57 protein-coding genes and 1 tRNA gene (2 of these 58 cut by a window edge) are annotated in these 57671 nt (G+C 43.4%); 21 read left to right on the forward strand and 37 right to left on the reverse strand.

Annotated features, from left to right (window positions below):
• On the forward strand, positions 1-1058 hold the 3' portion of the coding sequence (locus CDG61_RS12975) for an NAD(P)/FAD-dependent oxidoreductase (protein WP_087549465.1). It extends 142 nt beyond the left edge of the window; 1058 of the gene's 1200 nt are visible here — the last part of the coding sequence; its start codon lies beyond the left edge, outside the window; it ends in the stop codon at positions 1056-1058.
• A gap of 17 nt (positions 1059-1075) precedes the next feature.
• On the opposite strand, the gene CDG61_RS17510 is transcribed toward CDG61_RS12975, so the two are convergent.
• The 3 genes from CDG61_RS17510 to CDG61_RS12980 all read right to left on the reverse strand — a co-directional run bounded on the left by CDG61_RS17510 (position 1076) and on the right by CDG61_RS12980 (position 3189).
• A complete protein-coding gene (locus CDG61_RS17510; RefSeq protein ID WP_160117061.1) occupies positions 1076-1216 on the reverse strand; it encodes a hypothetical protein in 141 nt (46 codons plus the stop codon).
• A gap of 140 nt (positions 1217-1356) precedes the next feature.
• A complete protein-coding gene (locus CDG61_RS17515; protein WP_171405460.1) occupies positions 1357-1530 on the reverse strand; it encodes a hypothetical protein in 174 nt (57 codons plus the stop codon).
• Positions 1531-1626: 96 nt separating this feature from the next.
• Entirely contained in the window at positions 1627-3189 is a 1563-nt protein-coding gene (locus tag CDG61_RS12980) for a mechanosensitive ion channel (protein WP_087549466.1), read from the reverse strand.
• 666 nt (positions 3190-3855) lie between these two features.
• Here CDG61_RS12980 and CDG61_RS12985 point away from each other — a divergent pair.
• Complete coding sequence (locus tag CDG61_RS12985) at positions 3856-4278, forward strand: hypothetical protein (RefSeq protein WP_087549467.1); 423 nt, start codon at positions 3856-3858, stop codon at positions 4276-4278.
• A gap of 24 nt (positions 4279-4302) precedes the next feature.
• On the opposite strand, the gene CDG61_RS12990 is transcribed toward CDG61_RS12985, so the two are convergent.
• Positions 4303-5064 carry a ferredoxin--NADP reductase gene (locus CDG61_RS12990; protein WP_087549468.1) on the reverse strand — a complete coding sequence of 254 codons (762 nt, stop codon included), beginning with the start codon at positions 5062-5064 and terminating at the stop codon, positions 4303-4305.
• 85 nt (positions 5065-5149) lie between these two features.
• Here CDG61_RS12990 and gigC point away from each other — a divergent pair, with 85 nt between their 5' ends.
• Positions 5150-6028 carry a LysR family transcriptional regulator GigC gene (gene gigC / locus CDG61_RS12995; protein ID WP_087513303.1) on the forward strand — a complete coding sequence of 293 codons (879 nt, stop codon included), beginning with the start codon at positions 5150-5152 and terminating at the stop codon, positions 6026-6028.
• Between the two features lie 88 nt (positions 6029-6116).
• Here gigC and CDG61_RS13000 read toward each other — a convergent pair whose 3' ends face one another.
• The 15 genes from CDG61_RS13000 to ndhC form a co-directional block, all read right to left on the reverse strand.
• Positions 6117-6410 carry a cold shock domain-containing protein gene (locus tag CDG61_RS13000; RefSeq protein WP_087549469.1) on the reverse strand — a complete coding sequence of 98 codons (294 nt, stop codon included), beginning with the start codon at positions 6408-6410 and terminating at the stop codon, positions 6117-6119.
• An 87-nt stretch (positions 6411-6497) separates the two neighbouring features.
• Positions 6498-7133, reverse strand: coding sequence for a uracil phosphoribosyltransferase (gene upp, locus CDG61_RS13005; protein ID WP_087513301.1), 636 nt, complete (start codon positions 7131-7133; stop codon positions 6498-6500).
• A 124-nt stretch (positions 7134-7257) separates the two neighbouring features.
• Positions 7258-8754, reverse strand: a complete 1497-nt coding sequence (gene nuoN / locus CDG61_RS13010; protein ID WP_087513300.1) for an NADH-quinone oxidoreductase subunit NuoN — start codon at positions 8752-8754, stop codon at positions 7258-7260.
• Between the two features lie 3 nt (positions 8755-8757).
• The gene (nuoM, locus tag CDG61_RS13015; RefSeq protein ID WP_087513299.1) at positions 8758-10371 is read right to left on the reverse strand and encodes an NADH-quinone oxidoreductase subunit M; all 1614 of its coding nucleotides are present in this window, start codon (positions 10369-10371) and stop codon (positions 8758-8760) included.
• Between the two features lies 1 nt (position 10372).
• Complete coding sequence (gene nuoL / locus CDG61_RS13020; RefSeq protein WP_087549470.1) at positions 10373-12262, reverse strand: NADH-quinone oxidoreductase subunit L; 1890 nt, start codon at positions 12260-12262, stop codon at positions 10373-10375.
• The gene (gene nuoK / locus CDG61_RS13025; protein ID WP_087513297.1) at positions 12259-12567 is read right to left on the reverse strand and encodes an NADH-quinone oxidoreductase subunit NuoK; all 309 of its coding nucleotides are present in this window, start codon (positions 12565-12567) and stop codon (positions 12259-12261) included. The genes nuoL and nuoK overlap by 4 nt, the downstream gene beginning before the upstream one ends.
• Positions 12567-13088 carry an NADH-quinone oxidoreductase subunit J gene (gene nuoJ / locus CDG61_RS13030; RefSeq protein WP_171405517.1) on the reverse strand — a complete coding sequence of 174 codons (522 nt, stop codon included), beginning with the start codon at positions 13086-13088 and terminating at the stop codon, positions 12567-12569. Before nuoJ ends, nuoK begins: the two co-directional genes overlap by 1 nt.
• The gene (gene nuoI / locus CDG61_RS13035) at positions 13088-13630 is read right to left on the reverse strand and encodes an NADH-quinone oxidoreductase subunit NuoI (protein WP_087513295.1); all 543 of its coding nucleotides are present in this window, start codon (positions 13628-13630) and stop codon (positions 13088-13090) included. Before nuoI ends, nuoJ begins: the two co-directional genes overlap by 1 nt.
• A 17-nt stretch (positions 13631-13647) precedes the next feature.
• Positions 13648-14664: an NADH-quinone oxidoreductase subunit NuoH gene (gene nuoH, locus CDG61_RS13040; protein ID WP_087513294.1), complete on the reverse strand. Its 1017-nt coding sequence runs from the start codon at positions 14662-14664 to the stop codon at positions 13648-13650.
• Positions 14665-14667: 3 nt separating this feature from the next.
• On the reverse strand, positions 14668-17349 hold the full coding sequence (gene nuoG, locus CDG61_RS13045) for an NADH-quinone oxidoreductase subunit NuoG (RefSeq protein ID WP_087549471.1): 2682 nt from the start codon (positions 17347-17349) through the stop codon (positions 14668-14670).
• Positions 17350-17360: 11 nt separating this feature from the next.
• Complete coding sequence (nuoF, locus tag CDG61_RS13050) at positions 17361-18692, reverse strand: NADH-quinone oxidoreductase subunit NuoF (protein WP_087513292.1); 1332 nt, start codon at positions 18690-18692, stop codon at positions 17361-17363.
• On the reverse strand, positions 18689-19198 hold the full coding sequence (nuoE, locus tag CDG61_RS13055; protein ID WP_087513291.1) for an NADH-quinone oxidoreductase subunit NuoE: 510 nt from the start codon (positions 19196-19198) through the stop codon (positions 18689-18691). The genes nuoF and nuoE overlap by 4 nt, the downstream gene beginning before the upstream one ends.
• A 12-nt stretch (positions 19199-19210) precedes the next feature.
• Positions 19211-20998: an NADH-quinone oxidoreductase subunit C/D gene (gene nuoC, locus CDG61_RS13060; RefSeq protein WP_087513290.1), complete on the reverse strand. Its 1788-nt coding sequence runs from the start codon at positions 20996-20998 to the stop codon at positions 19211-19213.
• An 86-nt stretch (positions 20999-21084) separates the two neighbouring features.
• A complete protein-coding gene (locus CDG61_RS13065; RefSeq protein WP_087513289.1) occupies positions 21085-21762 on the reverse strand; it encodes a NuoB/complex I 20 kDa subunit family protein in 678 nt (225 codons plus the stop codon).
• Positions 21763-21769: 7 nt separating this feature from the next.
• On the reverse strand, positions 21770-22315 hold the full coding sequence (gene ndhC, locus CDG61_RS13070) for an NADH-quinone oxidoreductase subunit A (protein WP_087513288.1): 546 nt from the start codon (positions 22313-22315) through the stop codon (positions 21770-21772).
• A 514-nt stretch (positions 22316-22829) separates the two neighbouring features.
• On the opposite strand from ndhC, the gene CDG61_RS13075 reads away from it, so the two are divergent.
• Entirely contained in the window at positions 22830-23180 is a 351-nt protein-coding gene (locus CDG61_RS13075) for a hypothetical protein (RefSeq protein ID WP_087513287.1), read from the forward strand.
• Positions 23181-23244: 64 nt separating this feature from the next.
• On the opposite strand, the gene CDG61_RS13080 is transcribed toward CDG61_RS13075, so the two are convergent.
• Positions 23245-24153: a polyprenyl synthetase family protein gene (locus CDG61_RS13080; RefSeq protein ID WP_087549472.1), complete on the reverse strand. Its 909-nt coding sequence runs from the start codon at positions 24151-24153 to the stop codon at positions 23245-23247.
• Positions 24154-24466: 313 nt separating this feature from the next.
• A complete protein-coding gene (gene prpF, locus CDG61_RS13085; RefSeq protein ID WP_087549473.1) occupies positions 24467-25657 on the reverse strand; it encodes a 2-methylaconitate cis-trans isomerase PrpF in 1191 nt (396 codons plus the stop codon).
• Between the two features lie 321 nt (positions 25658-25978).
• Here prpF and CDG61_RS13090 point away from each other — a divergent pair, with 321 nt between their 5' ends.
• The 5 genes from CDG61_RS13090 to CDG61_RS13110 all read left to right on the forward strand — a co-directional run bounded on the left by CDG61_RS13090 (position 25979) and on the right by CDG61_RS13110 (position 32767).
• Positions 25979-27349 (forward strand): amino acid permease, encoded by a 1371-nt coding sequence (locus CDG61_RS13090; protein WP_087513284.1) that lies wholly within the window; start codon positions 25979-25981, stop codon positions 27347-27349.
• A gap of 74 nt (positions 27350-27423) precedes the next feature.
• Positions 27424-27499: transfer RNA gene (locus tag CDG61_RS13095), tRNA-Arg, on the forward strand.
• Positions 27500-28256: 757 nt separating this feature from the next.
• Entirely contained in the window at positions 28257-29546 is a 1290-nt protein-coding gene (locus tag CDG61_RS13100) for an OmpP1/FadL family transporter (protein WP_087549474.1), read from the forward strand.
• Positions 29547-29860: 314 nt separating this feature from the next.
• Entirely contained in the window at positions 29861-31021 is a 1161-nt protein-coding gene (locus tag CDG61_RS13105; protein ID WP_087549475.1) for an OmpP1/FadL family transporter, read from the forward strand.
• A gap of 330 nt (positions 31022-31351) precedes the next feature.
• Positions 31352-32767 (forward strand): outer membrane protein transport protein, encoded by a 1416-nt coding sequence (locus CDG61_RS13110; RefSeq protein WP_087549476.1) that lies wholly within the window; start codon positions 31352-31354, stop codon positions 32765-32767.
• A gap of 74 nt (positions 32768-32841) precedes the next feature.
• Here the strand turns inward: CDG61_RS13110 and thrH are convergent, their stop codons facing one another.
• On the reverse strand, positions 32842-33459 hold the full coding sequence (gene thrH, locus CDG61_RS13115) for a bifunctional phosphoserine phosphatase/homoserine phosphotransferase ThrH (protein WP_087514312.1): 618 nt from the start codon (positions 33457-33459) through the stop codon (positions 32842-32844).
• A gap of 201 nt (positions 33460-33660) precedes the next feature.
• Between thrH and CDG61_RS13120 the strand changes: the two genes are divergently transcribed.
• A complete protein-coding gene (locus CDG61_RS13120) occupies positions 33661-34392 on the forward strand; it encodes a phosphoadenylyl-sulfate reductase (protein WP_087514311.1) in 732 nt (243 codons plus the stop codon).
• Positions 34393-34674: 282 nt separating this feature from the next.
• Positions 34675-36054 (forward strand): WS/DGAT/MGAT family O-acyltransferase, encoded by a 1380-nt coding sequence (locus tag CDG61_RS13125; RefSeq protein ID WP_087514310.1) that lies wholly within the window; start codon positions 34675-34677, stop codon positions 36052-36054.
• Between the two features lie 42 nt (positions 36055-36096).
• Here CDG61_RS13125 and CDG61_RS17520 read toward each other — a convergent pair whose 3' ends face one another.
• From CDG61_RS17520 to CDG61_RS13150, 6 genes are all read right to left on the reverse strand, one after another.
• Positions 36097-36270, reverse strand: a complete 174-nt coding sequence (locus CDG61_RS17520; RefSeq protein WP_087514309.1) for a PA1571 family protein — start codon at positions 36268-36270, stop codon at positions 36097-36099.
• Positions 36271-36399: 129 nt separating this feature from the next.
• Positions 36400-37854 carry a ribonuclease G gene (rng, locus tag CDG61_RS13130; RefSeq protein ID WP_087514308.1) on the reverse strand — a complete coding sequence of 485 codons (1455 nt, stop codon included), beginning with the start codon at positions 37852-37854 and terminating at the stop codon, positions 36400-36402.
• A 38-nt stretch (positions 37855-37892) separates the two neighbouring features.
• Positions 37893-38459, reverse strand: a complete 567-nt coding sequence (locus tag CDG61_RS13135) for a Maf family nucleotide pyrophosphatase (protein ID WP_087549477.1) — start codon at positions 38457-38459, stop codon at positions 37893-37895.
• Positions 38447-38938 carry a rod shape-determining protein MreD gene (mreD, locus tag CDG61_RS13140; RefSeq protein WP_087549478.1) on the reverse strand — a complete coding sequence of 164 codons (492 nt, stop codon included), beginning with the start codon at positions 38936-38938 and terminating at the stop codon, positions 38447-38449. Before mreD ends, CDG61_RS13135 begins: the two co-directional genes overlap by 13 nt.
• A complete protein-coding gene (gene mreC, locus CDG61_RS13145) occupies positions 38925-39782 on the reverse strand; it encodes a rod shape-determining protein MreC (RefSeq protein ID WP_087549479.1) in 858 nt (285 codons plus the stop codon). Before mreC ends, mreD begins: the two co-directional genes overlap by 14 nt.
• A gap of 16 nt (positions 39783-39798) precedes the next feature.
• Positions 39799-40845 carry a rod shape-determining protein gene (locus CDG61_RS13150; RefSeq protein ID WP_087549480.1) on the reverse strand — a complete coding sequence of 349 codons (1047 nt, stop codon included), beginning with the start codon at positions 40843-40845 and terminating at the stop codon, positions 39799-39801.
• A 132-nt stretch (positions 40846-40977) separates the two neighbouring features.
• Here CDG61_RS13150 and gatC point away from each other — a divergent pair, with 132 nt between their 5' ends.
• Genes gatC through gatB form a run of 3 tightly spaced genes read left to right on the forward strand, consistent with a single transcriptional unit; the run spans position 40978 to position 44302 of the window.
• Positions 40978-41292 carry an Asp-tRNA(Asn)/Glu-tRNA(Gln) amidotransferase subunit GatC gene (gene gatC, locus CDG61_RS13155; protein ID WP_087549481.1) on the forward strand — a complete coding sequence of 105 codons (315 nt, stop codon included), beginning with the start codon at positions 40978-40980 and terminating at the stop codon, positions 41290-41292.
• A gap of 53 nt (positions 41293-41345) precedes the next feature.
• Positions 41346-42824 carry an Asp-tRNA(Asn)/Glu-tRNA(Gln) amidotransferase subunit GatA gene (gatA, locus tag CDG61_RS13160; protein WP_087549482.1) on the forward strand — a complete coding sequence of 493 codons (1479 nt, stop codon included), beginning with the start codon at positions 41346-41348 and terminating at the stop codon, positions 42822-42824.
• Positions 42824-44302, forward strand: a complete 1479-nt coding sequence (gatB, locus tag CDG61_RS13165; protein WP_087549483.1) for an Asp-tRNA(Asn)/Glu-tRNA(Gln) amidotransferase subunit GatB — start codon at positions 42824-42826, stop codon at positions 44300-44302. The genes gatA and gatB overlap by 1 nt, the downstream gene beginning before the upstream one ends.
• 47 nt (positions 44303-44349) lie before the next feature.
• On the opposite strand, the gene CDG61_RS17580 is transcribed toward gatB, so the two are convergent.
• Both CDG61_RS17580 and CDG61_RS17745 read right to left on the reverse strand, forming a co-directional pair.
• The gene (locus CDG61_RS17580; RefSeq protein WP_228199579.1) at positions 44350-45198 is read right to left on the reverse strand and encodes a CHAT domain-containing protein; all 849 of its coding nucleotides are present in this window, start codon (positions 45196-45198) and stop codon (positions 44350-44352) included.
• 48 nt (positions 45199-45246) lie between these two features.
• Positions 45247-45381 carry a hypothetical protein gene (locus CDG61_RS17745; protein WP_265936246.1) on the reverse strand — a complete coding sequence of 45 codons (135 nt, stop codon included), beginning with the start codon at positions 45379-45381 and terminating at the stop codon, positions 45247-45249.
• Positions 45382-45810: 429 nt separating this feature from the next.
• Between CDG61_RS17745 and CDG61_RS13175 the strand changes: the two genes are divergently transcribed.
• Complete coding sequence (locus tag CDG61_RS13175; RefSeq protein WP_147387796.1) at positions 45811-46440, forward strand: hypothetical protein; 630 nt, start codon at positions 45811-45813, stop codon at positions 46438-46440.
• 368 nt (positions 46441-46808) lie between these two features.
• On the opposite strand, the gene CDG61_RS13180 is transcribed toward CDG61_RS13175, so the two are convergent.
• From CDG61_RS13180 to CDG61_RS13190, 3 genes are all read right to left on the reverse strand, one after another.
• Positions 46809-47705, reverse strand: a complete 897-nt coding sequence (locus CDG61_RS13180) for a hypothetical protein (protein ID WP_147387797.1) — start codon at positions 47703-47705, stop codon at positions 46809-46811.
• 145 nt (positions 47706-47850) lie between these two features.
• Positions 47851-48309 (reverse strand): hypothetical protein, encoded by a 459-nt coding sequence (locus CDG61_RS13185; RefSeq protein ID WP_416240717.1) that lies wholly within the window; start codon positions 48307-48309, stop codon positions 47851-47853.
• Positions 48310-48453: 144 nt separating this feature from the next.
• The gene (locus CDG61_RS13190; RefSeq protein WP_087549487.1) at positions 48454-49347 is read right to left on the reverse strand and encodes a LysR family transcriptional regulator; all 894 of its coding nucleotides are present in this window, start codon (positions 49345-49347) and stop codon (positions 48454-48456) included.
• A 116-nt stretch (positions 49348-49463) separates the two neighbouring features.
• On the opposite strand from CDG61_RS13190, the gene CDG61_RS13195 reads away from it, so the two are divergent.
• The 3 genes from CDG61_RS13195 to CDG61_RS13205 all read left to right on the forward strand — a co-directional run bounded on the left by CDG61_RS13195 (position 49464) and on the right by CDG61_RS13205 (position 51515).
• A complete protein-coding gene (locus tag CDG61_RS13195) occupies positions 49464-50039 on the forward strand; it encodes a chromate transporter (RefSeq protein ID WP_087549488.1) in 576 nt (191 codons plus the stop codon).
• A complete protein-coding gene (locus tag CDG61_RS13200; protein ID WP_087549489.1) occupies positions 50036-50551 on the forward strand; it encodes a chromate transporter in 516 nt (171 codons plus the stop codon). The genes CDG61_RS13195 and CDG61_RS13200 overlap by 4 nt, the downstream gene beginning before the upstream one ends.
• 385 nt (positions 50552-50936) lie before the next feature.
• Entirely contained in the window at positions 50937-51515 is a 579-nt protein-coding gene (locus tag CDG61_RS13205) for a DJ-1/PfpI family protein (protein ID WP_087549655.1), read from the forward strand.
• 78 nt (positions 51516-51593) lie between these two features.
• On the opposite strand, the gene CDG61_RS13210 is transcribed toward CDG61_RS13205, so the two are convergent.
• Both CDG61_RS13210 and sbmA read right to left on the reverse strand, forming a co-directional pair.
• Positions 51594-52550, reverse strand: a complete 957-nt coding sequence (locus CDG61_RS13210; protein WP_227542886.1) for a hypothetical protein — start codon at positions 52548-52550, stop codon at positions 51594-51596.
• Between the two features lie 276 nt (positions 52551-52826).
• Complete coding sequence (gene sbmA, locus CDG61_RS13215) at positions 52827-54026, reverse strand: peptide antibiotic transporter SbmA (RefSeq protein WP_087549490.1); 1200 nt, start codon at positions 54024-54026, stop codon at positions 52827-52829.
• Between the two features lie 396 nt (positions 54027-54422).
• On the opposite strand from sbmA, the gene CDG61_RS13220 reads away from it, so the two are divergent.
• On the forward strand, positions 54423-54617 hold the full coding sequence (locus CDG61_RS13220; RefSeq protein ID WP_087514106.1) for a hypothetical protein: 195 nt from the start codon (positions 54423-54425) through the stop codon (positions 54615-54617).
• Between the two features lie 153 nt (positions 54618-54770).
• Positions 54771-55235: a very short patch repair endonuclease gene (locus tag CDG61_RS13225; RefSeq protein WP_087549491.1), complete on the forward strand. Its 465-nt coding sequence runs from the start codon at positions 54771-54773 to the stop codon at positions 55233-55235.
• A 27-nt stretch (positions 55236-55262) separates the two neighbouring features.
• Here the strand turns inward: CDG61_RS13225 and CDG61_RS13230 are convergent, their stop codons facing one another.
• Both CDG61_RS13230 and CDG61_RS13235 read right to left on the reverse strand, forming a co-directional pair.
• Complete coding sequence (locus CDG61_RS13230; protein WP_087549492.1) at positions 55263-55979, reverse strand: hypothetical protein; 717 nt, start codon at positions 55977-55979, stop codon at positions 55263-55265.
• Entirely contained in the window at positions 55976-57244 is a 1269-nt protein-coding gene (locus tag CDG61_RS13235) for a DNA cytosine methyltransferase (protein WP_228199580.1), read from the reverse strand. The genes CDG61_RS13230 and CDG61_RS13235 overlap by 4 nt, the downstream gene beginning before the upstream one ends.
• 382 nt (positions 57245-57626) lie before the next feature.
• Here CDG61_RS13235 and CDG61_RS13245 point away from each other — a divergent pair, with 382 nt between their 5' ends.
• Positions 57627-57671 carry the 5' end (the start) of a hypothetical protein gene (locus tag CDG61_RS13245; RefSeq protein WP_087514102.1) on the forward strand. Its footprint extends 777 nt past the window's final position, so only the first 45 of its 822 coding nucleotides appear in the window; its start codon is at positions 57627-57629; its stop codon lies off the right edge, out of view.

The following is a 57671-nucleotide window of genomic DNA, read 5'->3' on the forward strand; positions in this document are numbered from 1 at the left end:
GTGGAGGAAAATGTAATTTCACCAATTTATATGTAGAGCCTGAAAACTTTATTTCCCATAATCCCCATTTTGTCATTTCAGCACTGAGCCGTTATACCAACTGGGATTTTATTGGTATGGTCTGTGAATACGGCATTGAATATGAAGAACGTAAACACGGTCAGCTGTTTACTCTAAACGGTGCCAAAGAAATTTTAGCCATGTTACTGAACGAGTGCGACAAAACGGGCAATGTACAGATTAAAACCAGCTGTGAAGTTAAAGCAGTCACTGCACAGAATGACTCCGGCTTCCAGGTAGCAACCTCCACTGGCAATTTCCAGGCAACCTCTGTGGTCGTGGCTTCGGGGGGATTATCCATTCCTACACTGGGTGGTTCAGGGATTGGTTATGATATTGCCCGCAGTTTCGGACACTCCATTTATCCGACCCGTGCAGGTCTGGTGCCTTTTACATTTACAGATGGCTTTAAGGAAGTCACCACACGTTTAAGTGGAAATGCTGTCGAAGCCACACTGTCCAATGAATTAAACAGTTTTACCGAAGCTTTGCTGTTTACACACCGTGGTTTAAGTGGTCCAAGCTCGCTGCAGCTTTCCAATTACTGGGATGCAGGACAACGCTTCAATATCGACTTTTTACCTTCAGTTGATCTGACTGAATTCTTTAAAGCCAAAAAACAGTCACAGCCCAAAGTATTGTTACGTACTTTGCTGGCTGAACATTTTCCTAAAAGCGTAGTCGTTGAATTACAGAATCTGATCTGGGCTGACCAGGCTGAATTACAGATTGGTAATTTCAGTGATGAAAAACTGGAAAATATTGCTCGAAAAATTCATTGTTTTGAAGTCAAACCATCAGGAACAGAAGGCTATCGCACAGCAGAAGTCACACTGGGTGGTGTGGACACAGCAGAAGTTTCTTCGAAAACCATGGAAAGTAAAAAACAGAAAGGTTTATATTTTATTGGTGAAATTCTGGATGTTTCGGGTCATTTAGGTGGATTTAATTTCCAATGGGCATGGGCATCAGCACATGCCGCATCAGAATTTGTATAGCAGCATTTTTTTATCGCTTATTCAAGATAGTCGGTACGGAATAACATCAGATGATGTTTTTGCTGAACTCTTGAAATTGCAGAACTCATTGCACAGTTCTTCTCCTGGCTGAATGTAGAAGAACGCTGCTGAAAACGGCTGAAAATTAATTTAAACATTATATATCCCCTCTTATTATGCCTATATACATCCTTATATGTATACGCAATTTATATGCCATATTTATGACATTAAGTTAGTGTCTATCCCTTAGACACTTTATTTTTAACATAAAAAATATCATAACACGAATAATATTTTAAGGATTTTCAGAAACTTGATGGGACTTTTCCTCAGTCTTTTCAGCAACCTGTGACTTCTGTTCCACTTTTGGCTTGGAAAATACAAATTTGTAGGCACTCGCAAGGAAACCAACAGTAATTCCGGCTATAACAATGGGAGCAATAAATTTATTCGGTGCCTTTCTGGACATGATCATAACCTCTTTACATAATATTGAAGACCAAGCACACCTCAATGTGATTGATCTTCGAAACAAATTACAGGTTAATTCGGGTCAAATTCAAAATTACTCTGCACTGTTATGACCGTTATTGTCCTGAGTAGTCGGGCTGACAGCAGGTGCAGCAGCATTTTTCGGATGTAATGGATTTGGCTGATTGCCTTCTTTCTTTGCCTTGTCCACCAGATCAGACAGCAGACGCTCTGCCGGCTGACGGCCACCCAGACCAAATGCCAGTGCAAATGCAACTGCTACAGCGCCCAGCGTCAGACCGAATGCAAGATTGACAATCGAATCGGCAATACCCATTGCCCGCAGTCCCATTGCCACAACCAGTCCCATGATCAGTACACGGACCAGACCGGCAAGCCAGCGTGAACTGTTGTATTCACCTCGCTGTACGACATTTGCCACCACATTTGCCAGCCAGAAACCGATGACCAGAATCACCGCACCAAGCAGAATATTTGCACCAAAATGGATAAACATTGCGATCAGACTACTGATCTGTTCAAAACCCAATCGGTTCGCTGCTTCAGATACGGCAAACAGCATGGTAAAAAACACAACCAGATAACCGACTGCACCCGATACTTTAGTTGTCCCTAAAAAGCGCTGAATATCCAGTTTAGCCGGAACTTCATCAACACCCGTACCCGCAATAATTTCAGACAGCAGATTTGCCACAAAGCGTGAAACCACATAGGCAATAATCAGAATCAGACCTGCTGCGATAATGTGCGGTACTGCATTCATGATTTCATTCAGCATGGCGGTTGCAGGCTGAGAAATTGCCTCTACACCGAGTGCTTCAAATGCAATAATCAACGACGTGATAATCACAATGGCAAATACAAATGAGCCTAGCACTTTAGGTAAATCAGAGTTTTTGAACAGACCAATTTTCTGTGCCTGCTGCTGAAGCCCCAGACTGCGTGTCAGACCTTCCACAATTCCCCGTACAATTTTTGCTAGAATATATCCTGCAAAAACAATCACGCCTGCAATAAAGATATTCGGCAGGAACAGAACAGCTTCATTCACCATATTCTGTACAGGGAACAGCAGACCATTCAGTCCCAGAATCGAAAGTACGATTGGCAGGAATAACAGCAGAACAAGCCAGTAAACAATCTCGCTGATATTTTCACTGATCGGGCTGACACCAACCTCAGCACTGAGTTTTTCATCCAGCTGAGTTTTACTCAACAGTTTCTGAAGTCCGACTTTAACCAGATTTGCAAAGATCCATCCAACGAAACCAATCGCAATCGCAGCAAGTAACTGTGGCACAAAGAGCAGGAACTGCTGAATCATATTGCTGAATGGACCACTGACACTGGTCAGATTCAGCACATTGAGCGCGCCAATCACAGCAATAATCATGACCAGCCAGAAAATCACTCTGCCGACAATGCTTTCAATATTTGAACGGTGACCTGTGGCTTTGGACAGATGCTGATCCGTACCTAATTTTTCAAGTAGTTTTTTAGCACCTGCCGCAATAATCAGTGCAAGAATCCACCCCACCAGCAGGATTGCAACAGCTGCCAGAACCGGATGAAACTGCTCCCAGTAATACTGAGCATCAAGCCGTGCGCCTGGCCCTCCAGAAAAATAATCATTCATTTCTATTATCCTCTTGTTATTTAAATATATATTATTTGACTTAAACCACGTTCTGCATGACCTTTTTAAAGCTGAAAGCTTATGTTTTAACCTTAAGTTTTGATCATTTTATATTCAACAATATTTCGCATAACTACTACAAAACAGGCACAAACTCACATTAAAAAGGCTCTATCAATAGAGCCCTTTTTCAGTATTTTTCAAATAATTTAAATCAGATGAGAACAGAAAATCCTGTCAGGGCTGATGGATACGCTGCCCTTTTCAGACGACAGTCAGGTCACAGCACTATGGTTTGCAGCCATATAAACAATCACTGCCAGTAGAAATAAACCTGTCAGCAGAAGCATATAAACAGGCAACCTTTTTTTCTGTTGTATTTCCTCAGTACTCGTAACATGAGGAGGTTTATTGAAATCATGGATCATGACTTTATCCCCCGTATGGCGACTTATTGTACATTTTTTATACTATCAGAGTTTTCGGGAGCACATGTTTTAAAGTTGTAGCAATCTGTGAATATCAGTAAAACATGCCTGGTTTTTCTTTAGAAATTTAAAGCTCTGCATGATCTGAAACGGGCTGAATTTCAGTACAGATAATGTAATGCCATCCAGTCGCTAAAATGAGCTATAATCACGCACCCGAATTTTCCAGCTGAGCGTTATGGCGTATCGTCAACAAAATGTATCACTTGATATTGACACTGACGTCACACATCAATGTTCCCTGCACTACACCCGTGACCTGCATCTGATTGGTGTTCTTGAATTTACTAAACCCAGCTATGTACTGAAATGGGGGGATCTGGAATATTTCAGACGTCGGACTGAAGAATTTTCAGTGATGCCATTTCCCGAATGTATCAATGCCATGATTATAGATATCCGCAATGTCACTGCATTTCTGGACAATGAAGTACCGATTCTGCCGTGGCGGATGCTGGAAGAAGAATGCCCTGTCCGTCTGATTGTTCCTCAGGAAAGACTGGATCACTATTGTGGTTTTTTTGAACCGACCTGGTTAAATACAGATCTTGAAACAGCCATCCATGAATTACGTGAATCCATGGATATGTTTGTCCATTAAAGTCTCTCAGATTGCTGATCAGGCTTACCAATAATTTTCCACGGCAATGTTTCCTTCACCGCGACGGTTCATCGTCAACCCCCGCGCTTTTAAAGCATCCTTCGTATCATCCACCATCTGTGGATTACCACACAGCATGACATGTGTCGTGGCAGGATTAAACTCAAGTCCTGCTGCCTTTTCCAGTTCACCATTTTCAATCAGAACCGGCAGACGGTCATGCAGCTGAGCTTCAGGATTCCGTGTCACGACCGGTATGAAACGAAAACCTGTATGTCCTTCACCAAATGTTTCAGCAATTTCCTGAATACGTTCCACATAAGCCAGTTCAGCTTCAGTCCGGACGCTGTAGACCAGGTGAATGTGCTGATATTTAGACCAGGTTTCAAAATCCTGTAACATGGAAATAAACGGTGCCAGCCCAGTACCTGTAGCAAGCAGCCATAAATCCTGTGGCAACGGCAACTGATAACGTGCCAGCGTCAGAAAGCCATAAGGTACTTTTTCAAGATACAGCTCATCCCCGACCTGAAGATGCTGCAGATTTGAAGTAAAAGCACCATCAGGAACAACAATGGAGAAGAACTCAAGTGTCTCATCAAAAGGCGATGAAACCACCGAATATGCACGAACAACAAGCTCATCACCGACTTTAAGACCAATTCGGGCAAACTGCCCTGCTGTAAATTTAAAATGCGCGGGTCTGGTCATGGTGAAGCTGAATAAGGTACTGGTCCAGCGGTGTACAGACAAAACTTTTTCTACGCTAAATTTTTCAATTGACATGATTTCTACGTGGCATCAGAGACTGTGCTCATGGTAGCATGACAATATATTTTATGAATATCCTATATACGTTAAGGCTATATACATGCGCATGACTTTACGCCAGCTGGCTGTTTTTGTAGCAGTTGCTCAGGAAGGCACCGTGACCAAAGCGAGCGATGCTGTAAAACTGACTCAAAGTGCCGCAAGTATGGCTCTGGCTGACCTGGAAGATGGGCTGGGTGCTCCACTTTTTGACCGTCTTGGAAAACGTTTACAGCTGAATGACCTTGGACGCTATCTGTTGCCTCAGGCGCTTGAGATTCTGGGTCGCTGTGAAGCATTTGAACAGGCAGCTAAAGGCGAGTTGCAGACTGTAGACCTACGTTTAGGCGCAACACTGACCATCAGTGATTATCTGATTCCTGATCTGATGGCAGACTTTCTCCAGATTCAACCCAATGCTCATTTGCAGCTACAGGTCGGAAACACCCGCCAGATGATCGAGGCGGTCAATCAGTTCCAGCTGGATCTTGCACTGATTGAGGGTTCATGCCATTTACCTCAGTTGCAGTGTATTCACTGGCGTAACGATGAACTGGCGGTATGCTGTTCACCTGACCATCCTTTAGCGCAACTGAACCGCCCTCTGACGATTCAGGATTTTGAGCATGTCGAATGGATTCTGCGTGAAGAAGGTTCAGGAACACGTGAAGTCTTTGATAATGCGATTCTTCAGGATGTTCCAGATGCCAGTATCCGTCTGACTTTAGGACATAATGAAGCCATTCTTAAAATTGTTGCCGGTGGTCTGGGTATGTCCTGTATTTCCCGCCTGGCGATTGAACCTTTACGCGAAAAAGGTCAACTGGTTGTACTGGATACACCTTTCTGGCAACTGACCCGCCCACTCTTTATGCTGGTTCACCGTCAGAAATACCAGGGACCAGGCATTAAAGCATTTATGAAATTCTGTGAAAAATAAAATCATAAAAAAAGCGCCTGTTTCTGGCGCTTTTTTATACCCTGATCATAGAATCCAAACCAAAAGTTCAGATCTGATCCTGGTTTTATCATTTACGTAAATTTGACAGTAAAGCAGAAGTAATGGACTGGTTATTTGTCACAACTTTGGTCTTTTTAGCTTTGGCTGAATTGTCTTCGACGCGCTCAATTTTAACCGCTTTATATTTATTGCCATTTTCAACGGCTACAAATTTCACACGCTCATTACGTTTCGGTTCGCCATCAGCCGCAGGGAAATCTGAAATATGAAAGAAGATATCCCCTTCAGCTGAACCAATAAAGCCAAATCCTTTTTCAGGATCATATTTCTTGATTTTACCCAGATGTACTTCGTCTTTCATTTTGCTACCCTATTCTAAAAATGCCATTCATACATTATATAAAAAAGAGGCATCTATCGCCTCTTTTTTATATCCGTGGACTTAAGCTTAATCTTTCTGAACTGAACCAAAAATCTTGTCGCCTGCATCGCCCAGACCAGGAACGATATAACCCTGTTCATTTAAACCCTGATCAACAGAAGCAGTATAAATGGTCACATCAGGATGAGCATCATTCACACGTTTGATCCCTTCAGGTGCTGCAACCAGTACCATGACACGGATGTCTTTACAGCCACTTGCTTTAAGCACGTCAATTGCTGCAACTAAAGATGAACCGGTTGCCAGCATTGGGTCAATAATCATTGCCAGACGGTTCTGTACATCTGGAACCAGTTTTTTATAGTAAGTACGCGCTTCTAAAGTTTCTTCATCACGTTCAAGTCCCAGTACAGAGACTTTAGCACTTGGAATCAGATTTAAAAAACCTTCCAGCATACCAATACCGGCACGCAGAATCGGCACAACTGTTATTTTTTTACCAGCAATACGGTCTACGACCACTTTGCCATTCCAACCATCAATTTCATGATCAACCATTGGTAAATCTTTAGTGGCTTCATAAGTCAAAAGCATAGTCACTTCCTGAGCAAGCTCACGGAAGTTTTTAGTGCTGATGTCTGAACGACGGAGTAAGCCGAGTTTATGTCGGATTAATGGATGACGGATTTCATGGATAGCCACGGGAGAACACCTAAAAAAAGGAGAAATAAAATTGCTTCCATTATAATCTGTTTTAACAGGTGATAAAAATAAAAAAGCCCCCAATATATGGAGGCTTTCTTTCAGAACTTATAGTTTTTTTAGATTACTGCTGCTGGGAAAGCATGAAGTGCAATGGTGAAAGGATTTCAGATTGCAGTGCCAGTTTGATCACAGGATCTGGGTAGATACCAATAATCAGTACAGCCAGTGCTGCAAGCAGAACCATAATCCCACCGACTTTCTGTCCCCAGTGATCCACAGCATCAATACGTGGAGTGTCTGGTGGAGTCATGTACATCACTACCATAACACGCAGGTAGTAATACAGACCAATACCAGAACCGACAACAATCATTGCAGCCAGGAACCAGTGCTGAGTTGTTACTGCCGCCATTACAACAAGGAACTTACCAATGAAGCCTGCTGTTAATGGAATACCAGCCAGTGACAGCATCATTACCGTTAAGGTTGCAGTCAGAACCGGACGACGCCAGAACAGACCACGGTAATCTGCAAGACTCTCAGCTTCATCCAGGTTGTTATAAGGGCTCGACATCAGCGCAACAGCACCAAACGCACCAATTGTAGTCAGTACATAAGTGATGACGTATACAGATACGTTCCCTAAGCTTGCATAAGTCATGCTGATTAAACCAATCAGCAGATAACCAAAATGTGCAATGGATGAATAACCCAGAATACGTTTCAGGTTAACCTGACGTACTGCAAGGAAGTTACCGATCAGAATTGAAAGTACGGCAATGATCGTCAACAGTGTCACGATTGAATCAATCAGGATTGCACCTGAAGACAGCAGATAGCGGACAAACAGACCAATCGTTGCAACTTTCGCAGCAGTCGCAAGGAAAGTTGCGATCGGTGCTGGAGCACCGGCATAAACGTCAGGTGTCCATTTATGGAATGGAGCCAGAGACAGTTTAAAGCCGACAGCAAAGATAATCAGTGCAAGACCCAGTACAACCATAGGCTGATGGATATTCTGCATCAGTGCCTGAACAGAGTCGTAGAATGATAACGAACCGGTATAAGCATAAATATATGCCATACCCATCAGTAACATTGCAGAAGCTGTTGCAGAAAGCACCAGGTATTTCACACCCGCTTCCAGTGATTTAGAGCGCTGATGCGTATACGCCAGCAAGCCATACACAGGAATCGACATCAGCTCAAGACTGATGAAGAACGATGCATAGTGAGAACTTGCAACCATTAACATTGCACCGGTTACAGATGCAAGTAACAGAATATACAGTTCTTCACGGTTATCCTTATAGGTTTCAATATAAGCATGAGACAAAGTACAGCATGCCAGTGCAGCAATCAGAATCACGACCTGATACAGCATCGTGAATGGGTCAATCATAAACAGACCCATCACGTTCGCCGGTGCAGAAGCACCGCTGAACATTGAGAAAATAATATACGCAGCTGCCAGGTTAAGCCCGACAACAGACGCAGTTGCGATTAAATTATGATTACGTTTAATCGCTGTAAGAATCATCACAACAATTGTGGTCAAAGCCACAATCATTACGGGAGCCAGTGGCATAAGCTCAGAAAATGACATCGTGAAGTTCATGGCTTATTGGATCTCCACATTTTCAAGTTGGGTAGTCGCCTGTTGCACAACCTCAACTGTTTCCTGTACTGGAATATAGCTGTTTGCAATCCACGCCATACTTGAATTTGAAATATCAAGGAAGCTTTGTGGGAACAGACCTAACCATACCAGACCAAGCGCACAGACAAGCAGAATCACAACTTCACGGGCATTTAAGTCTTTCAGTGGATTTGTGTAATGCTGTTTCTGTTCTTCATTCGGAGTACCGAACAGTGCTTTGTGAATCAGGATCAGACCATACAGACCTGCAAATACAAGGCTCACAGCAGCAAGGATGGTATAGACTGGGAATTTGGCAAAAGAACCCATCAGAATCAGGAATTCACCAATAAAGTTACCCAGACCTGGAATACCGACCAGTGCAGCAACAAAGAACATCAGGAAGAAAGACAGGTACTGGAACTGTCCACGGATACCGCCCATCAGACGTAAATCACGTGTATGAAGACGCTCATATACCTGACCGCACATAATGAACAGTGCCGCAGAAGACAGACCGTGTGCAAGCATCATGATCATCAGCCCCTGGAAGGTCAGGATGTTACCTGCATAAAGTGCCAGTAATACAAAGCCCATGTGTGAAATGGATGTATACGCAAGCAGACGTTTCATATCTGTCTGCTGGAATGCACACCATGCACCGTAGAAAATACCGATCAGACCCAGAATGATTGCAATGTCAGCAAACTGAGCAGAAGCAGCCGGGAAGAATGGAATCACGAAACGTAATAAACCGTATGCAGCTGTTTTGATCAGGATACCTGCAAGGTCAACCGAACCCGCAGTTGGTGCCTGAGCATGTGCATCAGGTAACCAGCCGTGTAATGGGAAAACTGGAAGTTTTACCGCAAAACCAATGAACATACAGATCATGAGTGCATAAGCAACTGCAGGAGCCTGAGCATCCAGAGTATTTGCAACACCCAGCAGGTAGTTATAATCAAAACCGATCATACCTGTCATCATGTATCCATAGACAACAAGTCCAAGAATACCGATCAGCATGATCAGACCCGCTACCTGGGTATAGATGAAGAATTTAGTCGCAGCATAAACACGTGATTTACCATCTGCACCACGGTGTCCCCACAATGCAATCAGGAAGTAAATCGGTACCAGCATCATCTCCCAGAAGAAGAAGAACAGGAACATGTCGATTGCAAGGAATACACCGATAACCCCACCCAGTGACCATAAAAGGTTTAAGTGGAAGAAACCGACATTCTTCTGAATTTCACCCCATGAACAGCCAACTGCAAGTACACCCAGTAATGCAGTCAGACCAACCATCAGTAAGGACAGACCATCCACCGCAAGGTGAATGTTGATGCCCAGTGTTGAAATCCATGGAACAATGAACTCAGCGGACCAGCTTGGAACTTTTGCGCCCAGTTCATAATTATATGTTCCTGACTGCCATAAAATAACAGTCAGAATCAGTGTAACCACCATACCAATCAGAGCGATATAGCGTGGCAGATGGTCGTCGAGCTTATCGACCAACCAGCAAATAAAACCTGCAATGAACGGAACAAGGATCAGTGCGGGTAAAATAAGATTGTTTGGAGTTTCCATTTTATTTCCCCACTACCTGAATCACGATCAGGACCATCAGCAATACCACTACGCCAAATGACATGCTTGAAGCATATTCGCGTAATGAACCCGTCTGACGTTTACTTGTAAAGCTGTTACCACTTTTCACAATCGCTGGCAGCACAAGCCACAGGTTATCAATCGGATCACGACCCAGAATTTTAGCAATCAGCAGATATGGTTTTACAAACACAAGATCATACAGCGCATCAAAACCAAGCGCATTACGGCAGATATTCACCAGACCTGCACCAAAACTGCTTTGTGCAAAAGACTTCACAGCACCGTATGCAAATGCGAACAGACCGACACCGATTGCAAGTCCTGCAAGTGCAATACCTACAGCTGTATATTCTGCACCATGCATACCTGCTTCAAGCGCTTCAGGAATGTTGAATGCTGGAATTTTTGCAGCATTCAGAATGGACTCAACCGGTGCTTTCAGCGCTGCACCCACAAATGTGGACAGAACAGCCAGAATTGCCAGAGGACCCCAGTACGTCACGCCTTTGATTTCGTGATATGGCGTTTTTTCTTCACCGAAGAATACAACCCAGATCAGACGGAATGTATAGATTGAAGTCAGGAACGCACCTGCGACACCTACCCAGTAAAGCGAGGTATAAACAGCAACAGACTGACCCTGTACCCATACCGCACCAAGAATCGCATCTTTCGAGAAGAAACCGACGGTAATGAATGGAATCGCTGCCAGTGCACCGCCACCGATTGCAAAACATGCAAACAGGAACTTGTTACGCTTAAACAGACCACCCATTTTGAAAATGTTCTGTTCGTGGTGATACGCAAGAATTACAGCACCAGAAGAAAGGAACAGTAACGCTTTGAAGAATGCGTGAGTCAGCATGTGGAACAGACCAGCCTGATACGCTTCTGCACCAACAGCCATAAACATATAACCCAGCTGACTCATGGTTGAGTAAGCAAGAATACGTTTGATGTCTGTCTGAACCAGTGCAGCAAAACCGGCAACCAGCAGTGTTACCGCACCAGTGATGGAAATGAACATCATCACTTCTGGCGCAAGTTCAAATACTGCAAACATACGGCAGCATAAGTAAACACCGGCTGTTACCATTGTTGCAGCGTGGATCAGTGCAGAAACAGGTGTTGGACCTGCCATTGCATCAGCTAACCATGTCTGTAACGGAATCTGAGCAGATTTACCCGCAGCACCGAGGAACAGCATCAATGCAGTCCAGATGGTGATTGAAGAACTCTGAACCATAACTTCTGGAGCACGAGCCACAATTTCAGCGATGTTCAGTGTTCCAAACTGCTGGAAAATCAGGAACAGTGCAATCAGCAGGAATACGTCACCCACACGGGTAACTGTAAATGCTTTGATTGCTGCCTTACCATTTTCAGGATTTGAATAGTAATAACCAATCAGCAGGTAAGAACACAGACCTACACCTTCCCAACCCAGGAACAGCAGTGCAAGGTTATCACCCAGCACAAGCAACAGCATGCTTGTTACGAACAGGTTGAAGTAAGAGAAGAAACGTGCAAAGTCTTCTTCACCGCGCATGTACCATGATGCAAAAATGTGGATCAGGAAACCCACACCTGTAATCATGCCCATCATCAGTAAAGACAGACCATCCAGATGCAGACTGAATCCTGGTGCAAAACCACCTACACTGAACCATGTCCACAAATGCTGTGTCGTTGCAACTGAGCCATTATTGACAAAGTCAAAACCTGCAATCAGTGCAAATAAAGCGGAAAGACCCACTGAACCTACACCGATAATTGCTGCAACATTTTCAGGAAGCTTGTTGCGCCCTGCTGCCAACAGGATAAAACCAATCAGCGGAAATAATACGGTTAAAAATAAATAGCTCATCCGCGCATCTCACTAGCAGCATCCACATCCAGGTGATGGAAGCGATGATAGAACTGAAGGACGATCGCAAGACCGATACAAGCCTCTGCTGCTGCAAGAGTCAGGATCAGAATGAACATGATCTGTCCATCTGGCTGAACCCAGGCGCTGCCTGCCATGACAAACGCAAATGCAGCTGCGTTCATCATGATCTCAAGGCTCATTAAAATAAATAACAGGTTACGTCGAACCATTACACCGTAAAAACCCAGTGCAAAAAGAATGGTTGCAACGATCAAACCATGTTCTAAAGGAATGTTGCCCATTATTCTTGTTCCTCTTTTTCACCTGGTTCACGCTTCCCTAAGTGGAATGCCGCAACAAGTGCTGCCAGCAGCAACATTGCAGCAACTTCAACCAGTAACAGGTATTGAGTAAAGAGTGACTGACCAACTTCCTTAGGACCAACGATTTCGGTTCCCATCAGATGGCCTGAAGCTGTGGTGTAATCTGACCCCAGCATCCATACCAGCAGAAGCCCCATCAGAAAGCTCATCAGTGCAGGGTATGCCCATGCTGAAGATGTCAGCCACTGACGCTCCTGTTCTTCTGTATGTTGTCCAAGGTTCAGCATCATCACAACGAATACGAACAGCACCATAATTGCACCGGCATATACAATGATTTCCAGTGCGCCGGCAAACGGTGCACCCACAATCATAAACATACCCGCCACTGCAAGCAGTGAAACAATCAGGCTAAGCAGTGCATGTACAGGGTTCGTGTTGGTCACAACACGAACTGTAGAAATAATGGCCACGAGTGCCATCAGATAAAATGGCCACATCATGGTAATAAGCTCCGTACATCAACTGGCGTGCTTTCACGCTGCGCCTGACCTTTATCCTTCCCGTTGATTGCCATACCGGTCACACGGTAGAAGTTATAGTCTGGATATTTACCAGGTCCTGAAATGAGTAAGTTCTCTTTCTCATAAACCAGATCCTGACGCACGTATTCACCCAGCTCAAAGTCTGGTGTCATCTGAATTGCAGTTGTTGGACATGCTTCTTCACACATACCGCAGAAAATGCAGCGTGAGAAGTTGATACGGAAAAATTCCGGGTACCAGCGACCATCTTCTTTTTCAGCTTTCTGAAGTGAAATACAGCCAACCGGACATGCAACAGCACACAGGTTACAGGCTACACAACGCTCTTCGCCATCAGGGTCACGCGTCAGCACAATACGACCACGGAAACGCGGCGGTACGATATCTTCGGCTTTCACTTCTGGATATAAAATGGTGTCACGTTTACGTGTCACGTGTGAGAAAACCATCCACAGTGAACGTACAATTGACCCAAATCCAGCTAGAAATTTAAACATTATATTCTCCTGCTGTCTTAGGCCTGATTCATCAGAATCACAGCACCAGTTACCAGAAGGTTAACCAACGCCAATGGCAAGCAAATTTTCCAGCCGAAGTTCATTACCTGGTCATAACGTGGACGCATTAAAGAACCACGGGCCAGGACAAACATCATTACAAAGAATGCTGTTTTGATAATGAACCAGAACGCTGCTGGAAGGAACGGAATTTCAATATTGAAAGGTGCTAACCAGCCACCAAAGAATAAGGTCACAATCAATGCAGAGATCAGAACAACGTTGACATATTCAGCAACGAAGAACATCCCCCATTTCATACCGCCATATTCCACATGGTAACCTTCTGCCAGCTCCTGTTCTGCTTCTGGCTGGTCAAATGGATGACGGTGAGTCACCGCAACACCTGCAACCACGAAGATCAGGAAACCTAAGAACTGAGGGATAACAAACCATACGTCTTTTTGTGCTTCCACGATTTCACGCATGTTGAATGAGCCTGCAATTGCAACCACACCCATCAGGGAAATCCCCAGGAACACTTCATAAGAAATGGTTTGTGCTGCTGAACGCAGACCACCGAGCAAAGCATATTTGTTGTTTGAAGACCAGCCACCAAACAGTACTGCATACACTGCGATACCTGCCATTGCCATAAAGAACAGCAGACCGATACTCATGTCTGCAACACCCAGGTAAGGTGATACAGGAATAACCATGAATGACAGTACCGCAGTTGCCATTGCAACTGCAGGTGCCAGACGGAAAGTCAGTTTGTCAGCAAATTTTGGTGTCCAGTCTTCCTTGAACATGATTTTCAGCATGTCGGCAACGATCTGGAACATACCGCCTGGACCTACACGGTTAGGACCGTAACGGTCCTGCCATAAGCCCAGTAAACGGCGTTCAATAAAAGACATCAGTGCTGCAATCAATACAACGACGAGCAGAATCACAATCGCCTGAATGACTGAATAGGCAATCGGCCAGTTCTCAGCCCACAGCGGCGTTTGACGGATTAATTCCTGATTCATGAATTACACTCCTACTGCGACTGAAACAGGCTCAGCAAGAGATACCGTTGGTGCAAGACCAACCGGATAACCGATATAACCTGTAGGTAAATATTCAATCACCTGAACTGGAAGTACGACAGAAGTTTCACCAGCTTTCACTGTGATTTTCTGACCATCCTGTACATTCAGACGAGCTGCATCCTGTTCACCCACTGCAAATGCAGCAGTCGGAATACGTGATTCCATTGCTAGTGTTTTCACCGTGAATTCACCAGAGGCAAAGATATGGTGCATCGGAACCAGACGGAAACTTTCAGCATTTACAGCAACAACAGATGGTGCAACATAGCTGCGTACCGGGCGTTTAGGCAGACGGTCAAACAGACGGATACCTGAATCACCACCTTTTAAGTGACCACCGACATTGTCCTGGAATTTGTTCCATGCCTGTGGTGAGTTCCATCCAGCAGACCATGCAAATGGTACAAGTGGAGACGGAGTCTGATTACCGACATAACCTTCCATAGAGAATGTTAATGCAGAATCCACGTCAACCGGCTGTTTAGGCTCATGAATGGACAATGGCGCACGCATTGATGTACGACCTGAGTAACGACGTGGTTCACGTGCCACTTTCAGACCATGTACACGGAAGCCTGCATCTGGTGCAACATCCTGGATTGCCTGAAGTGCAGGTACATTTTTCACAACTGACTCAATGACATCATCAAGCAGCGTCCATGAAATTGCTTTACCTGCAAGACCTGTTTCCAGTGCATGCAGCCAGCGCCATGATTCTTTGATCGCCAGTTCCGGTTTGTAATACGATGGATCATAAACCTGGTAGAAGCGCTGAGCACGTCCTTCCTGGCTGACCACAGTACCGTCACCTTCAGCAAAGCTTGCAGCAGAAAGAACCACTGATGCTTTTTTCACTGTTTCAGTTTCAGAGTGATCCAGTACGATGACATCTTTCGCTTTGGCAAACGCAGCATTGACCTGAGCAGCAGGTAAACGGCGGTACAGATCATTTTCAACCACAACAATGGCATCATAATCCTGAGCAAAAACCTGCTCCAGGCTTTGACCGCCAAAGATTGCCAGACCCATAGAGTTCACTTCTGGAACAGTCAGTGTCAGACCTGCATTCCCAAGATTCTGTGCAACCTGTGCAGCAGCTTCCATGATGGATGCATCCTGTAAACTTGTCCCTGAAATGATCAGTGGTTTTTTCGCAGCTTTTAAAGTATCGGCAATGGTTTGCGCAAATGCTTTCGCATCATCATCCAGACCAAGAATCGCTTCACCTTTCACACCAGCAGCAACTGCAAAACCTAAACGCGCGATGTCGTTTGGAGAAGCAACAACTTCACCCTCAGCAACATCAGCTAAACGTGTCTGCGTAGCCGCTAAGATGTAAATCGGAGATTTTGCATCCTGAGCAATACGCTGTAACGGTTCTGCAAGCCAGTCCTGAGTACGGCGTTCCGCAGCCATTTCTTTGGCTTTGTTTTTCGCAGCCTGACGGACGGACAGTGCCATACGTGGAGCAGTCTGAGTTAAGTCTTCACCTAAAATCAGTACAGCATCGTAGCTTTCGATTTCACGCATTGTCGGGTTATAGACACCCTCTGTCTGCATGATCGATGCTGCAAGCTCAACCAGGTTCTGCTCTTTCTGAGACATACCCGTTGAGAAGTTTTCCTGACCCACTAATTCACGAAGCGCGAAGTTGGATTCAAGTGATGCGCGTGGAGAACCGATACCTAAGACTTTTTTGCCCTGGATATTTGCAATCACAGTATCTAAAGCTGTATCGACAGAAACTGTTTCAACGTTTGCACCTGTACGGAACTGTGGCTGACGCGGACGGTCTGCACGGTTCACATAACCTGTACCGAAACGGCCTTTATCACACAGGAAGTACTGGTTTACATCGCCATTGAAACGGTTTTCAACACGGCGTAATTCACCATAACGCTCGCCCGGAGAGATGTTACAGCCTGAAGAACAGCCCTGGCATACGCTTGGCGCATATTGCATGTCCCACTTACGGTTATAACGCTCTGAGTGAGTTTTGTCGGTAAATACACCCGTTGGGCATACTTCTGTCAGGTTACCAGAGAATTCAGACTCTAAAGTACCTGATTCAGGACGACCGAAGTAAACACGTGAAGCGTTTGCATAAACGCCAAAGTCTGTACCACCGGCATAGTCTTTGTAATAACGCACACAACGGTAGCAGGCAATACAGCGGTTCATTTCATGAGAAATAAATGAGCCCAGCTCCTGGTTGTAATGCGTACGTTTGGTAAAACGGTAGCGACGACGGTCATGCTGAGTCATGACAGTCATATCCTGTAAATGACAGTGACCACCCTCTTCACAGACTGGACAGTCGTGTGGGTGATTCGTCATCAGGAATTCAACAATCGAAGCACGGAAATCTTTTGCTTCTTTGTCTTCAATAGAAATGTAGGTATTGTCCGCAGCTGGCGTCATACATGACATTACTAAGCGACCACGCGTATCTTCTGGATTTGCGTACTGAGTAACGGCACATTGACGGCAAGAGCCGACAGAACCTAAGGATGGATGCCAACAAAAGTACGGAATATCAATACCCAGACTTAAACATGCTTGCAGCAGGTTTTCCGAGCCATTGACTTCGTACGATTTGCCATCGACATGAATTGTAGCCATAGTCGAATTCCTTAAGCTTGTTCTGTGTTGCTGGCTTGAGCAAGCGGGCTTTTCGCCACTTTTGCTTCAAACTCGCCACGGAAATGTTTGAGTGCGCCCATAAGCGGTTCCATTGCACCAGGTGCGTGGGCACAGAAAGTCTTACCGATCCATAATTTACGGGTCAATTCCTGTAAATGATCAATATCTTCCTGCTTACCTTCGCCATTTTCCAGTGCTTTCAATGCTTTAACCGCCCACGGCAAACCATCACGGCAAGGCGTACAGAAACCACATGACTCACGTGCAAAGAATTCTTCCAGGTTACGTGTCGCAGACACCATACACTGAGTTTCATCCACAACCATCAACAGACATGTGCCCAGACGTGAACCTGCTTTCATAATGCTTTCCGCATCCATTGGCAGATCAATATGTTCAGCAGCCAGGAAGTCTGTAGATGCTCCACCCGGTAACCATGCTTTGAGCTTCAGACCATCACGCATACCGCCTGCATGATCTTCAATCACTTCACGTGCAGTCGTACCAAATGGAAGTTCCCATAGACCTGGGAATTTCACTTTACCTGAAGCACCATAAATTTTTGTGCCTGGATCTTTCGATTTACCCGCAGATAAATTGATATACCACTCAGGACCACGCAGCATGATTGCAGGCAGGTTGTTGTAAGTCTCTACGTTGTTGACAATCGTAGGACGACCCCATGCACCTGCAACCTGTGGAAATGGTGGTTTTGTACGAGGGTTCGCACGGCGACCTTCAAGCGAGTTAATCAATGCGGTTTCTTCACCACAGATATAACGGCCTGCACCCGTGTGTACATGCATCTCGAAGTTCCAGCCAGTTCCCAGGATGTTTTCACCCAGATAACCTTTGGCACGGATCTGCTCAAGTGCTTCATTTAAGTAGCCAGCAGCTTCTACATACTCACCACGGATAAAGATATAACCATGTGTTGCTTCAAGGGTATAACCCGCAATCAGCATTCCTTCGATCAGCTGATGAGGAAGTTTTTCCATCAACAGACGGTCTTTGAAAGTTCCTGGTTCCATCTCATCGGCATTACAGATCAGGTAACGTGGACCACCATCATTCGGTGCCATCAGTGACCATTTAATCCCTGCCGGGAAACCCGCACCACCACGACCTTTTACAGTCGCAGCCTTAATGACTTCAAGCACATCTTTAGGAGGCATAGTCAGTGCTTTTTTAAAGCCTTCATAACCCTCAAGTGCTTCATAATCATCAGCAAGACGAACATGTTCCTGCTTACTCAGACGCCATGTCAGCGGATGAGTTTCCGGATTACCATCGCCATAAATCGGTTTTGGTTCAGTATTCATACATACTTCTCCAATAACTGTTTAACCGAAGTCACTTCAACCAGTCCGTGAGTGTCTTCATCAATCATTAACGTTGGACCTTTGTCACAGTTACCCAAACAGCAGATTGGCAACAGTGTGAAACGCCCATCAGCAGTCGTCTGACCGAACTGGATACCCAGTTCACGCTGGAACGCCTCAGCCAATGTTTCCGCACCCATCAGGAAGCAGGCAATCGAATCACATAATAAAATTACATGACGACCCACCGGCTGACGGTAAATACGGTTATAGAATGTCGCAACGCCTTCAAGATCAGCAACACTCATACTTAAAAGCTGAGCAATTGCATTCATCTGAGCATCATCCACCCAGCCATTACGGCGTTGTACGCATTTCAGCGCATCCAGACATGCTGCACGTGGGTACGGATAGTGCTCAATGTGATGTTCGATATCGTGAATTTCGTCCGCAGTCAAAATTCCTTCAACGTTCACACGTGGCTTTTTATCAGTCAAAATCATCATAATGCGTACCCCTTAGCGATCCACGTCAGCCATAACGACGTCAATTGTCGCTAAATAAATGATCAAGTCAGACATTAAGCTGCCATTAATCACAGCAGGCATTTGCTGTAAATGCGTGAATGTCGGTGTACGGATACGGGTACGGTAACTCATGGTTGACTTGTCAGAAGTCAAGTAGTAGTTCGACGCACCTTTTACCACTTCTGCCATCACAGACGCTTCACCCGCAGGCATGACAGGACCCCATGATACGCTTAAGAAATGCGTGATCAGAGTTTCAATATCCTGCAGAGTTTTGTCTTTAGGTGGTGGAACAGCCAGTGGATGATCCGCTTTGTAAGCACCAGACGGCATATTGTCCAGACACTGTTTAATGATCTTTAAGGATTCATTAATTTCATGGAAATGCACCATCACACGCGCATAAGCATCGCCTTCATACTCAAGCGGCACTTCGAAATCATAGTTTTCGTAGCCACTGTATGGACGGTATTTACGGACGTCGAAGTCAATACCAGTTGCACGCAGACCTGTACCAGTTACACCCCAAGCCAATGCAGATTTTGCATCGTATTGCGCAACATTACGGGTACGACCGACAAACACTGAGTTTTTCAGTGCAGCAGTGTAGTACTCGTTCATACGCTTCGGCATCCACTCCAGGATTTCACGAATCAGATGCTGCCAGTTATTCGGCAGATCATGCGCAGTACCACCGATACGGAACCATGCTGGGTGCATACGGTAGCCTGTGATCGCTTCAATCGCGTCATAGATTTTCTGACGGTCAGCGAACATATAGAATACAGGCGTCATACCACCGGCATCCTGAATCGCAGTACCAATAAACAGCAGGTGGTTATTGATACGGAACAGTTCAGACATCATTACACGGATACACTGCGCGCGGTCAGGAACAGTGATTCCCGCCATTTGCTCCACACCCAGTACATAAGGCATGTTCTGTGCACAACCACCTAAGTAGTCAACACGGTCTGTATACGGAATGAATGAATGCCATGTCTGACGTTCAGCCATCTTTTCCACACCACGGTGGTGATAACCGATATCAGGTACACAGTCTTTTACTTCTTCACCGTCCAGCTGCAGGATGACACGGAAAGCACCGTGCGCAGATGGATGGTTAGGACCTAAGTTCAGGAACATGAAGTCTTCGTCGTCATTCCCACGCGACATACCCCAGTCTTCAGGTACAAAACGCAGGTGTTCCTGCTCGTAGTCCTGTTTTGCCTGGTTCTGCATATACGGCGTATATTCGGTCGCACGTGCAGAGTATTCTTTACGCAGTGGATGACCTTCCCAGTATGTCGGCAGCAAAATACGACGGAGCATTGGATGCCCTTCGAAATTGATCCCGAACATATCGTAGGCTTCACGCTCGTACCAGTTGGCATTTGGCCAGATATTGGTTGCAGTTGGAATGTTGAGATCGCTCTCACTCAATGCAACCTTGATACGGATATCACAGTTGCGTTCCAGGGAAAGCAAGTGATAGAACACAGTAAAATCAGACGCAGGCAGACCATCACGGTGGGTACGTAAACGCTCATCCACCGCAGACAGGTCAAACAGCATCACGTAAGGACGTGACACTGTACGTAGGAACATTAAAACTTCCTGTACGCGTGCGCGCTCTACCCAGACTGTTGGAAAGTCTTCAAAAGTCTTTTGCACATAGAAGTTCTCACCAAATCTGGTTTTGAGATCCTCTACGATCGCAAATGCTGGGCGTGAATCAACAGGCGTTGATTCTGGCATAGCAATGTCAGTTTCAGCCATTGGCTTGGCTTCCTATTTAATACAAATTTATTCAACCTAAACGACAATTACACCCAACCGGGTGCATCAAACATTCATCGTCTAAATTATTTAATTTCATCCATAGAGCGCAGATTTTTCACAGCAATACGCTGTGCATTCTTACGGTCACGTTCTGGCTGCATCTTTGGCTTATACACTGGCTTAAGATCATCACCAATTACCGCTGAAAGTGGGCGGCGCTCAAGTTGAATCTGGTCCTGCAACAGCATCAATGCCTGGATCAATGCTTCTGGACGTGGTGGGCAACCTGGGATGTACACATCGACAGGAATAATTTTATCCACACCCTGTACCACAGAATAAATATCGTACATACCGCCAGAGTTTGCACATGCACCCATGGAAATAACCCATTTAGGCTCAAGCATCTGCTCATAAAGGCGTTGAATTACAGGTGCCATTTTTACAAAGCAGGTTCCTGCAACAATCATTAAGTCTGCCTGACGCGGTGAAGCACGGATAACCTCGGCACCAAAACGTGAAAGGTCATGCACGCCTGTCAGTGTCGTTGCATACTCTACGTAACAGCAGGAAGTACCAAAGTTGAACGGCCATACTGAGTTCTTACGACCCCAGTTTACTGCTGTATGTGCCAGATCCTCAAGACGGGTCATGAACACATTTTTATTCACTTCTTCTTCAAGCGGATCTGTAACGATCTGACGCTCCTGAAGTGGATATTGATCAGCATCCGGATTCGCACGGGTCAATGTATATTTCATTCCCGGGTTACTCCTTTACAGATGATGCAGTCGGTGAAGATTTCACACGACCAGATGATTGAGCCGGAATCTGCCCTGTAGGGTCAGTCACCAGTTCTTCAATTGAGTTAAAGCGGGTAATTTCTGCAAGGTCCATACCTGGTGAACCTACTTTAGGTTTAATCCCTGCTGCTTTACGCTTATCTGAAGGCGCCCAGTTCAGTGCACCAGTAGAAAGTTCGTAAATCAAACCAACGAGTAAAACTAAAATAAACACAGCCGCAGTTGCAAAGCCCACCCAGCCTACTTCACGGACAGAAGCTGCCCATGCGTACAGATAAAGTGCTTCTAAGTCAAAAACCACAAAGAAGATTGCGACAAGATAGAACTTGGCAGACAGGCGGATACGTGCCCCACCGGCACCTACCACACCTGACTCGAATTGCTCCTGCTTCGCACGTCCCCATGACTTACCCCCAAGGAGTAAAGGAACAGTGAGCATAAAGACGCAAAGAAATGTAACGCCGATCACGAAGGCAATAATTGCCCATTCGTATGGAGTAATGGCACTCATGCGGGGATAACTCCTGGCAGGCCTAATTTATAACAAAGAATGTATGTATTGGCCTTCAAATACACCAAACACAAAATTAATCCCGCCAATTGTACCCGATTGATGACGTCTCTTGCTAGCTTATAGACCTTAGTCTTTTGGATGATTTTTTAAACATTTGTACCGTGTTTAGCCGTGAAATCCCCTGATATGTGCAATGATCGTTTTAATAAATTAAAAACCTTTTTATAATTATTTTTTAATTTTTTCTCACATTGATCAAAAATAAACAAAAAATAAAACACATTTTTATAAAAAATACACACCCATTAACTCATTATGAAATTTTAAGGAATAATGATTTTTTTATTGTATATTCCACTCAGAATTTCTCTTTTACCCCCTATTCAGGAAAAAATCATCCTTGCAACTGCAATGTATTTATTTTGCAACACATACAATTCTGTTCATTAACATTACTTAAGGGATATGATATTTCTATAAGCAACTTACAACGATAACAAGGCTGACTGACATGGACTACACTCACAAACCCAACTATTTTTTATTTGCTCAGCTGCTGGTTCGTCATGTGGAAACCTATATAGAAAAACATCCAGATGCCAGCAATGCGATATTTGACTTAAGGGATATCTATGAACTGTTCCGCCAGGACAAAGCCTCCGCAACCACCAACCTGGACGGTATTTTAAATATTGCAGATGAATATAAAGTGGAAACACTGAATGGGGATCAGCCACTGATCAGCAGATACAGTATTGATTCTCAGAACAATTCCCTGCTGATTGACTTTAATGCTGATGCACTTGAAGGACTGAAGAACGGAAAATCCATTATTGCGCCTGATGCAACCCTGCATGGTTAAAAACAGACAATAAAAAAAGGTGGAATCTGTTCCACCTTTTTTATTTCTGACAACCAGAAAAGAATCAGTTTTTACGTGAAAGCAGAAAAACAGCAATACTGTTCAGCATCCGTGCAGAATCACCAAAAGACACCAGTGAAGCAAATGCCTGATCATGCAGTTCTTCTGCATAAGCTTTTGCCTGTTCCAGCCCCATCAGAGCTGGATAGGTCGATTTATCAACCTGCTGATCCTTGCCCGCAGTCTTGCCCAGCACTTCAGTTTCAGCCACAATATCCAGAATATCATCCTGCACCTGAAAAGCCAGACCAATACTCTGCCCAAATTTCCTCAGCTCAGGTATTGCCTGATCAGTGCCTTCAAATACCGCAACAGCTGCCATCATGATGGCAGCAGAAATCAATGCACCTGTTTTATTTCTATGAATATTTTCAAGCACTTCCTGACTGACATGCTGCCCTTCCGCCTGAAGATCCATAACCTGACCACACACCATTTTTGATGTTGCAGTTGCCAGTATCTGAACCTGTTTTAAAACAATGGATGCATCTACAGCTGCACTCTGATCAAACAAACGGCTTCCCAGAATTTCAAACGCCATGGACTGTAAAATATCACCCGCCAGCAATGCTGTACTTTCACCAAATGCCACATGACAGGTCGGCTGCCCACGACGCAGCAGATCATTATCCATACATGGCAAATCATCATGCGCCAGTGAATAACAGTGAATCAGCTCTACAGCCACAGCTGCACGGCGTACTGCCGCCGCATTCACCCCAGGTCTGATATCTGCCACGGCATAACACAGCGCAGGTCTGACCCGCTTCCCACCCAGCATGACTGCATGATACACAGCACCTTTCAGTGGTTCAGGTAAGGAAAATGCATCCAGTGCAGTCAGTAAATCCTGCTGAATACGCTCCTGCGCTTCAGCCAGTACATTTGAGGGTGCGTCAGTAAAAGATGACATGATGCCTCTGATCTTTCAGTCGATATTTGCAGGTAATCTTCCGATTCTTTTTTCCAGGCTGTTTTATAAAAATAAAAACAGTGACCTCAGAAAATAAAGAATCACACAGAATTCAGATGTAAATCTTTTCAGCACAGCTAAAAACACAGCATTACATCCAGAGTCTGCTCTTTAAAACTCCCATGCATCATACTTCAGAACACCTTGTTTCTCTATGCTCAGCATCATAATTTTCACAAAAACCAACCCCGTGAAAGAACTGAACCCTGCCAGAGCAGGGTTCAGTTATCAAAATCAGCGTATTCTGAAAATATTATTTCAGAGCATCACCAGGTATTCTGACCCAACCTTCCATCAACACTCTTGCACTTCGGCTCATAATGGCTTTTTTCACAGCCCACTGACCATTTTCCATAACAGCCTGTGCGCCAACGCGCAGCGTCCCTGATGGATGACCAAAACGCACTGCCTCACGCTCACCACCACCAGCAGCCAGATTGACCAGTGTACCTGGAATGGCAGCTGCTGTACCAATCGCCACAGCTGCTGTACCCATCATGGCATGGTGCAGTTTGCCCATAGATAACGCACGGACCAGAAGATCCACATCAGTGTCACTGACCAGCTTACCACTTGATGCTGTATAGCTTTTCGGCTGAGCAACAAATGCAACTTTTGGCGTATGCTGACGGGTAGCTGCTTCCGCAACATCTTTAATCAGACCCATTTTCAGAGCACCATAAGCACGAATAGTCTCAAATTTTTCCAGTGCTTCATTATCACTGTTAATGTCTTCCTGAAGTTCAGCACCTGTATAGCCAATATCTTCTGCGTTCAGGAAAACCGTAGGAATACCTGCATTGATCAGCGTGACCTGAAACTCGCCAATCCCTGGAACTTCCAGTGTATCCACAACATTTCCTGTCGGGAACATTGCACCACCATCTTCGCCATCGTCCGCAGGATCCAGAAACTCAATCTGCACTTCTGCCGCAGGGAAAGTGACACCATCCAGCTCAAAATCACCGGTTTCCTGAACCTGACCATTGCTGACAGGTACATGAGCGATAATGGTTTTCTGGATATTTTTCTGCCAGATCCGAACCGTGCAGATTCCATTTTCAGGAATGCGGGATGCATCCACCAGACCATTACTGATGGCAAACGAACCCACCGCAGCTGTCAGATTGCCACAGTTTCCACTCCAGTCCACAAATGGACGGTCTATTGAGACCTGCCCAAACAGATAATCCACATCATGATCTGCCTGGTCACTTTTAGACAGAATCACCGTTTTACTTGTACTTGATGTCGCTCCACCCATTCCATCAATCTGCTTTGCATAAGGATCAGGACTACCGATCACACGCAATAAAAGCTGATCGCGCACCTGACCAGGCTGCTGCGCAAGTACAGGCAGATCATCCAGTTTAAAGAACACACCCTTACTCGTACCACCACGCATATAAGTCGCTGGAATTTTTATCTGTGGAGCAAAACTCATTTATTCGCCAATCCTTTAATTTTTCATTGTTTTTGCCATATTCACTGGAATATGAACGTTTTAATCATAATACTTTTTCAGTAAAAATCATTCTGTACAGGACTTAAGTATAAAAAACAAACGCTCAAAACAGAATGACTCAAAGGAACATTTTAACCGCAGGAATATACAGATAAAATTAATATATTGATTCATATATTATTTATTAAAATTCCACATTTCATGCATATAATCAATAATCCCTGCTTATCGCTTGTGCTCTAGGCTTCGGGACATTGATACATTACAATCATTTTACTCTTCATTCACGGGCTAATAACATTGAACAACGAGCCTTCTTCACTTCAGCGTGGGCTGAAAAACCGGCACATCCAGCTCATTGCAATGGGTGGTGCAATTGGTACAGGTTTATTTCTGGGGTCTGCACATGTTATTCAACAGGCAGGACCTTCGATCATTCTGGGCTATGCCATTGGCGGCTTAATTGTTTTCCTGATCATGCGTCAGCTGGGTGAAATGATTGTACATGAACCTGTTGCAGGTTCTTTCAGCCATTTTGCCAACAAATACTGGGGGAAATTTCCAGGCTTTCTGACTGGCTGGAACTACTGGATGCTGTATATCCTGGTTGCCATGACTGAACTGACTGCTGTCGGAAAATACATCAATTACTGGTGGCCTGAAATTCCAAACTGGGTCTCAGTGCTGTTCTTCTTTATTGTCATTACCCTGATCAACATTGCCAACGTCAAATTTTATGGTGAATCTGAATTCTGGCTTTCGATTGTTAAAGTGACCGCTATTATTTCCATGATTGTCTTTGGTGTTTATCTGATTATGACTGCAGATGCAGCTTCAGGTATTGCCTTCTCCAACCTGTGGACACATGGCGGCTTCTTTCCAAATGGTTTTGATGGTCTGTTCTATATGCTTGCCTTCCTGATGTTTGGATTTGGCGGTATTGAACTGGTCGGTATGGCAGCTGCGGAAGCTAAAGATCCAGGAAAAACCATTCCAAAAGCAATCAATCAGGTTGTACCCCGTATTTTAATTTTTTACGTGGGTTCAATGATTATCCTTCTTTCACTGGTTCCATGGAATCAGCTGAACTTTGGAGGACTGGACAAAAGCCCATTCGTGATGGTCTTCAGCATGATCGGGATTGCCTGGGCTGCACACCTTGTGAACTTTATTATCCTGACTGCAGCACTTTCTGTTTATAACAGTGGCATGTATGCCAACAGCCGTATGTTGTACGGTCTGGCGATGCAAGGCAATGCTCCGAAAATTTTCACCAGAACCAACAAACACGGTGTACCGATCCCTGCCGTACTGATGTCCGCATTTCTGATTCTGGGCTGTGTACCTCTGAACTACTACCTACCAGAAGATGCACTGAGCCATCTGATGTATATCGTGGTTGGAGCACTGGTTCTGAACTGGTTAATGATTACGCTGACGCATCTTAAATTTAAACGTGCACTGAGACTGACCGGTCAAACCAGCAAATATCCGGCTTTATGGGCTCCAGTCAGCAACTTCCTTGTGATTATTTTCATTGGTATTGTGCTGTACATCATGTGGGATCAAGGCTTTAAAGAATCCGTCCTGATGATTCCAGTATGGATCACTTTCATGCTGGTGCTGTTTGATATTCTCAATCCAAATGAGATAAAACCAGAAGATAAATAACAGACAGAAAAAAGCTATTATTTCGATAATAGCTTTTTTTTCAGATGTATATGCAGTAAATTACTGCAAAGTTTACGCCTTTAGCTTAACTGGATAGAGCAGTTGCCTCCTAAGCGACCGACGTGGGTTCGAGTCCCGCAGGGCGTACCATTTTCTTAGATCAGATCTTTATCCGAACTTAGACATCCCCAGAACAATACCCTCCTTTAACAGTGCGGTTAAAACACCACTGAGTTACACAAAAACCTGATATCCATAAATCCATAAACAGAACTGTTCTCTAGCGATCAATCAGAGCACATAGATCCTACGGGTTCAAAAAAGCAAACACAGATCATCAAACCTGATATCCCGCCCCACTCATAAAAGTCCATCTTTAAATTAAATACGCTCAGACCTGATCAACACTCACACTTTCAACGATCTTAACCCATGATAAATATCAATAAACATAAAAACACAGACATGTAAATGTCTCCTTTCCCTATAGCAAAGTCAAAAATGTCAACAGCATGCATTTCAGGCCAGTTCAGGGCTATTAAAGACATGCACCGGCATACTTATACAATCGTACTGTGACTGAATTAACACTCAAAGCATTTCGCTCAGTAAAAAAAATGAATATTTTCCATACAAACAAAACAATCAAAAACAGGCACAACACCCTATATAAATTATTTAAATTCAATAATTTGTAAATTTTATTATTTTAACATTTAGAATATTAGCTCTAATCAATGCTTTTTTTAAACTCAATAGTTTTTGTAGAGCATTTACTCTTATTTTAATTGTGCTATTTTTGTCACATGGAGTAACAGATAGCCTCGGTGTATTTACCCGATCCCTCCAGAGTCAATCAAAATCAATAAATGTAAAAACGACGTTAAACCTCAAGGGAAGATGAAGAATGAAATTAAAAGCTCTCAGCACAGCGATCATACTTGCAGCACTGCCAACTGCCGGAGCATTTGCTGCTGCACTTGACCGCTCAGGACAATCCATTGCGGCATTTTTACAGCCAGGCAACTATTTCGAAGCGGGTATTTCTGTACTGGATCCAAATGTATCGGGTAAAGTAAAAAATGGTTATACACCATCCCCGACTGCATCTCCCGCTGCCGTTGGTCTTCAGAATACAAATCTTGGAGATATGGCTGGTGATTACTACTTCCCGTCAGCTGCGTTAAAACTACAACTCACTGATAATTTTTCTTTCGGTCTGATTTATGACCAGCCTTTTGGTGCCGATGCATCTTACTCACTCGCAGATAAAGCATCTGCTGCCCTAGGTGGTGCTGGACTGTTCCATTTGAATGGTGAAACTACAGAAGTTGATGTAACTACAGAAAATCTTTCTTTCATCTTCGGTTTCCAGCCAATTGAAAATATCAACCTTTATGGTGGTGCTGTTTACCAGACTGTTAAAGGTGATATTCAACTACGTGGCCAAGCCTACGGCTCAGCAGCAGGTTTAGGTAAATACAATGCTGATGTGGACAAAGATTCAGCAGTGGGTTGGTTAGCTGGAGCAGCGTACCAGATTCCTGATATTGCATTAAAAGCATCTGTTACCTATCGCTCAGAAATCAAACATGAAGCTGCAACTCATGAATATGGTCAGAGTAATGTTTTAGCTGCTGTTGGTGGCTCTCCGGTTTACGATGTAGAAACACGTACTAAAATCACTACACCTCAGTCTGTAAACCTGGACTTCCAGACAGGTGTTATGGCAAATACTGTAGCTTTTGCAAACTTACGTTGGGTAAACTGGAAAGACTTTTCTATCCGTCCACAACAGTTTGACAAAGTTGGGAAAACTTTAGGTGCTGTTGGTCAGACTCCTGACAATCCTAAAGGCTTTGACCTTGTCGGTTATACAGATGATCAGATTACTGCAACTGTAGGTGTAGGTCGTAAATTCAATGAACAGTGGGCTGGTAACGTCTCTGTTGGCTGGGACTCAGGCGCAGGCAACCCTGTATCAACACTGGGTCCAACTGAAGGTTACTGGAACGTAGGCTTAGGCTTGCAGTTCAGCCCAGCACCGAATTACTTCATTGCAGGTGGTGTAAAATACTTTATGTTGGGCGATGCTGATGCACAACCAGCATCAATGTTCGGTACAAAAAATGCAATTGCCGAATTTGAAGATAATGATGCATGGGGTTATGGTCTGAAAATTGGTTATAAATTCTAATTTTCAAAATTTAATTAAAAAGACCATCTGAACAGATGGTCTTTTTTGTCACTTTTTATACACTCAACAATCAACAGCCTTAAAATCAACCATTCAGACAAAACCTTCCATTCAAAAATAATTAAAATAAATACTCTATTTTTTACTTTTAAATTCAGCTAGATATAAGAAAAACATTAGAACAGTTACTCTATTTCAAAAAAACTTTGCATTCATCAGTTCAAATCTTCAACGGCACTGAGCATTTACTCTTTTTAAATTTATGTTACTTTTTTCCAACTTTTTAGCTACAGACAGCATCAGGGAAAAGAACCATGAAGCTTAATAAAATTCAATCCGCTATTCTGATCAGCATGCTTCCTGCTACAACTTTTGCAGCAGGACTGGACCGCTCAGGTCAATCCATCTCTGCCTTTCTTCAACCAGGCAACTATGCCGAAGCTTCTTTCAGCGTGCTGGACCCTGAAGTCAAAGGTAAAGACATTGCTGGAAATAAAGTCAGTGATATGGCGGAGGATTATTACTTCCCTGCTGCTGCAGTCAAAGTACAGGCAACCGATAAAATTTCTGTAGGTTTAATTTACGATCAGCCTTTTGGTGCTGACTCTCAGTATGCTGTAGAAAAAAGCGTATTTTCCGACACCAACCTTGCTGAACGGACAAATGAAAGTACGTCTGTTAAAGTCCGCACAAACAACGTGACTGCTCTGATTGGCTTCCAGCCAACAGAAAACTGGAATTTTTATGCAGGTCCTGTTTATCAGACTGTAAAAGGTGACGTACAACTCCGTGGTGCGGCTTATGGTGGTTATACAAAACTCGGTGGTTACAACATTCATTTAAAAGAAGATGATGCTTTTGGATGGTTAGCGGGTTTTGCTTATCAGATTCCAGAAATTGCTCTGAAAGCTGCTGTAACTTATCGCTCTGAAATTACACATGATCTGGATACAACCGAATCTTTTGCGTTCGGTTTAAACCCTGCGCTGAAGAACTTGAAAAGTGAAACCGAAGTTGTCACTCCTCAGTCTGTAAATCTGGATCTACAATCTGGTATTGCTAAAAACACCATCGCATTTGCAAATATCCGCTGGGTTCACTGGGACACTTTTGCTGTAACACCAAAATATCTGAACAGCCTGTCAGGTGGTAACAATCTGATTGACTATACAGATGATCAATGGTCTGCAAGCCTAGGTCTGGGGCATAAGTTCAGCAATAAATGGTCTGGCTCTGCATCAGTAGGCTGGGACTCTGGCGCTGGTAACCCTGTTACTACACTTGGACCAACTGAAGGTTACTGGAGTGTAGGCTTGGGTGGTCAGTACAGCCCTGCTGAAAACTATTTTATCCAGGCAGGTGTAAAGTACTTCTGGTTGGGCGATGCTCAGGCGCAGACTGGTGGCAAAGTAGTGGGCGACTTTGAAGATAACAATGCCATTGCCTATGGTATGAAAATTGGCTACAAATTCTAAGTAAAAAAAGCCCTCTTTATAGAGGGCTTTTTAATACCTATATACCTTAAAACATCACCCAAAAATTAAACTGAATCCAGTGAAAAATAAAATTTCCGCATAAAAATAATTATAAAAGATAAATTAAGATATTTTTTAATAAAATTTAACTCAATGTTTTCATGATTATAATTTATTCTATTTTTTACCAAAAATTATATTTAGAGTATTTACTCTTTTTTTAAATATGTTATTTTTCACTCAAGATATGCTTTAAAAATAAATTACATATCTTGTATTTTTTGAAACATAAAGATTGTGTTTCTTCACATTTAGAGTCAAGGACAGAAAATGAAATTAAAAGCCCTCAGTTCTGCTGTGCTGTTTGCATGTTTACCAGCATCAACCGTTTTTGCAGCCGCGCTTGATCGCTCAGGTCAGTCAATCTCAGCATTTTTACAGCCAGGAAATTACTTCGAAGCAGGCATTTCAGTACTGGATGCTGATGTATCAGGTAAATTAAAATCAGACTTTACACCGACTGGTGGTGAAAAAAGTACCGTAACAGATTTGGCAGGCACCCAACTGGGAGATATGGCAAACAGCTATCAATTCTATAATGCTGCATTAAAAGTACAAATGACTGAGCATCTTTCGTTTGGTTTGATTTACGATCAACCCTATGGTGCTGATGCAGAATATTCTAAAGCTGACCAACGCCATAAAGTATTAAATGATAAGCTTTCAGGTGATTTAGGTGTTAGCCAAGTGGGCGCTTTTACTGCCGGTAATGAAGCTACAAATGTAAGTGTTGACACCCAGACACTCTCTTTCATATTTGGTTTCCAACCAACAGAAAACTGGAATATTTACGCAGGCCCAGTATACCAGACAGTGAAAGGGGATGTTTCCCTGCATGGTTCTGCTTACGGTCCTTTGGGTGGGGTTACCTGCCTACCTTTGGGTAAAGTAACATGTTCTCAAGGGGCAAATGTTCAAGGAGCCAGCACACTGACCCGTTTTACCGGTTATAAAGCATCCATATCTGAAAACTCATCCGTTGGTTGGTTAGCAGGCCTTTCCTACCAGATTCCAGAAATTGCGTTTAAAGCATCTGTAACCTATCGTTCTGAAATTGATCATGAGGTTATGGTCGATGAAACAATGCCATACAGCATTCTGATGGGCAGTAAAGTTCCCCAGATGAAAAAAGACTATAAGTTTAATGAAGCCAAAACAGATATAACGACACCGCAATCTGTCAATCTGGATTTTCAGACAGGCATCATGGCAAATACTGTTGCTTTCGCTCAATTACGCTGGGTTGACTGGTCTGAGTTTAAAATCCGCCCCAATAAATTTGGACAATTAGCCGAAGGTTTAACAGCTTATCACGCTAAAGAAAACGGCATTAATGACCGTAAAGGCTTCGATTTAGTTGCTTATGAAAAAGACCAGATTTCTGCAAATGTTGGTATAGGTCGTAAATTTAATGACCAATGGGCTGGAACTGTAATGGTTGGTTGGGACTCTGGTGCAGGCAACCCTGTTTCCACTTTAGGTCCGACCGATGGTTACTGGAGTGTTGGTCTGGGTGGACAGTTCTCACCAACACCTCAATCTTTCATTCAGGCGGGTGTGAAATATTTCATGTTGGGTGATGCTAAATCACAGGTTGCAAGTCATTTTGGAACTGATGTCTATGCAGCTGAATTCAAAGACAATGATGCTATCGGTTACAGCATGAAGATCGGTTACCGCTTCTGATTTTCATCGTGTAAATCTGGATTAAACAAAAAGGGCGCTATATGCGCCCTTTCCTTTTCCAGCTATTTAAAAAATTAAGCAGGAATATCACGAACAGAAGCATTGCGGATTGCTTCTTTAAGTGCTTCATAACCATGAATTGGTGGGAACTGCGGGAATTCAGCAATTACATTTGCAGGTGCATCAAACAGGAAGCCCTTGTCTGCTTCACCCAGCATTGTTGTATCGTTATAAGAGTCACCAGCGGCAATCACACGGTAATTCAGACCATGTAATGCCTGAACCGCCTTACGCTTCTGATCCGGCTGACGCAGTTTATACGCTGTAATCATGCCATTTTCATCTGTCTCAAGTTTATGACAGAAAATCGTTGGCCATCCCAGCTGTTTCATCAAAGGATGAGCAAATTCATAGAATGTATCTGAAAGAATGATCAGCTGAAAATGAGTACGTACCCATTCCACGAACTCTTTCGCACCTGGGAAAGGTCCCATATCTGCAATCACTTCCTGAATGTCATTCAGCCCCAGTCCATGCTGTTTCAGAATGTTCAGACGCTGAGTCATCAGAACGTCGTAGTCCGGAATATCACGGGTTGTTGCTTCCAGCTCTTTAATACCTGTTTTTTTTGCGAAGTTAATCCAGATTTCAGGAACCAGAACACCTTCAAGATCAAGACATACGATTTCCATGGGCTCTCCCAAATGTCAGTGAAAAATTTGCACTATCATAGCATTAACCTCTGCGTTTATAACTGTGCTTTTTTAAATCTATTTTATTCATAAGCATTTATTTTTTAGTGATAAGATGTTTATTTCATTTCAATTAAAATAATACTGGATCAAATTTATATAGGTGTTGAAGTATCCAAGCCTATTTTGCCAGGAACGCTTATGACGACTATACCAAGCATAGATATTGTGGATGCACTTGCATCTGAATATGCCGATAAATCCCCTTCAGAAATTCTTGATCTTGCTTTGAATCAGCAGGGTGAAATTGCGATTTCGTTTTCAGGCGCTGAAGATGTGGTGCTGATTGATATGGCTTCACACCTGGGCAAACCATTCCGTGTATTCAGCCTGGATACCGGTCGCCTTCACGCTGAAACCTATCAGTTCCTTGAAACTGTGCGTAAGCATTATGGCATCGAGATCGAAATCTGTTTTCCGGAGTCAGATGCTGTACAGAAACTGGTGACTGAAAAAGGCTTATTCAGTTTTTACCAGGATGACCATAAAGAATGCTGTGGTATCCGCAAAGTTCAGCCACTGCGTAAAAAACTGGCGACACTGGATGGATGGATTACCGGACAGCGCAAAGACCAGAGCCCTGGTACACGAAATGAAATCCCTGTTGTACAGGCAGATGCAGGCTTTTCAGGTCCAGGAAAACAGTTGATCAAATACAATCCGCTGGCGAACTGGAGCAGCGCAGATGTGTGGAACTATATCCGTATGATGGAAATTCCATACAATCCTTTGCATGAGCGTGGCTTTATCTCGATTGGCTGTGAGCCATGTACCCGCGCCGTACTACCTAATCAGCATGAACGTGAAGGTCGCTGGTGGTGGGAAGAAGCCACTCATAAAGAATGCGGTTTACATGCAGGCAATCTGAAATAAGCCTGGGTATTTTTTACGGTATAAATGGGTGGTCTTATGACTGCCCTTTTTTCTATCAGTTTTCTGTACAGAATTATGCAGGGGTTATTTATCGCAGAGCATGAGCCTTAAAAAAGAACTTCTGTGACTGAACATAAATGGTAATATTTTTTTAAACGAACAATTCACAGAAAGCGATTTTTTTGAACATAAAACACGATATACTGAATTTGCTCATTTTATAATTCTAACAAGACTGTTCACGCAGGAACAGTACCGAAATTGCAGTGAGGCAATCATACCATGCGCCCATTACACCCAATTGATTTCATCTTTTTAACACTGGAAAAACGCCAGCAGCCAATGCATGTCGGGGGATTATTTCTGTTCCAGATTCCTGATAATGCACCTGAAACATTCATTCAGGACCTGGTAACGGACATCCGCAATTCAAAATCAGTGCCAATTCCACCCTTCAACAACAAACTGAATGGACTGTTCTGGGATGAAGATGAAGAGTTTGACCTTGACCATCATTTCCGCCACATCGCTTTGCCTCATCCTGGACGTATCCGTGAATTACTGACCTATATTTCACAGGAACACAGTGCTCTGATTGACCGTGCAAAACCATTATGGACCTGTCACATCATTGAAGGAATTGAGGGCAACCGTTTTGGTATGTATTTTAAAATCCATCACGCTATGGTTGATGGGATAGCAGGAATGCGTCTGGTTGAAAAATCACTTTCACATGATCCTGACACCAAAAGTATTGTGCCACCGTGGTGTGTTGAAGGAAACCGTGCAAAACGCCTGAAACAGCCGAAAGCCAGCAAAATTAAAGGAATTCTGGCAACACTGAAAGACCAGCTTGAAGCCACACCTATTGTGACACAGGAACTGTTCAACACCGTATTTAAAGATATGGGGAAAAATCCAGATTATGTGTCCAGCTTCCAGGCACCACAAAGTATTCTGAACCAGCGTGTCAGTTCATCACGCCGTTTTGCAGCACAGTCATTTGAGTTTTCACGCTTACACCGTATTGCAAAAGCACTCGGTGTAACCATCAATGACGTTGTTCTTGCGATCTGTTCAGGTGCGTTACGTGAATACCTGCTTAAACAGAATGCTCTGCCTAAAAAACCACTGATTGCAATGGTTCCAGCATCCATCCGTGATGATGATTCTGCTGTCAGCAACCGAATCACCATGATTCTGGCAAATCTTGGAACGCATAAGGAAGATCCACTGGAACGTCTGCAGATTGTCCGTCGCAGCGTCATGAATGCTAAAGAACGCTTTAAACGCATGAACTCAAGTCAGATCATGAACTACAGTGCTTTTGTTTATGGTGTTGCAGGGATGAATATTGCTTCAGGGATTCTGCCTAAACGTCAGGCTTTCAATCTTGTGATTTCCAATGTACCAGGGCCACGTGAACCGCTGTACTGGAATGGTGCAAGACTGGATGCGCTGTACCCTGCTTCGATTGTGCTGGATGGTCAGGCACTGAATATCACCATGACCAGTTACATGGATAAACTGGAAGTAGGCTTGACCGCCTGCCGTAATGCCTTACCCAAAATGCAGAATCTTCTGACTCACCTGGAAGATGAAATCCAGCTGTTTGAACAGATCACTGGTACTGCTGACCCAAAGTTACAGGCGGTGAGTTAACCGCAGATCAATAGACAAAATTAAGGGGCTTTGATCAGCCCCTTAATTTTTAATGTTTCTGCACTGCTTCAGTAACTGATGACAGACTGTACGAACCATTGCTGTAGTGATCGGGACTTCTTTGCCCTGCTCATCCACAATATAACCGTTGTGCAGACTTTTGTTTGCATCCAGAACTTTCAGACTTTGCTTAATAATTGTATCGCTCATACCCATGTCACACCTCTTTGCTAAGACCGGGGGAGAATTCCGACTATGGCTATCAGATACGACTAGTATTAAAAATTCACAAATAAAAGTAAAATTCCAGATGTAACAAGTGTTTAACGATATCCTGTTACAATTTTAAGATAAAATGATATCGTATTGCTCTTGCGTATACAGATTTTCCACCTGAAATTTTATGACACGGCTCACAAAATGCTCCAGATCCGCGACAGCAGGGGCTTCTACGGTAAGCAGCCGATCAATGACCGATGGATGGGCAACAACAGTAAAGCCACTCTGCGACTCAAATGCCCGGGCATAGCGCATGATCTCCCGAAAGATTTCGTAACATACTGACTCTGCTGTTTTAATAAATCCACGACCCTGACAGACAGGGCAGGATTCACACAATAGATGTTCCAGCGATTCACGGGTACGCTTTCGGGTCATTTCAACAAGTCCCAGCTCAGAAACCTGAGTGATTTTTGTTTTTGCATGATCCCGTTCAAGCATTTTTTCAAACTGGCTCATGACCTCCTCTCTATGCTGAAGTTCCTGCATATCAATGAAGTCAATAATAATAATACCGCCCAGATTACGTAAACGCAGCTGACGTACAATGACCTGTGTTGCTTCCATATTGGTTTTAAACACAGTATCTTCAAGCGATCTTCCGCCCACATAAGAACCGGTATTGACATCAATGGTGGTCATGGCTTCGGTCTGATCAATCATCAGATAGCCACCCGATTTAAGTGCTACACGGGTCTGCAAAGCTTTCTGAATATCTTCTTCAACATTGTAAAGATCAAAAATCGGTCTTTCACCAGGATAATGAATCAAAGATTCAGTCATACTCGGAACAAATTCTTCAACAAATTCCTGCAGTTTTCCGTAAATCTCACGTGAATCCACATAGATTTTTGAGGTTTCTTCATTTGCCAGGTCACGTATGACGCGCTGCGGTAAAGGCAGTTCCTCAAAAAGAAGCGATGGAACAACGATACTTTTCTGCTTGCGCTGAATATATTCCCAGAGTTTTGCCAGATAACACATGTCCTGAACAATGGAAGCCTCATCTATGCCTTCCGCTGCTGTACGCACAATCACTGAGCCTGGCAGTTTATGTTCCGCCTGAATCCGCTCAATCATGGAGCGCAAACGGTCACGTTCTTCTTCTGATTCTATACGCTGGGATACGCCGATATGATTGCCATACGGCATCAGTACCAGATAACGTGATGGGATGGATAAATCTGTACTTAATCGCGCCCCTTTTGTTCCAAGCATATCTTTCATGACCTGAACAGTCAGAACCTGTCCCGGGTGAAGAAGCTCAAAAACATTGGGGGTTGCCTGGTTTCGGGGCCAGACCATATCATTGATATGAAGAAATGCAGTTCTGGAAAGACCAATATCTACAAAAGCCGCCTGCATACCTGGAAGTACACGAACCACTTTACCTTTATAAATATTACCAACAAGACCCCTTTTTGCCGCACGCTCAACAAACAGCTCGTTGACTGTGCCGTTCTGGATTAACGCGACACGACATTCCATAGGCGTGACGTTAATCAACAACTCGTCAGACATAATTAAACTCAAAACATTATAAAAATTCTTTTCAGCAGTTAATTTAGTACCTTAACTGTCTGTAATAACCGTACGGTTTCATGCAAAGGCAAGCCAACCACATTGCTGTAACTGCCGTCTATACGCGGGATAAACCGAGCAGCGATGCCCTGTATGGCATATCCTCCTGCTTTACCCTGCGGTTCGCCCGTCGCCCAGTAGTTTTCCATATCTGCTGAACTTAAAGACTGAAACTCGACCTGCGTCCGTACCACTATACTGTAATTTTCTTTTAATGTACGAACACATACGCCTGTATAAACATCATGCCACCGACCTGAGAGAGCTGTCCACATGTTTAATGCATGTTCTCTGGATTCAAGCTTACCCAGAATCCGCCCATCCAGTCCAAGACTGGTATCTGCCGCAATCACAATGGCATCAGGAAACAGATCCAATACTGCCTGTGCTTTTTCACAGGCTAACCGTTCAACATATTCTGCAACAGGTTCATTGATTTCAGCTGTTTCATCAATATCAGGGCTGAACACATCAAAGTGCAGCCCGAGCTGTTCAAGTAAAGCTTTACGTCGGGGTGACCCCGAAGCAAGAATTAAACGCGCCATCTTCTTAACAGAAAATAAATCACAGGCCATACCATGGCACTGGTCAGCATCGGTTGCCAGTAGCGGGTAATGGATACCTGTATTCCGCCCATAGTCTGCATTATCCACACAAGCATCAAATGTGCAATTAATGCAAGCGTCGTAATAATCCATAAGTTTGAAAAGGTCAGGATTCGACGTTCACGGGTCAGAAAGCGGGAAACAAAGGTAATAATCACAAAACTCAGAGCATTCATGCCTAACGGAGCATCAAACAGCAGATCGGTAAAAAGTCCGACTCCGAATGCAAACCATACACCGCACCATGTCGGCTGACACAGTACCCAAAACAGCATAATCATTAACATGAATGATGGACGCCAGCCCGATACTGCATAGGACAGTGGATAAACCATGAGGATGGAAGCAATCAGAACCGATACAACGATTGCAATTAAAGGATCACGTTTCTGATGAGAGCGGATTTTAGCGATCAGCATGAGGTTGCTCCATCGCCAGTGAGTCTGAGAACAGCACCACAACATGATGCCCACCCGCCAGCTGTGCAGCAGGAACAACATCTATTTTGGCAAATTCACCAGAATTGTGTCGATTGACAGCAGAAACTGTACCAACCAGGTAACCCGCAGGAAAATGCTCGCCCAGTCCTGAACTGTAGACTTTTTCACCTACTTTGATATTGGCACTGGTCGGTACATATTCCATTTTCAGATGTCCAAGATCACCCGTTCCAGAGACAATTGCCCGCATCCCTGTACGTTCCAGGCGAACAGACAGTGAGTGCTCTTTATCAGACAACAGCATAATCCGGCTACTGTGAGGATAGACAGAAATAATCTGTCCCATGATCCCTTTATCATCCAGAACAGTCTGTCCAGCTTTCAGACTACTGCTGGAACCTCGGTTAATGACAATAATATGCCGTAAAGGATCTGCATCCGTCCCGATCACTTCAGCAATTTCCATACGACCATCAATAATCAATGGCGTATCAAGCAAGCCTCTTAAACGGGTATTTTCAGCAGAAAGTTCAGACAGCTTCTGCAGACGCACCTGAGCCTGAAGCAATTCAGCATTCATCGCGGTATTTTCACGACGCAACTGATCTTCAGACTTGGTCTGCTGGTTAAGCCATTCTCTCGACAAAACTGGATAACTGGCCAGGGCATATATTGGATTATATGCCGCGTACAGTACATCTCTGGCAGGTTGAATCACATGTGGCATACGCCAGTTAAAAAACAACACGGCCAGACAGGTGATCACTGCAATAATAAATGAACGAAAAGATGGCGGCTGTCTTGAAAACAGATTTGTTTGCACCCGCCCTGTCCTTTATTTAACCTACAAACAACATGTCATGGTTTGGATTATCAAAGAATTCCAGTACCTTACCACCACCACGGGTGACACAGGTCAGAGGCTCTTCAGCAACCACAACAGGCAAGCCTGTTTCTTTTGCCAGCAGTTTATCCAGATTACGCAGCAGCGCACCACCGCCAGTCAGAACAATACCACGCTCTGCAATGTCCGAAGACAGTTCAGGTGGAGTCTGTTCAAGCGCAGATTTCACCGCAGAAACAATGCTCTGTAATGGGTCTGCAATCGCCTGAGAAATTTCATCTGAAGTAACAACCACAGCACGCGGTACACCTTCAGCAAGGTTACGGCCACGCACTTCAATTTCAAGTGGTTTTACGCCTTCATCAGGTAAAGCCATACCGACTTCTTTCTTGATGATTTCTGCTGTGGTTTCACCGATCACACAACCATGAGCCTTACGCACATAGTTGATAATATGTTCGTCAAACACATCGCCACCGATACGCAGTGAATCTGCATATACACAACCCTGCAGGGAAATAATGGCAATTTCAGTCGTACCGCCACCTACATCCACCACCATCGAACCACAAGCCTGTTCAACCGGCATACCAGCACCAATTGCAGCTGCCATTGGTTCTTCAATCAGACGTACATCACGTGCACCCGCATTGAACACCGCTTCACGGATTGCACGGCGCTCCACAAGCGTGGATTTACATGGAACACAAACCACGACACGTGGTGCTGGTGGAAACAGACGCTTTTCATGAACTTTGGTGATGAACTGATGAAGCATCGTTTCAGTCACTTCAAAATCAGCAATCACACCATCTTTCATTGGGCGGATTGCAGAAATATTTGCAGGTGTACGACCCAGCATTTGTTTTGCATCAAGACCAACCGCGGCAACGATTTTTTGTGAACCACTGTGACGAATTGCCACAACCGTCGGTTCATTTAATATAATGCCTCGTCCTGGCGCATAAATAAGTGTATTAGCTGTACCTAAATCAATGGCTAGATCTGGTGAAAACAAGCCTATTAGTCGTTTTAGAATCACGGAGACGTTCTCGATTAAACTTTATGTGGACGCAAGGTGGCAACTTTAACTAAATGTGATGATTTGAACAAGTCAATCGCTTATTATAACGCACGATATCCAGAAATTTTTTAATACTGATCAGGTGATGTTATGTCTACATCGGATGCACAGCATTCTGCAGATTTAAATGCACAAACAGTTTCAGCAATCGCCAATCTTGCCCGATTGTCGCTCAATGATACGCAATCTGCTGAATATGCTCAAAGTCTAAATAAAATTTTAGGCATGATGGAAACCCTAAAGGGCATCAATACCGATGGTGTTGAACCACTGAAAAGTCCTTTTGACAATCCTCAGCCCTTACGTGAAGACGTTGTCACTGAAGAGAATCATCGTGATGAATATCAAGCAGTTGCACCTGCTGTACAGGATGGTCTGTACCTTGTTCCTCGCGTAATTGAATAATTTTTTATTCAGTTTCATCATTTACACAAATCAAACGTAAAGAATTATTTCTTATGACAGATTTACACCGCTTATCCATTCGTGAACTCTCTCAGGGTCTGACGAATGCAGAATTTTCATCCCGTGAACTGACTGAACATTATTTAAAACGCATTGGAAAAATCGATGCACAGGTTCAGTCCTTTATTACGGTTGCTGAGGAGCAGGCTATTGCTCAGGCAAATGCCGCTGATGCACTGCTTAAATCAGGTGGCGCAGGCGCACTGACAGGTATCCCTGTTGCACACAAGGATATTTTCTGTACAAACGGCATTAAAACCACAGCCGGTTCAAAAATACTGGATAACTTTATCTCTCCTTACGATGCAACTGTGGTCGCAAAAGGTAAAGCTGCCGGACTTGTGACGCTGGGTAAAGTGAACATGGATGAATTTGCCATGGGTTCCACTTCCGAGTCATCTTATTTTGGTGCAACCAGAAACCCATGGGCACTGGATCGTGTTCCTGGTGGTTCTTCAGGTGGTTCTGCTGCCGCTGTTGCTGCTGACCTTGCTCCTTTTGCCACAGGTACAGACACGGGTGGTTCAATCCGTCAACCTGCATCATTCTGTGGTCTGACCGGTCTTAAACCAACCTATGGACGTGTTTCCCGTTTCGGTATGATTGCCTATGCATCATCACTGGATCAGGGTGGTCCGATGGCCCGCTCTGCTGAAGACTGCGCTTACCTCATGAATGTCATGGCAGGTCATGATGCCAAAGACTCAACTTCTGTACAGAAAGAAGCTGATGACTACGTGGCAAACCTGAACGGCACAGCAGTCAAAGGTTTACGTATCGGTATTCCTAAACAGTACTTCAATGTTCAGGGGTTGGATGCTGACGTTAAAGCACGTGTTGAAGAATCACTGAAAAAACTCGAAGACATGGGTGCAACACTGGTTGAGATTGACCTCAACATGACGGATGCTTATGTACCGACTTATTACCTGATCGCGCCTGCTGAAGCTTCTTCAAACTTACAGCGTTACGATGGTGTGCGTTACGGTTATCGTGCTGAAAACCCAACTGACATTTTAGATCTTTATAAACGTTCGCGTTCAGAAGGTTTTGGGGCAGAAGTACAGCGTCGTATCCTGATTGGTACTTACGCCCTTTCTGCGGGTTATTACGATGCTTACTATGTCAAAGCGCAGAAAGTACGCCGTCTGATCCAGCAGGATTTCCTGAAAGCATTTGAAAATGTCGATGTGATTGCTGCTCCGTCTGCACCAACCACTGCCTACAAAATCGGTGCAAACCTCAGCCCGACTGAAATGTACTTAGGTGACATTTACACGCTGGCTGTGAACCTGGCAGGTCTGCCTGCAATCAATGCTCCTGTTGGTTTTGATGCAGACAATCTACCTGTTGGCTTACAGCTGATTGGTAACTACTGGTCAGAATCTCAACTGCTGTCAGTTGTGCATCAGTATCAGCAAGCAACCGACTGGCATACCAAACGTGCGGCTATTGCTGAGGAGAATGCATAATGGCTCAGGCTCAAAAACAATCCGCTAAATCATTATTGATTGATGGCTGGGAAGTCGTTATTGGTATCGAAATCCATACGCAACTTGCAACCAATTCTAAAATCTTCTCAGGTTCTTCCACTACATTTGGTCAGGATCCGAATACACAAGCCAGCCTTGTTGATCTGGCAATGCCGGGGGTATTACCTGTACTGAACAAAGAAGTGGTTGATCTTGCAATCCGCTTTGGTCTGGGGATTGATGCGTACATCGACCAGGCATCTGTGTTTGCACGTAAAAACTATTTCTACCCAGACTCTCCAAAAGGTTACCAGATCAGCCAGATGGACAATCCAATCGTAGGCTTAGGTCATATCGACATCCAGCTTGAAGATGGCACTGTAAAACGCATTGGCGTAACACGTGCACACCTTGAGGAAGATGCAGGTAAATCAATCCATGACCAGTTTGAAGGTCAGTCTGGTATTGACTTAAACCGTGCAGGCACGCCGCTGCTTGAAATCGTATCTGAACCGGATATGCGTTCAGTTGAAGAAGCTGTTGCCTACATCAAAGCGATTCACACGCTTGTACGCTGGTTAGGTATTTCTGACGGTAACATGGCAGAAGGTTCTTTCCGTGCAGACTGTAACGTGTCTTTACGCCGTCCCGGTCAGCCTTTCGGTACACGCTGTGAACTAAAAAACCTCAACTCATTCCGTTTTATTGAACAGGCGATCAATGTTGAAATTGAACGTCAGATGGAAATTCTGGAATGGGATGGCACTATTGATCAGGAAACACGTCTGTTCGATCCTGTGAAAATGGAAACACGTTCAATGCGTTCAAAAGAAGAAGCGAACGATTACCGCTACTTCCCTGACCCTGACCTGTTGCCTGTGATCATTCCTGATACTCAGATTGAAGCTGCTCGTGCTGCTTTACCTGAGCTGCCTGCTGCACGTCGTGCCCGTTTTGTCGCTGACTTTGGCGTAACTGAGTACGATGCTCACGTTCTGACTTTAACCCGTGAAATGTCTGAGTTTTACGAAGATGTAGTGAAAGCTGCTGGCGGTGCTGCTCAGGGTAAAGTTTCTGCGAACTGGGTGATGGGTGAATTCTCTGGTGCTTTAAACAAAGCAAGCCTGGAACTGACTGACTCTCCTGTATCTGCGGAAAAACTTGGCGGTATGATCGCGCGTATTGTGGACAACACAATTAACGGTAAGATCGCGAAGCAAGTGTTCGGCTTTATGTGGGATGAAGGCAAGACTGCGGACGAAATTATTGCTGAGAAAGGCTTGAAACAGGAAACTGATACAGGCGCGATTGAAGCGATCATTAAAGAAGTGCTTGCGGCTAACGAGAAGATGGTTGAAGAGTATAAGTCTGGTAAAGACAAAGCCTTTAACGGTCTGGTTGGTCAAGTGATGAAAGCTGCAAAAGGTAAAGCCAACCCTGCACAAGTAAATGAATTGATGAAAAAATTGATTGGTTAAGGCTGATTGATTTTGGAATAAAAAACCCGTCTTAGGACGGGTTTTCTTTATTCAGAGGCTAATAAGAATATCTCTTCTGGAACTAAACTATCTTTTACGAACAATTGTGGAGTATCAACTTCATCAATACCCTCTAAAAGTAAGGCTGCTTTTGCTTGATCAAATGATTTTTTCACAGATAAACCAAAACTTAGAGATGAGTAAAATTGTGCTGAAAAATATTGTGCTGCTTCATCAGTAATACTCTTACTCATCCCAATTGCACAATCAACATGTTCAGTAACCAAAGCTGCCTGGTTGTAAGAAAAACATGTATTAAAAAATACCAATCTTAAGTTCTCATTTGCCACGCTCATAGCTTGAACAATTGCTTCTAAAGAAATTAATTTTGTTTGATCATTCTTATCCATGAGAACCAGTTCATCATTGTCACTTCCATGTCCACTAAAATGAACAATGGTAGGTTCACATGTATTGATATGTTGAAGAATATCTCCTGACCTTACAGCCCAACGAGATTCTAAAACTATTGATTCTCTATGACGAGCTTTACTAATTTGTTCTTCTATACCTCGAACTTCAATATCAAGGCTTAATTGTTCTTGGTCTCTAGGATTAGAAGCTAGAAAAAGAACTATTATCTTTTTCGGAAGTTCTTTTAATTTTTTAATTTCATAATCATGATTTTTCACAGTCATAGTTAAATTATCCATTAAAGTGCTCTGCTGACGATTTAGCTGTTCTGTTTTTCTTTGACTTTGTTTAGCTAGTCTATTTTGCTCACTAATTATTTTATTACTATATTCATTTTTTCGCTGCTGTTGATTTGCAATATCTTTTTGAAACTTAGCAATATTCTCCTGACTCTTAGCTATAGCTTTATCACATCTCTCCATATCTCTTATTTTTGAATTAAGAGTCGAAACCGTTTTAATGCTGCTGATCTACTTTTTAATGTTAGCTAATTTATTACTTTCCTTTGCAATAACCGCTGACTCTTTACTTATTTTCTCATTTAGTTGCAAAATTTTTTTACTACAATCTTGTTCTGAGCGTCTATATGAATCTAATAAAGACATCTATCCCCCTATTAAGCCTATGTCTTAAAAATAAAATCCGATATTAAATATTATCTCTCATCTCAATGAAGAGTCTCATTAAAATTTATCTTTTAATTTTCAAAAATTAAGATATCCAATCTATTTAAAATTTTAAACAAAAAACAATCTGCTTATCAAACAATACCCTCCATCGACAAACCAGAAGACATAGGACGCATCCAACTCTCCAAGTCCTTTTTTATGTGTGACTAGTACCCTCACCCCCTTGCGCAACAATGTTGCTCATCTCATAGGGAGAGGGAGTTTCACGTAAATAATTTGATACGCGGTGTCCCCTCTCCTTTCAGGAGAGGGTTAGGGAGAGGTTCTTCTCTTTTTAGGAGAAGCAAATCAAAAAACCACACAAAAATAAAACCACTTCCTACTCTAAAATAAGGTATAAATCTATTGTCAAAACAAACAACTACAAAAATGAAAAAGCTACTTATACTCGCAATCTTAATGAATATAGTGTTTATTCCTATTAGTTTTGCACAGAATGATCCTCTGCTTGAAAGCACGATCAAATCAGTGTTGAAAAGCTTCAAAAATCAGGATAACCAATTACTACAACAGCATATACATCCTAAATATGGTGTGATCTATTGGAATAAAATAGGAGTCCCGATTAATCAAAGCATCTTTCAAAAATCTGAATTTAAATTTCCTGACCAACATTCGCCAGAATCAACACGATGGTTCTATGAAACACCCAATGCCCAGGAAAAATTAATCAAAACGAATCAATTACCTGAAATGGATTGTCAAAACTGGAATAAATCAGGGCTTTACTATAAGACCTTAACAACAAAGCCATTTTCAGATTTAACCAAATTCAATCAATCCATCATTGAGCAAACTGATAAGCAGATTGCACATGAATTGAAGCAACTAAAACCATTTGAAAAACAAATCGTTGAACTTCAATATGTCGGTAAAAGTCGTAGTATTCGTGATGATTTACATTTGTATTTCAGTAAAATCGACAAACAATGGTATTTAAGTGCTTTCGACAATTCAGGAAACTGTGATGCTTGATTGCTAACACCCTTCACACCCTTGCACAACAGTGTTGCTCATCCCCACGGGAGAAGGAGCTTTCATTGTGTATCACATACCATCATATATTTTGTAATATTTGTAATAGGGGGATTCCCTCTCCTCCCAGGAGAGGGCTAGGGAGAGGTGAGTTTCAAGAATCCCTCTCCTTGCGAAGCTCCTCACCTTTAAAAAGCGAGACTTTCTCATGTGATTAATTTGATACACGAAGTCCCCTCTCCCGAGCATACTTTAAGCATTGCTTTAAAGCTCAGTACAAGAGAGGATTAAGGAAAGGTTCTTCTCTTTATCCATTCAATACATCACTGCTTTAAACTAAAGCCAGGATGAAATAACTGATCCGCTATTTACTGAATGCCTGCTTTTCTTAAGAAATCCTGCGCCTCTTTAAATTTATGCTTTTCTGCCAGTTCCTTAACTATTCGATACGACAACCGTGAAGGCTCATCATATCTGCGGGCAAATGCAGGAACTGTTCCTAAACAGCGTGCAAACAGAAATGCTGACTCTGTATAAGCATTGCTACCGCCTTTTGGATAAAAGTTACCAAACTGATAGGCTTTTTCAACTTTATTGCATGCAGCCAGATGATCACCATTTACATACTGTTTATTGGCTTCAAAATAGAGTTTCACTTGCTGTAAATTTGGTGAATTAAGTATTTTTTCCATGTCGGCAGCACTCACTTTATTATCCGTGACATCTCTGACTATCGCTTTAAAGCTTTCTTCATCTTTATATTTCTTTTTCAGTTCCTGCTCTGGCAGGATCTCAGTCAATAATTTGACATAACGGATGTCATACTGCCGTGAATCCATGAAACGGTGTCCAACTGGTTCTATCGAAGCAAACCATTTCTGACCGTTTGCCTGTGTGCACTTAAAACCACCAATACCCTGAGTCACATTCTTATGCTTTTGCCAGAAATCACCATAAGAACGCCCTGTTAGGTCCTGCTCACTCCTATATAACCGCTCGAATTTTCCTGATTTACTTTCGCAGTAACGGGTTAAATAACGATGAGGATAAAGGGACTCAGGATCATGCGTATCATCCGTTCCACTCCCCCAGTAATACACATAATCCTCACCCTTACCATTTCTTCCGTTCACTTTTTTTGCTGCCAGCAATTCCTGTGGTGAGCTGAATCCCTGAACTGCTGCTGTATCAATTTTATCAATACTCATACAGCCATGAAAAAACACGCTAGACAGCCCCAGTACTGACAGTAATTTAAAATTCACATCACCCTCGACATAATTAATGTATTTTGTATACATTATAAATCGGGAGTTCAATGAATACATTATTGCTAAGGTCTAATATTCCCATGAATTTTATAGTTATTTAATCCACAGAATAATGAGCACCATCTTTAAAAAAGTGAAATCACTTACGAACCTCACCCAGTTTATTCCAGATATCAGGGGTTAAAAAAGTCGTGACCAGTTTATTTAAATCTATATAGCGAACTACGCCTTTGAGCTGATCTTTAACTTCAGGGGTTTTTAAAATTTCTTCGCCCGTAATACTGCCCAGCTCCTGAAAACTGTCACCTACTGCCTGCATACCTTCTGCCTGTATGACAGCTTTGGTTTGCACAGAACACTGCTCTGTCAGAATACGCTGTAAAACCAGCGCCAGATTTTTGTCCAGCTGTGTTTTCTGCTCTTCGGTCACGTTACTGAATTTTTTCAGCTCTGGATGGGCTGACAGTGCAACAAAAGTCCATTGCAGTACCGCGGTTTTATCTGCTGCTGTAGTCGATTTTACCAGGCATTCACTCAGCTGATCCACCGCAGGACCAGCGGCTGCAAACTGAGTGATTCCCATCAGTGCAGAAGCCATACATAAAGTGCGGATATGACGAAAAGTCTGCTGACCTGGTTTAAAAAATGGATGTGACATACTTTAAACGTCCAATAAATCTTAAGGCTCTTTGTATCATAAAGTGAAGACATTCACCTGTTATGACTCTGTAAGCAGACCTGATCATGACTGCTCTGCCAACAGTTTGAGTACATGTGACAACCTTAAATTGTCCATGTCCTGTTTAAATACGGCATAAACAGGGGCAATACACGGCGTATCTGCTTTCAGTTCCTTGTACACAATCTGTTTATTCCAGAAGTCTTTAATGGATGCAGGGACAATCGACAGACCAATGCCTGCGGCAATCAGGTTCAGACTGGACGTCAGCCGTGGTGCTTCCTGTATGATTTTTGGGCTGAATCCTACCTGATAACAGCTGGCTAAAATATTATCAAATAAGTCCTGCCCAGCCAGACGACGGTACAGCACAAAATCATAGGGTTCCAGGTCCAGCAGATGAATCTGCTTCTGTTGCAATGCCAGAGGATGGTTCGTTGGCAATGCCACAATCAGCGGTTCATCCAGTACATGCAGACTGGTCAGCCCCAGTCCAATAGGTGCAGGCTTTCTTAAAAATACGATATCATTTTTTTGATTAATCACTGAATCAATCAATGAACTGCTGCCATCTTCTTCCAGATGAATGGACACTGCTGAAAAGGTTTCACGAAAACTGCGCAACAGCGCAGGCAAAAAAGAATGTAAACCGACAGAGTTTGTAAAACCTATGCTGATCTGCCCTTCCAGACCCTGTGAAATATTCTGGACGCGCCTGGGAATCGCCTGTGCATGCGCCAGAATCGTCAGTGCTTCCTGATACAGTGCCTTTCCTGCTTCAGTAACCTCAACCCCACGTGGCAACCGGTGCAGCAGTTTAGCATCCAGTTCATCTTCCAGACTTTTTACAATCCTCGTCAGCGGGGGCTGCTGCATGTTCAGACGTACAGCAGCACGGGAAATATTACTTTCCTCAACCACAGCTACAAAAGCCTTCAACTTATGAATATCAATCATGCTTTTTCCCGAAAATATCATCCATACTTTTTAGGTATATATAACATCAAAAATAGCATTTTTCATCATAACTCAACAAGCGCATACTTGCCCCAATACAGTAAAGAGGTCAACGTATGAACACTGAAGTGATTCCACTGGAGCAGGAAATTTATCCGAGTAATAAACAATTATTCATGGGATTTATGAAACTTGGTTTGATGGGTTTTGGTGGAGTATTACCTCTTGCACACCGCATGATTGTTGAAGATCAAAAATGGCTGTCCACAGAAGATTTTACCCACCTGCTCGGGATCTGCCAGATTTTACCTGGTGGAAATATCATTAACATGGCAGTGGCTATCGGTTATGAGTTTCAGGGGCTTAAAGGCGCTTTCAATGCTGTGGTCGGGTTAATTTCTGCACCTACAGCCATCGTGGTTCTGCTGTATCAGTTATATGCACATTTCCAGTCTGTGCCTGTGATTCAACACATGATCCAGGGGCTGGCAGCGGCAGCAGCGGGACTGTTGTTTGCGATGGCACTGAAAATGCTCCGACCCATTTTTAAAAGTTATCTGACTGTTTTCAGTATCTGTATGACCCTCACTTTTATGTTGCTGTTCAAACTGCCTTTAGCACTGACCCTGATCTTTCTGGTCACCATAAATATGACTGTACTGAGCCTGAAACGGGGAGAAAAAACAGCATGATCTTACTGAGTTTAGCGATTGTTTTTACTCAACTGTCCCTGCTTGCCTTTGGCGGTGGTAATGCCATTCTGCCTGAAATGCAGCATCAGGTGGTTGAAATCCATCACTGGCTGACGGCAGCTGAATTCAGTGCAATGTTTGCAATAGCACAGGCAGCACCTGGACCCAATATGATGATTGTGCCCCTGGTGGGCTGGCATGTGGCAGGACCTGCAGGTTTGCTGATCACCTCTCTGGCAAAGTTTGGTCCCTCATCTGTACTGGCTGTCTTTGCACTGAAATTCTGGAATCATTTTAAAGACCATCCTCTGCGTGAGCGTTTTGAACAGGCCTTAAAACCTGTTACGGTTGGACTGGTTCTGACCAGTGCCTGGATTATTGCGGATGCATCAGCGCAGAATGAGTTACTGGCAGGCATTATTGGAATAGCGACTGTCATGAGCCTGTTTAAAAAGATACATCCGCTCTGGGTGATGGTGTTCGGAGCAGCGGCAGGAGCCTGCCTGCTCTGAAACAGATCTGAACATCAATAAATCCAGCAGGTCTGGGTTTATTTTTATCAATACCCGAAATGAAGCAACAGAATCTGCCTGATCAGCAGTTCTGGATTACACAGGAAAATTTCAAAGCAACAGATACACTTTACTCTTCGCCATTCTGAACAGAATGCTTCTGTTTATACAGCCAGTTATTGTGGTGATGGCATGGCTCAATGTATTTCAACATAAATTGTTTTGATACAGACTAATCCCTCGATAACACTGAATATTATCCATCTTTTATATTTATAATTTTCGCTTACGACTAAAGACAGTCAGGCTCTGCTTAAAGCTGTCATCTGGCTATGTTATGGTGAAACAGAGTGATTCCATACATAACAACGCTGAGAGAAAAATCATGTCCAAACAAATACTGATGCTGGTCGGCGACTATGCCGAAGACTACGAAACCATGGTGCCTTTTCAGTTTTTAACTGGGTTGGGCTATACCGTTCATACTGTCTGCCCTGACAAAAAAGCGGGTGACAGCATTGCAACCGCGATTCACGATTTTGAAGGTGAACAGACCTATAGTGAAAAACGTGGTCATAACTTTGCCATTAACTATGATTTCAGTGCTGTAAATACGCAGGACTATGTCGGTCTTGTAATTCCTGGTGGTCGCGCACCTGAATATTTACGTATGAATGCACGTATCATTGAAATTGTACGTGAGTTTGATACTGCCCAGAAACCGATTGCTGCGGTCTGTCACGGTGCGCAGATCCTTGCTGCCGCTGATGTTCTGAAAGGTCGTACCTGCTCGGCTTATCCTGCCTGTGCGGCAGAAGTTAAACTGGCTGGCGGTCTGTACGCAAATATTGCGGTCACTGAAGCCGTGACTGATGGTCATCTTGTAACTGCCCCTGCATGGCCTGCACATCCTGCATGGATGGCACAGTTCATCAAAGCACTGGGCGCAACCATTACGCTTTAAGTTCTGCCCTGTAACTGTATTAAAAAAAGCCGTGTTTCTGTCTGGAAGCACGGCTTTTCTAGTTGGGCGGTCTGTGGGTTATTTGAGCTGTCTCAGCATATTTTTAGCCCCTGCATGGTTATAGTTATTTGCAAGGTTCTCTAAAATGCGGGTCGCCTGAGCTTTCGAATTTGGGAACCGGTTGCTGTAAGCAGAAACACTGGTCAGACATTTTGCCACCAGCATACCTGAATCGACATAAACATTGGCACTGGTTCCTGGCAATTTACCAAAATTATATGCCCGCTGCGCATTATTACAGGCATTGTTCTGGTTCTGACCTTTACTCAGGTCACGGCGAGCTGCTACATACGCTTTTAACTGTTGTTGCTGTGGCGTTTCAGCTACACGTACAGCTGTTTTTTCCTGAACATCCGGTGCAGGCTTCTGCTCTTTTTTATCTTCAGCATCTTTCTGTACTGCGGTTTTTGCGGTCACAGCTTTTGTAACCTGTGTACTGCTCTTACGACTGTCAGTGGTATTTGCGGTCTGCCCTGCATTTTTATAAAACTGACGGGCTTCATTGAGTGACATTACTTTGGTCAGCAGGCTGACCTCTCTTGCACCACTGCTCTGTCTGGACTCAGCATAAGGCTCAATGGAAACAATCCAGCTGTCTTCGGGCAGATTACATTTATATGCCCCTATTCCTTGCTTTACATGACTGTTTGCCATCAGGCGTTTTTTCTGAGCACTGTCTCTGACCTGACTGAATGTACTTCTGTGCAGTAAAACCAGTTTGCCCCCTTGCAGCTGGCAGTAACTTCCCGTGTACTTTCTTGGATACATTGCCTGTGGTTCCAGGTCTGATTTTGTGCCCCAGTCATAGACATAGGAACGGGCTCCGCCATTTGCTGCATTCAGATTTTTTTGCGCAATCATCTCCTGTACAGATGAATAGTTTTTCATTGGATCTGAACCAAGATTACTGATTCCGGCACAACCACTCAGTACCAGCCCCGCACTGCCCATCAGGATATATGTTCTGAAATTCACTTATTACTGCTCTACTGTTCCCCACCACTGAAAATATAGGAGAAAAGTATCAAAATAACAAATCTATGATTTTGATTTTATTCACTATTATATATGACATAACCATTACTTTACCCACACAAACACCAATTCAAGTCACTTTAACCATAAAAGCGTGAACCACAATACAGTTAAAAAGACGCTGTTTTTAAATCCATAAAACCCAACAGACTGTAAACGGCATGAACAATCCAATAAAAAACCCGCCAAAGCGGGTTTTCAGTACAGCATTCTTTTTTAATCATCGTCCAGTACAGATTCAAAAGCTTTCAGACGCTTATAAATAGATAACAGTTCAATAATCGTCGGCCAGGACGCGATCAGATACTGAAATGATTCACGTACTTTTCCAAAAACATTACTGATCTGCATCATGAGACCCAGTGTAATCGCACCTGCCGCAATACTTGGAAACAGCACAAATAAGCCATACAGATTATCCAGCTGCATGTACCAGATGCGTACCATATTGAAATAAGCATAATGGAAATACAGACGGAAATAATTAAACCGGACTTTGCTGAACAATTCTTTTAAGGTGGCAGGGTCTGCCCGATCCTGCCGATCTTCTCCATAGACCAGTTCTTTACGATAAGCCGCTTCAACTTTCTGATTATTAAACTCAAGCCCTGGCAGCTTATACCCGACCAGCATCAGAATCACTGTACCCGCTATAGACCATGTTACGGCTGCCCACATCAAGGCATGTGAAATTTCCCCAACAACAGGCAAAGCCTTCACATGGGAGGACAGTGCAAACAGTACTGGTAGAAATGCCAGTAAAGTCATCAGTGCTTCAACCAGACTGACACCCAGCCCTTCCATGGTTTTGGCAAAGCGCATGGTGTCTTCCTGAATACGCTGCGATGCCCCTTCAATATGACGCAGTTTTTCCCAGTTTAAGGTGTAGTAATCATTCATCGCTGTACGCCATCGGAATACATAATGGCTGACAAAAAATAAGTTAAATACTGCTGTTGTGACATAAACCATCGCGACATAGAGGAAAGTCATCACACCACTGTAAAGCAGGCTGACATCTCCTCCGCCATTGCTGAGCATTTTCTGGATCAGATCATAAAATGGGTTGTACCAGGCATTTACCACAACACTGACCTGAACACCAAACCAGATATTGAACAGAATAAATGCGGAGCCCCAGACCGACCAGCGCTGCCATGGATTATCTGATTTCCATTTCCAGAACAGCGCAAATATTGCAGTCGATATAAAGAACCACAGATAGAACCAGAGAAAAGACGGTGCCCAGAAACGGCTGACGCCAATCGGTAATTCAGCTGTTGCATAGCCCTGTGACATTCCTAAGAAAGTTCCCCAGCCACTGCCGCCACTGTACCAAAGTGCAATATTGATGGAAAACCACAATACCAATGAACCAAAAAACCATTTTGGATTGGGAAAAAAAGACTTAAACATTCAGACCTGCTGTTCCTTTATATTATTTGATTTAAAGCATTTACCGAGCCTAGAGTGTAATCCTTAAAATTTCCTGATTAAAAGTATTTTCAGTAATTTTTTTCCGCAATCTACATTTATCCAATTTATTATACGTTCTGTCTGACAGATGGCATCAAAGACAATGACACCTCAACAAAATTAGTATATTTTCCGTTCAAACAAAAAGAATGCCCGTTCATTTGCCCAGCTTGCAGGTGTGTGGCACAGCATGTCGTTTCGTATAAAGAATCGACAATAATACGAACCAGAAGATAAATGACTGGATTCACAAATAATGCATAAATACTCGATTAATCTGCATATTATGCTAATATCGATGTATAAATATTTTAATGTTGTATTGGGGAATAACACATGGATACTTTGGCAATTGAACTGATAAGACAGGTAGAGCTCAACAAGGAAAACTGTGAGCCGCTGATTTATGAACAAGGCACTATTCTTAAAGTTCTGATGAAAACTCCCACTTCTTATTTAGTCAGTGATGATGCCGATTTTAATTTTACGGTACTGCTGTCAGATGAAGACAAAGTATGGCGTAAACTCTGAGCCTTCCCTGTCAATGCTACGCCAGTAATTTAAACATTCTGAAATATTAAAAGCATCGTTCCTACGGTGCTTTTTAATCTCTGCCTCAGATGAAACAGGGACAACGCAAATAAAACAGCCTATAGTGGGTTCATCAGGCTGAACATTTTATCTATGGAAAAGAACACAGTTATAAAACCTGATTTCAGCAAAGTCAGTGCAACCCGTTCACGTAATATGGCTGCCATACGGGCGAACAACACACGCCCTGAAATGAAAATCCGCCAGGCACTGCATGCCTCCGGTTTACGTTATCGCCTGTATGATAAACAGCTGGCAGGTAAACCTGATCTGGTACTGAAGAAATATAAAACGGTTATTTTTGTACAGGGCTGCTTCTGGCATAAACATGACTGTAAATATTTCAAATGGCCTAAAACCAATGCCGAATTCTGGCAACAGAAAATCCTGAACAATGCCGAACGTGATGCCATCAATATTCAGAAATTATTAAAAGACCAATGGCGGGTCTGTGTATGGTGGGAATGCTCTGTCCGTCATGAAGATGATTTTCAGTGGTCTGTACAGCGTTTTCAGGAATGGCTGAATGATCCGAAAAGTCAGTATCTTGAGCTTTGATTGATCAGTCTCAGACCTGCATCTTTTTTATTTTTCAGCCTTTTCTTCCTGAGTCCACTGTTCAGCCATTGCCCGAGCCATTCCTTTAAAGGTTTTACTTCTCAGATTACGGCGCTCCGCAGCAGTCTTTGCTTTTGCAAGTGCATCTGCATACCATTTTGGCATGGATTTTCCGCTGCCAAACTGCACCCGCTCCCCTTTGCTCACCATATTTGTCGGTTCAAGCAAAGGCAGGTTTTTTATCCAGAGACAGGTGGTTTTTGTTGCTTCATCGCCAAACATATAGGGCTGAACAATCTGATGTGGCTTACCGATAATGGTACTCATGATACCAACAGGGTTTTCAATCACAATCCGTTTGATCGGTGCTTTCCACAGTGCCTTAAAGAACTTAACCGCTTCAGCACGATCCTGTGCCCGTGTCGGAAAACGCGGGTGTGGTCGGCGCTTTTTTATGGGTAAATGTTTATCTTCAGGGTGGTAATACCATCTTGCACCACTGACTGCCAGAAATGTACAGGGAGGATGGGCGATCATCATATCCCATTGTTTTACAAAGGCATGTTCGCCATTCTGTAACTCTCCGCCCTTATTTTTAATAATTTCAAAAACATCACAGTTAAAATGCCATTCAGGATGTTCACCACTGCAAGGCAGCAGATCACAGCTGTATGCCTCATGCCCCAGTGCACGTAACTCTTTCGTCACAGCCTGACTTTCTTCACAGGCGACCAGTACTTTCATATGGATGTACCCAAAAACTTAGAAATACCTGTGGCAATTTTTTCTGCCATGAGCGGTGGAACCGCATTACCAATCATTTTGTAACAATATCCTGAACTGCCACAGAATGTGTAATCCTGAGGGAAAGACTGCAACAGTGCCGCCTCACGGACAGTAATGGAGCGTGCCTGTTCTGCATCGGGATGAATAAACATCAAGCCATCTTTGTACAGATGAGCCACGATGGTCGGAGAAGGCAGATCCCAGTCCAGACTGCGGTATTTCGCATGACGGGATGTTTTTCCTTTTAACTGATTATAAAAGCTGATTTTTTCTTCATTGGGCAGTCGGTTCATATTTTTTCCAACCCATTGCTGAAAAATCTGAATGTCGTCTGCATTATGATAACGTGGCTGATGCAAAGGTACGGCTATACCCGTTCCCTGATGTGACACCTTACGTCCCGTTGCACGGGAAACTTCCTTTAATGGATAAAATGCAGGAAGTACTGCAATTGCATCACGGACTGTTTTGATCTGATGTGTTTTCTCTGCATCCACTGCCTGATAAACCGTTTCCAGATCAATCCCTGTATCTTTTCTCACTCCAATAATGATGATGCGGTTACGCTTCTGCGGTACGCCAAAATCGGATGCTGTATACTGGGCTTCTTTTAATTTTTCAGGTGCTTTAATTTCATAACCAATTTCACTGAACGCTTCAAAAATCCGTTCAATCACCGGTTTATCGCCCGGTTTTGCACTTAAAATACCAGGGACATTTTCGAACACAAATAATTTAGGTTGAAATGCATCCACCACTTTGACAAAGCTTTCAAACAGATAATTGCGGTAATCATCTTTCATGGAGTTTTTGTCCTGCGCCCGCCCTGCAATGGAGTATGCCTGGCATGGTGGACCACCAATCACCACATCCACAGATCTGCCCTGAACGAGTCCATGTAAGCCCTGTGCCATCACATCTTCATGGTTACTCTGACCAAATATGGCTCGGGATTCCTCACTCCATTTACCATTCAGCAGTTCATCTGATTTCTGGATATCAAAATGAATAACACTTTTCTTAGCATTTTCAGCAGCATAACCCCACTTTTCAACAAGACGGTTGCGCAGGGTATTCACCATGGGTAATTCCCACTCCACATGGGCAATGCCGTCAAAAAGCCCAGACTGGGCAAACCCTTCTGAAAGCCCCCCACATCCAGCAAAAAGATCAATATAGCTAAGTTTCTGCATTCCAAATTTTATATCTTTAATCAGTGGCATGATTATACAGTTCATTTCAGTAAAAATAAGAGGCTTTTGGGATTACATACTCAGGAGTTTTTATGTGCGTATTTTCACCGGCTCAGGATGTATTCTGACTGTTCTGATGCGTTATAACTGAAGCCCAGAACCTGCTCAGAATAATAATGCTGACTGTTCATCATGTTTTTAAACTGTTTCCTGATTCTGTTACTGACAGCTCATGAAAATACTGAAACATCAATTTTCTTAATATACAGATACATAGACTGCTTCTGTTATTTTCCAGATAGCATTTTGCAGGATACATAATCAAACTGGTATAAATCAGTGCTGTAAATCTTAATAGCCTTTTCAGACCGTTCATCCAAGAATGACTCCAGAATTAAGGGAGTATAAAAAGATGAAAGGAAATAAAGGATTAATTTTTCTGTCTCTGATGCCATGG

This window comes from Acinetobacter sp. WCHAc010052 (assembly GCF_002165295.2).
Classification (GTDB): domain Bacteria; phylum Pseudomonadota; class Gammaproteobacteria; order Pseudomonadales; family Moraxellaceae; genus Acinetobacter; species Acinetobacter chinensis.

Coding starts and splice junctions, on each gene's coding strand:
- CDG61_RS12990 (WP_087549468.1), bottom strand. CDS start 5,064: ATGTCAATTGAAAAATTTAGCGTAGAAAAAGTTTTGTCTGTACACCGC.
- CDG61_RS17515 (WP_171405460.1), bottom strand. CDS start 1,530: ATGTCCAGAAAGGCACCGAATAAATTTATTGCTCCCATTGTTATAGCC.
- sbmA (WP_087549490.1), bottom strand. CDS start 54,026: ATGTTTAAGTCTTTTTTTCCCAATCCAAAATGGTTTTTTGGTTCATTG.
- CDG61_RS13080 (WP_087549472.1), bottom strand. CDS start 24,153: ATGTCATCTTTTACTGACGCACCCTCAAATGTACTGGCTGAAGCGCAG.
- CDG61_RS13235 (WP_228199580.1), bottom strand. CDS start 57,244: ATGCCACTGATTAAAGATATAAAATTTGGAATGCAGAAACTTAGCTAT.
- gatA (WP_087549482.1), top strand. CDS start 41,346: ATGACAGATTTACACCGCTTATCCATTCGTGAACTCTCTCAGGGTCTG.
- CDG61_RS17745 (WP_265936246.1), bottom strand. CDS start 45,381: ATGTCTTTATTAGATTCATATAGACGCTCAGAACAAGATTGTAGTAAA.
- CDG61_RS13190 (WP_087549487.1), bottom strand. CDS start 49,347: ATGATTGATATTCATAAGTTGAAGGCTTTTGTAGCTGTGGTTGAGGAA.
- CDG61_RS17580 (WP_228199579.1), bottom strand. CDS start 45,198: ATGGAGAGATGTGATAAAGCTATAGCTAAGAGTCAGGAGAATATTGCT.
- nuoE (WP_087513291.1), bottom strand. CDS start 19,198: ATGATGATTTTGACTGATAAAAAGCCACGTGTGAACGTTGAAGGAATT.
- CDG61_RS13065 (WP_087513289.1), bottom strand. CDS start 21,762: ATGAAATATACATTGACCCGTGCGAATCCGGATGCTGATCAATATCCA.
- CDG61_RS12985 (WP_087549467.1), top strand. CDS start 3,856: ATGGCGTATCGTCAACAAAATGTATCACTTGATATTGACACTGACGTC.
- nuoL (WP_087549470.1), bottom strand. CDS start 12,262: ATGAGCTATTTATTTTTAACCGTATTATTTCCGCTGATTGGTTTTATC.
- CDG61_RS13200 (WP_087549489.1), top strand. CDS start 50,036: ATGATCTTACTGAGTTTAGCGATTGTTTTTACTCAACTGTCCCTGCTT.
- CDG61_RS17520 (WP_087514309.1), bottom strand. CDS start 36,270: ATGGGTATGAGCGATACAATTATTAAGCAAAGTCTGAAAGTTCTGGAT.
- CDG61_RS13135 (WP_087549477.1), bottom strand. CDS start 38,459: ATGGCGCGTTTAATTCTTGCTTCGGGGTCACCCCGACGTAAAGCTTTA.
- prpF (WP_087549473.1), bottom strand. CDS start 25,657: ATGAGTTTTGCTCCACAGATAAAAATTCCAGCGACTTATATGCGTGGT.
- CDG61_RS13225 (WP_087549491.1), top strand. CDS start 54,771: ATGGAAAAGAACACAGTTATAAAACCTGATTTCAGCAAAGTCAGTGCA.
- CDG61_RS13100 (WP_087549474.1), top strand. CDS start 28,257: ATGAAATTAAAAGCTCTCAGCACAGCGATCATACTTGCAGCACTGCCA.
- CDG61_RS13205 (WP_087549655.1), top strand. CDS start 50,937: ATGTCCAAACAAATACTGATGCTGGTCGGCGACTATGCCGAAGACTAC.
- thrH (WP_087514312.1), bottom strand. CDS start 33,459: ATGGAAATCGTATGTCTTGATCTTGAAGGTGTTCTGGTTCCTGAAATC.
- nuoN (WP_087513300.1), bottom strand. CDS start 8,754: ATGAACTTCACGATGTCATTTTCTGAGCTTATGCCACTGGCTCCCGTA.
- CDG61_RS12980 (WP_087549466.1), bottom strand. CDS start 3,189: ATGAATGATTATTTTTCTGGAGGGCCAGGCGCACGGCTTGATGCTCAG.
- CDG61_RS13120 (WP_087514311.1), top strand. CDS start 33,661: ATGACGACTATACCAAGCATAGATATTGTGGATGCACTTGCATCTGAA.
- rng (WP_087514308.1), bottom strand. CDS start 37,854: ATGTCTGACGAGTTGTTGATTAACGTCACGCCTATGGAATGTCGTGTC.
- CDG61_RS13075 (WP_087513287.1), top strand. CDS start 22,830: ATGGACTACACTCACAAACCCAACTATTTTTTATTTGCTCAGCTGCTG.
- nuoC (WP_087513290.1), bottom strand. CDS start 20,998: ATGGCTGAAACTGACATTGCTATGCCAGAATCAACGCCTGTTGATTCA.
- CDG61_RS17510 (WP_160117061.1), bottom strand. CDS start 1,216: ATGTTTAAATTAATTTTCAGCCGTTTTCAGCAGCGTTCTTCTACATTC.
- CDG61_RS13000 (WP_087549469.1), bottom strand. CDS start 6,410: ATGAAAGACGAAGTACATCTGGGTAAAATCAAGAAATATGATCCTGAA.
- nuoI (WP_087513295.1), bottom strand. CDS start 13,630: ATGTTTAAATTTCTAGCTGGATTTGGGTCAATTGTACGTTCACTGTGG.
- nuoG (WP_087549471.1), bottom strand. CDS start 17,349: ATGGCTACAATTCATGTCGATGGCAAATCGTACGAAGTCAATGGCTCG.
- gatB (WP_087549483.1), top strand. CDS start 42,824: ATGGCTCAGGCTCAAAAACAATCCGCTAAATCATTATTGATTGATGGC.
- nuoM (WP_087513299.1), bottom strand. CDS start 10,371: ATGGAAACTCCAAACAATCTTATTTTACCCGCACTGATCCTTGTTCCG.
- CDG61_RS13230 (WP_087549492.1), bottom strand. CDS start 55,979: ATGAAAGTACTGGTCGCCTGTGAAGAAAGTCAGGCTGTGACGAAAGAG.
- CDG61_RS13125 (WP_087514310.1), top strand. CDS start 34,675: ATGCGCCCATTACACCCAATTGATTTCATCTTTTTAACACTGGAAAAA.
- gatC (WP_087549481.1), top strand. CDS start 40,978: ATGTCTACATCGGATGCACAGCATTCTGCAGATTTAAATGCACAAACA.
- nuoJ (WP_171405517.1), bottom strand. CDS start 13,088: ATGTGGCCATTTTATCTGATGGCACTCGTGGCCATTATTTCTACAGTT.
- mreD (WP_087549478.1), bottom strand. CDS start 38,938: ATGCTGATCGCTAAAATCCGCTCTCATCAGAAACGTGATCCTTTAATT.
- CDG61_RS13105 (WP_087549475.1), top strand. CDS start 29,861: ATGAAGCTTAATAAAATTCAATCCGCTATTCTGATCAGCATGCTTCCT.
- gigC (WP_087513303.1), top strand. CDS start 5,150: ATGCGCATGACTTTACGCCAGCTGGCTGTTTTTGTAGCAGTTGCTCAG.
- nuoK (WP_087513297.1), bottom strand. CDS start 12,567: ATGGGCAACATTCCTTTAGAACATGGTTTGATCGTTGCAACCATTCTT.
- nuoH (WP_087513294.1), bottom strand. CDS start 14,664: ATGAATCAGGAATTAATCCGTCAAACGCCGCTGTGGGCTGAGAACTGG.
- CDG61_RS13195 (WP_087549488.1), top strand. CDS start 49,464: ATGAACACTGAAGTGATTCCACTGGAGCAGGAAATTTATCCGAGTAAT.
- CDG61_RS13185 (WP_416240717.1), bottom strand. CDS start 48,309: ATGGCTTCTGCACTGATGGGAATCACTCAGTTTGCAGCCGCTGGTCCT.
- CDG61_RS13110 (WP_087549476.1), top strand. CDS start 31,352: ATGAAATTAAAAGCCCTCAGTTCTGCTGTGCTGTTTGCATGTTTACCA.
- ndhC (WP_087513288.1), bottom strand. CDS start 22,315: ATGAGTGCCATTACTCCATACGAATGGGCAATTATTGCCTTCGTGATC.
- CDG61_RS13220 (WP_087514106.1), top strand. CDS start 54,423: ATGGATACTTTGGCAATTGAACTGATAAGACAGGTAGAGCTCAACAAG.
- nuoF (WP_087513292.1), bottom strand. CDS start 18,692: ATGAATACTGAACCAAAACCGATTTATGGCGATGGTAATCCGGAAACT.